The following is a 56139-nucleotide window of genomic DNA, read 5'->3' on the forward strand; positions in this document are numbered from 1 at the left end:
GGGATCACGAAGCCCTATGCTGGACGATCGTCCAGCATAGGGCTTCGTGATCCCCGGCCCCGGTGAGAGGGAGTCGAGAGTCAGGCGGTCGGCAGGAGGACGGACTTCACCTGGAAGTACGCCAGCAGTCCCTCGACGCCGTTCTCGCGGCCGAGGCCACTGGCCTTGTAGCCGCCGAACGGAGCGGCGTTGTCCATGCGGTAGCCGTTGATGCCGACGGTGCCGGTGTGGATGCGCCGGGCCAGTGCCGTGCCGCGCTCGATGTCGGCGGTCCACACACTGCCGGCGAGGCCGTAATCGGAGTCGTTGGCGAGTGCGACGGCCTCGTCGTCGGTCCGGTAGGGAATGACGGCGATGACGGGGCCGAAGATCTCCTCGCGGGCGATGGTCATGTCGTTGCTGACGTCGCCGAAGACGGTGGGTTCGAGGAACCAGCCGCGGTCGAGGTGAGAGGGGCGGCGGCCGCCGGTCGTGAGCCGGGCACCCTCGGTGCGGCCGGTGGTGATGTATCCCTCGATCCGCTCCCGCTGCCGGGCGGAGACGACCGGCCCGATGGCGGTGGCCGGGTCGAGGGGGTCGCCGACGGTCAGGGACCGGGCCAGGTCGGTGATCACGTCGAGGACCTGCTCATAGTGGTGGGCGGGGGCGAGAACGCGGGTGTTGGCGGTGCAGGTCTGCCCGTTGTTGGGGAACGACACCTTCGCCAGTGCGGCCACGGCCGTCGGGATGTCGGCGTCGTCGAGGATGACGGCCGCGGACTTGCCGCCGAGTTCGAGGGTGACCGGGCGCAGCAGCCGCCCGGCGACCGAGCCGATGGTGCGTCCGGTGGCCGTGGATCCGGTGAAGGCGACCTTGTCGACGCCGGGGTGGGCCACCAGGGCCTCGCCCGCCTCGACTCCTCCGGGTACGACGTTGAAGACGCCGGGGGGCAGTCCGGCCGCGAGGGCGGCCTCGGCCATGATGTTGGCGTCCAGGGCCGTCTCCAGGGCCGGCTTGAGGACGACGGTGCAGCCGGCCGCCAGCGCGGGCGCGACCTTCATCATGGCCAGGGCCTGCGGGTAGTTCCACGGCACCAGGGCGGCCACCACGCCCAGCGGCTCACGCCGGACCAGGATCTCGCCCGGTCGGTCGCCCACGCGCACGTCTTCCAGCGGGAGTTCGCGAACCAGACCGGCGTGGTAGCGCAGGAGGCCGGCTCCCGAGTAGCCGTTGGCCGTGACGGAGAGGCTGATGGGCATGCCGTTCTCGGCGGTGACGGTCTCCGCGATGAGGGTGGCGCGCTTCTCCAGCTCGTTGGCGAACCGCTCCAGGACGTCGGCGCGTTCGGCCGGGGCCAGGTCGGACCAGCCGGTGCCGTCGAAGGCGCGGCGCGCGGCGGCGACGGCGGCGTCGACATCGGCGGCGTCACCGAGGGGGGTGCGCCCCATGGCCTGTTCGGTGGTGGCGTTGATGACGGTGTTGACGTCGGTGGAGTGCGGGGCGGCCCACTGACCGTCGATGAAAAGGGAGTTGTAGGTGTGCGTCATGGCTGCTTCCTCAGAGGGGGAGTGGTGCGGCCGGGGTCAGGCCACCTGGGCCTTGGCTGATTCCGGTGATTACGGAGAGACGTTCGCCTGATAGGCGGTGTGGCCCGTCAGCGGCTTGGCGGCGGCGTCGGCCCTTTGGGCGGTGAACCGCTCTCGGGCCAGCACGGCGGTCTCCGGCGTGATGCGCTCCAGCTGCCAGGACTGCGCGGCGGCGGCGCCGAGCAGCGGGATCAATCCGGCGCTCTGCGAGGGAGGCAACTGCAGGGCATCGGCGAACCTGTCGCCGTGGTAGAAGCGGAGCAGACCGTTGAAGAGGTCCCGCAGGGTCGCGCGGTCCAGCATGGACAGCGGGCCGGCGGTCAGCGCCTCGGCATTGGCGTCCAGCGTCGCCTCGCACAGTGCCCGGGAGTTCTCGTCGGGCTCGGCGACGGTGGAGTCCAGCAGGTCGATCAGGACCTCGGCATCGTCGTCGCTGCGGATGGCGAGGTGGAACCGCTCGTCCAGGCCCAGCAGATGACCGAGGTACGACCAGTACCGGTAGCGCTCGGCCTGCTCCTCCTCGGTGAAGGTGATGCCGAGCCTGCGTGCCGACAGGAAGGGCACCGCGGAGAAGTCGAGCCAGGTGCGCGCGACGTCGACCTGGCCGATGGGCACGCCCCACTCGGTGTTGTCCCAGGCGTGCTTCATCGCCGTGTGACGCACTCGGGCGTGCAGCAGCCGTACCTGGGCCGTGCCCACGTACCCGGGTGCGCCGCGCAGCAGACCACCTGGCAGTACGGCCTGCTCGCGCCAGGCCGCGGTCTCGGCCAGGCGCCGCGGCGACATGGTGGTGAGCGACCCCGTCTGGACGAGCAGCTTGGCGATGCTGGGCGAGGCGTACACGTGGACCAGCTGGAGGCCCGCCGCCGTCAGGAAATTCCACATCGGAGGGATCGACAGGTCGCCCGCATCTCCCGCCGCCAGCGTCTCGTGGTCGGTCCACTCCGGCAGGGTCTCCAGCTGGGTCAGGAACGCGGCGACGGCCGGCGGCGGGTTGTCCAGGCTGTCGAGCCCGTCGGCGAGGCCCTGGTTCAGCTGCTGCTTGGCCTCCTTGCCGAGCTCGTTGATCTCCAGGATCACCGCGTCGGCCAGGGGGTCGCCCACCTGGAGCATGTCCAACATGAAATCTGCCCTGGAGCCGTGCTTCGCGCGAGCTTCTTCGATGTTTGTGACCCGTGCAGGAAGGTTGACGCTGCCCGTTGTCGACACCACGATGTCGCCTCATTTCGGTGAAGAGGGAACTCTCGAAACCGCTTCGACCAGGTGTTTCCATGGCCAAGAGCAGGCCATCCGCTGGACGATCGGACAGTTGTAGCCTACACCCGAGACTGTACGATCGTAAAGCCGTAAACCTTACGGTCGTAAGGTGACTTCCCTTACGACCGTAAGGCTCGGGGCCCTGCGCTTGACGACAGGAGAACCTCAGGGAGCGGCCGGCGCCTCGGCAGGTGCGGGCTTCGCCACGATCGCCGCCTCCCGCAGCGGCGCCTCCTTGATGAACAGCACGGCCAGGAAGGCAAGGAACGCGAACGGTGCGACGCACAGGAAGACGTCGGCGACCCCGTGCCCGTACGCGCCCTGCAGCCAGGTACGCACCGGCGCGGGCAGCAGGTCCATGTCGGGCAGCCGACCGGTGTCCGTGGCCTTGGCCGCGACCACCTGCTCCGCCCCGCCGAGTGAGCCGACGGTCTCCTGGGCGTGATGGGTGACGCGGCTCGACATCACCGAGCCGAGCGCCGCGACCCCCACCGCGCCGCCCAGCGAGCGGAAGAAGGTGACGATCGAGCTGGCGGCACCGAGTTCCTCCGCGGCGACCTGGTTCTGGGTGGCCAGGACCAGGTTCTGCATCAGCATGCCGATACCGAGGCCGAGCAGCGCCATGAAGATCGAGATCCGCCAGTACGCGGTGTCGTACCGGATGGTGCCCAGCAACCCGAGGCCAGCTGTCAGCAGCGCGCCGCCCGCGACCAACCACGCCTTCCACTTCCCGGTCCTGGTGATGAGCCGCCCGGAGCCGGTCGACGCCAGGAACAGGCCCGCCACCATCGGGACCGTCAGCACGCCCGACATCGTGGGGGACTTGTCGCGCGCCAGCTGGAAGTACTGGCTGAAGAAGACCGTGCCCGAGAACATCGCGACGCCGACGACGAACGAGGCCGCCAAGGTCAGAGTGATGGTGCGGTTGCGGAAGAGGTGCAGCGGCATGATCGGTTCCGCGGCCCTCGCCTCGACGAGCACGAAGACGGCTCCGAGCACGAGCGCGCCGCCGACCATGGCACAAGTCTGCGCGGACAGCCAGTCGTACGTGTCGCCGGCGAATGTCACCCAGACCATCAGCAGCGACACGGCGGCGGTGATGAAGGAGGCGCCGGCCCAGTCGACCTTGACCTCGCGTCGACCGTGCGGCAGCCGCAGCGTGCGCTGCAGTACCACCAAGGAGGTCACTGCCAGGGGGATGCCGGCGTACAGACACCAGCGCCAGCCGAGCCAGGACGTGCCGGCGATGACTCCGCCGATCAGCGGGCCGCCTACGGTCGCGACGGCGAACGTGGACCCGAGGAAGCCGGAGTACCGTCCGCGCTCCCGGGGCGGGACCATGGCGGCCAGGATGATCTGGCCCAGCGAGGCCAGACCGCCGGTGCCCAAGCCCTGGACGACCCGGGCGCCGATCAGCTCCCCGGAGCTCTGCGCCAGACCGGCGGCGACCGAACCGGCGATGTAGATCACCAGGGCCGTCTGGACCAGCGCCTTCTTGCTGACCAGGTCGGCGAGCTTGCCCCACAGGGGAGTCGAGGCCGTCAGGGCGAGCAGGCCCGCCGTCACGACCCAGGTGTACGCGCTCTGGCCGCCGCCCAGATCCCTGATGATCTCGGGCAGCGCGCTCGAGACGATGGTGGAGGACAGGAGACCCGCGAACTGGCCGAGCAGGAGCCCAAAGAGCACCCGCATGATCTGTCGGTGCGCCGTCGGAGCCGTTCCGTCGGGGGGGTCACCCCCAGGCTCGGCTTGGGCCCGCGCACCGGCCGGTGTTGTAGCCATGGGCTTCCCTTCCTTACGTGCTCGATCAAGCGAGTCGAATTACCTGTAGCACGCACATACTATACGATCGTAAGGTCGAGCACTTTACGGTCGTCAAGCTCAGGCTTTTGATTCCGGGAAGCAGAATCGCCGCCGCGGGCGTGCTGCGTCCGCCGCGGAGATCGTCGGCAGGCCGGTGACCGTTCTGTTCGCGGCCGACGACACGGTGCTGCACCGCGACGGACGCCCGCTGGACGTCCAGATACGTCTGTGGCCGTTGCAGGACACAGACGGAGAGGCATGGTTCCTGCTGACGGCCCAACACCCGACCGAGGAGCGGCCCGGCAACGGCGCCCTGTTGGAATGAGGGTGCGACCCAAGGCTCCGGCGTTTGCCTCGGATGCCTGGTTGATCATGTGATGCCGCAGAGGGCGAGGGCGCGGTGGCGTTCGGTGTGGGCTCGGCGTCCGGCGGCGGTGTTGACGTACCCAGCGAGTTTGAGTGCGCCGCGGATCAGGTCGCGGACAGCGGCGGGCACGGTCGGTGTATTGCGGGTCCTGACCTGGGACTTTTCGTCGCCGACTGGCTGCTGCCGCCGACGACGGACAGGCCCCTGTGCCGGGCCTTCCAATCCGCGGAAGGAATTCTTCGACAGGCACCTGCCGGGCGGTGACTGTGGAGATCACAGTGTCAGCGATTCCGAGGTGATCAGCGATGACGACTCAGGCAGCAACACCGGTCAGGTCAGCCGAACACGAAGAACTCCGCCGCGCGTTCTCGCTGTTCCCCTCCGGCGTCACCGCGGTCGCCGCGCTCGTCGACGGGTCTCCGGTCGGTCTGACCGTGAACTCGTTCACGACTGTCTCCCTGGACCCGCCACTGGTAAGCGTCGCGCTCGGGACCCAGTCACGGACCTGGGCGCGGCTGCGCGCAGTGAGGCAACTCGGCATCAGCGTCCTGGCGGACCAGCACGCGGACTACGCGCGCGTGCTGGCCGGGCCCGGCGACCGGTTCGCCGGCGCCGACTGGACCGCCACACCCGAGGGCGCGGTGCACATCGGAGGCAGCGCGCTGATACTGAGCTGTTCGATCGCCGAACTCACCACGATCGGGGACCACGAGGTCGCGTTCCTCCTCGTGGAAGACGCGCGTGCGCAGTCGGCCGTCGAACCGCTGCTGTTCCACCGCAGCAGGTTCCGCCGCGTGACCGACCGCGTGTAGTGAACGCCCGATTTCCTGGTTAACATCGCGGATATCTGAGGTGGACGTACTTGGAGTCTCGATGGCGCAGAAGCCCGGCGGCGAGTCCAACAGCCACGTCGGGCGTGTGTTCGGCCTGATGGATCTCCTCGGCGCGGAATCCTCGCCGCTCACGCTCAGCGAGCTGGCGCGCCGCGCGGACCTGCCGATTTCGACGGCGCATCGGCTGCTGGGCGAGCTCGTCGCGTGGGGCGGCGTGGAGCGGACCGAGTCGGGGACGTACCGGCTGGGAGAGAAGATCTGGCGCTTGGGCGTGTCCTCGGCCTGGGAGCGCGAGCTGCGGAGGACCGCCCTCCCGTTCGCCAATGAACTCGCCGCGCGCACCGGGGCGGCCGTCGCGCTGAGCACGATGATCGGCGACCGGCTCGTGTGCATCGACACCGTGCGCGGCAAGCTCGACAGCATTCGCCTGACGCACGCGGGCGACGAGCTCCCACTGTTCGCGACCAGCGCGGGCAAGCTGTTGATGTCGACGGTGGACAAGACCGCGCTCTCCGAAGCACTCCGTACACGCCTGGAGAGGCACACGCCGTACACCCAGATCCTGCCGCGCCTCGTCCTCGCGCAAGTCGAAGCTGCGCGACAGGCCGGATACGCCATCGCCCGCGCTGAGAGCTCCCCCGGGCAGTCCTCGCTCTCCGTGCCCGTGGCGACCGGGATCGACCGCACTCCAATGGCGCTGACGGCGCTCGTCCCCGCGTCCGACGCGAACCTCCCGCGGCTGATCCCCCCGCTGCGGGAGTACGCCCAGCTGATCTCCCGGGAGATCGCGAACCCCGGCTGATCGCCCGGGGCCTTTCCACATACTGGAAAGATCTCCTCGACCGCCCTCCCGCCTCCCGCGCACAGTGATCGAAGGTCACGAACACCGGGAAGCGGAAAGGCCGTCTCATGTCTCTGGAACTAGGCATCTTCGACTCGTTCGATCTCGCCCACGGCGGTGTCGGGGAACTGCTCGACGACCGGTTCCGCTTCGCGCAGGAAGTCGAGCGGCTGGGGTTCGGGCACTATCACGTGACCGAGCACCACGGCACGCCGCTCTCGGTCGTCCCGTCGCCCAACCTCTTCGTCGCGGCCCTGAGCCGGATCACCAGCACGCTGCGCATCGGCACCCTGGTGAACGTCCTGCCCGCCTACGAGCCGTTCCGCCTGGCCGAGGAGATCGCCGCGCTGGACCAACTCTCGCACGGCAGGCTCGACTTCGGCGTCGGCCCCGGTGTCAGCTCAGCGGAACTCGGCATCCTGGGCGTCCAAGGCGATCAGGCCCGTGCGATCTACGAGGAGACGCTCACAGCGGTGACGACGGCGCTGCGCACCGGCCGGATGAAGCATCAAGGAACCCTGCTGCGCGATTACGACGCGGCGCTGTCCGTGCTCCCGGTCCAGAGCCCGTACCCGCAACTGTGGTACGCCTCCGGCAGCGCGGCCACCGCGGAGTGGGCGGCATCCAACGGCATCAACTTCGTCACGCGCTGGGAGAACGGCCGGGTCGCCGAGGTGGGCAACACCTTCTGGACGACCTGGGAGAAGCACCGCGCCGACGAGGAGCGGCTCAATCCCGTCGCCGGCCGGCCGCGTCTCGGCATCTCCAGCCCGGTCGTGGTCGCGGGCAGCCGGGCCGAGGCGGAGGACGTCTTCCACCGCGCGAGCGCCCTGCTCGAGCAGCGCATCCTGCACCTGTGGCACGAGAACGACGACCACCGGCTGGACGGTGTCTTCTCCGCTGAGAAGCTCCTCGCCAAGGGCAACGCGTTCGTCGGCACCGCGGACTCCGTGCGCGACGAGATCGTGGCGCAGATCGAGGCGTCCGGCATCAACTACCTCGAACTGTCGATCATCTTCGGCGACATCGGGCTCGCCGAAGCCACCGCCACCGCCAGGGCCGTCGCCGACCACGTCGCCCCGGCAGCCCGCGAGGCCGCACAGAAGACGCTGAGCCTCCGAGGAGTCACGGTCGCATGACGAAAGGCACCACGATGCGTGTGCGCGTCGAATCAGGAGAACTCGAAGGGACCGTCGAGGACGGTGTGGCCACGTTCCTCGGTGTTCCCTACGCGGCCGGTCCCACGGGCGGATCGCGGTTCCTCCCGCCCACCCTGCCGCGCAGGTGGGAGGGAGTCAGGCCGGCGACCCGATTCGGGGCGACCGCACCGCAGCCGGGAAGCCTTCGAGCCCGGATGGTCCTCGGCCGGTCCGGACCCTCCGGCCCCGACCACCTCGTACTCAACGTATGGACACCACAGCCGGACCGCCGAGCGAATCTGCCCGTGCTCGTATGGATTCACGGCGGCGGGTTCACCAACGGATCGGGCGACGTACCCGCATTGCGCGGAGCGACGCTCGCCAAAGACACCGAAACCGTCGTCGTCACCGTCAACTACCGGCTCGGCCCGCTCGGCTTCGCCTGGCACCCCGAACTGACCGGCGACCACGCCAACCTCGGCCTGCTCGACCAGAGGGCCGCGCTCGACTGGGTCGGCCGCAACATCACCGCGTTCGGCGGCGACCCCGGCCGTGTCACTCTGGCCGGGGATTCGGCAGGCGCGATGAGCGCGGCCATACAGTCCGTAATGCCCGGCACCGACACACCAATCGCCGCACTGTCCCTGCACAGCGGAACCCCCCACCTCACCGCACCGGACCCCGCAGCCGACGTCGTGCAGCGCCTGGCCGCACAACTCGACGTACCTGTCCGACAGCTGGCAGAGCTCGACGACAGTGCGCTGATCGCCGCCGCGTCCGCGATCGCCCCAACCCACCGCTTCGGCCCTGTCGCCGCGGGCGAACTCGCGGACGGCCTCCCCGCGCCCTCCGCCATCCCGACCAGGCTCAACACGACGTCCGACGAGGGCACGTTCTTCGTGCTCGACGAACGCTCCCCGCGCCGGCTGACGTCGACCGAGGCCGAAGCCCTCGCCGCGGCGATGCTGCCCGGCGACGGCCACCGCCGCTACAAGGAAGCAGCCCTCTCACTCCCGCCGGCCAGAGCGGACGACCCGCACTGGGCGCTGTCCGCCGCCGTGACCAGCGCCCTTTTCGAAGAACCCGCCGACGCCTGGGCCGCCGCCGCACCAAGCCGCGTCCGGCGCACCCGCTACAGGCGCCCCGCAACCCTGTGGGACGGCTGGCTCGGCGCCACCCACACCCTCGACGTGCCCGTACTGTTCGGCAACCATCGCCACCCCGAACTCGCCCGCCTCTACGCAGGCGATGAAGGAATCGACGAAGTCTCCATCCGCCTACGACGCGACTTCCGAGCCTTCCTCTACGGTCACCCGCCGACGACAGAGCGACCAGACGAGGATCACAGCGGAACCTGTCAAGTCAGCTGAAGTCGGTGGGTTCCGGCAGCTCACGCATGCGCGGCACCTCACTGACGTCCACGTGACCAACAAATCCCCCTCGACGGTAAGTGGATCCACTTGCCGAGGGGAGTGCAGCAGCAACCCCCAGTTGCTAAGTCCATCGACTTACTTCATATCTCGACAAGGAACAGACACATGAATCGTCTTGCGGGCAAGCGCGCCCTCATCACCGGCGGCACGAGCGGGATCGGTCTGGAGACCGCGCAGCGTTTTATCGCAGAGGGGGCGGACGTGCTGGTCACCGGCGTGACCCCGGCCAGCATCGACAACGCGCGAGAGGTCCTCGGGGACAAGGTGGAGGTGGTCCGGGCGGATGCGCGCGATCTCGATGCGCAGCGCGGCCTGGCGGAGCGGGTGCGTGAGCACTTCGGAGAGCTGGACGTGGCCTTTCTGAACGCCGGCGTCTCGGACTGGCGGCCGTTCGAGGACCACACGGAGGACAGTTTCGACCGGCTCTTCGACATCAACGTCAAGAGCGTCTTCTTCCTCACGCAGGCCCTGGTACCCGTGCTGGCCAACTCGTCCTCGGTCATACTCAACGCGTCCGCCAGCGCGCACGGCGGCTACGGGCGGGCGAACGCCTACGCCGCGACGAAGGCGGCTGTCAGCTCCCTGATGCAGTCGTGGAACGCGGACCTCCTCGCATCGCACGGCATCCGGTTCAACGCGATCAGCCCTGGACCGGTGGACACCCCGCTGTATGCCAAGTTCGGAGAGCAGCGCGCGGCGATGCTGGAGGCGATCAGCTCCGGCATCCCTGTGAAACGCATGGGCCTGCCCGGAGAGATCGCGGAAGCCGTCGTCTACCTGGCCTCCGATGCCTCGGCCTTCACTGTGGGCCAGGACCTTATCGTGGACGGCGGCCAGACCGCCCTCTGACAGCGAGGATGCGCGGGGAGACGGGCGAGGGGCGCAGGAGTGTCGGTGGCGGACCGTGACCGAGCGGAAACCGGTGGCGATACGTGCTTTGATCCTCTTGTGGCAGGCACGACGCGCCGACACCTCGCCTGTCCTCAGTCGCCTTCGTGCCGTGACGCGTGAGTCCCGGTGGGCCAGGGGACGACGGGCGAGGACGGCCTCATTGTGCTCCTGCAACGGCACCTTTCCGACCGGGGCGTCTCCGGAAGCTGGCTTTCCGTCAGCCCTTGAGAAGCGCTCCACGCGCCTCTGAGTCGACGGCGTGCCCATAAGACCGGTAAACCACGGTCAACAGCGGTGCGAACCTGCACCCTCGGACGCGGCGGCACAGCACAAACGCCCAGGTCAGAAGCCATCCCCCTCCTTACAGCGGCTAACAGAATGAGTTCAGTTGTCGGTGGGTGATCAGGCAGCAGGCGAGTTTGAGGAATGCCTCGTGCATGTCTGCTCGTCGTTCCCAGCGCACACGCAGCCGGCGGAAGCCGTGGAGCCAGGCAAAGGTCCGCTCGACCCCCCACCGGTAGACGCCCAGGCTGCTGCCGTGTCCGGTTCCGCGCCGCGCGATGGCGGGCACGATGCCGCGGGCGCGGACTTGCCTGCGGTAGCTGTCGTGGTCGTAGCCGCGGTCCGCGTAGAGCGTCACCGCTCTCCGGCGGGGCCGGCCGACCCGGCCGCGGACGGGCGGGACGGCATCCAGCAGAGGCAGAAGCTGGGTGACGTCGTTGCGGTTGCCGCCGGTCAGGATGACCGCCAGCGGGGTGCCGTGCCCGTCGGTGATCAGGTGCTTGACCTGGTCGCGGTAGACGTCGTGGTCGTAGCCGCGGTCGGCGAAGAGAGAGTCCGGCTTGCGGCGGGGATGCCCGACCCGGCCGCGGACCGGCGGGATCGCGTCGAGCAGCGGCAGCAGCTGGGTGATGTTGTTGCGGTTGCCGCCGGTCAGCAGGACTGCGAGCGGGGTGCCGTGTCCGTCGGTGATGAGGTGGTGTTTCGAGCCGGCCCGGCCCCGGTCGACCGGCGACGGTCCCGTGGCTGCCCCCTTTTAGGGCCCTGACGTGGGAGGAGTCGACCACGCAGCGGGACCAGTCCAGGCGTGATGCCGCGTTGAGTTCGGCGAGCAGGACCTCGTGGAGCCGCTGCCAGACGCCGGCCTCGTTCCAGTCGCGCAGTCGGCGCCAGCAGGTCATGCCCGAGCCGAAACCGAGGTCCTGCGGCAGGTACTCCCACTGGATCCCGGTGTGCAGCACGTACAAGATCCCGCACAGCACATCCCGGTCCGGCAACGGCCTGCGCCCTGGATAGCGGAAGCGTCGCTCGCGCTGCGGCAGCAGCGGCTCCAGGTGATCCCACAGCTCATCCGACACGATCCACGGCGACATCCCCACACCGGACCGAACGCTCAACTCCCGCCCCGGACACGGCAGCCAGGAGCGATCCACCTCATTGTGTTAGCCGTTGTAAGAGCGGACCCGGCGAGCCGATCACCGAGACCGCCGTGCGCGAGCTGTACGAGGAGCCTGGCCTGACCGTGAACCCGGAGACCCTCAAGGTCGCCCACATCATCCACAGCGCATGGGGTGTCGAAGCCCCCAACGACTTCCTCACCGTCGTCTTTGCCGTCCACGAATGGACCGGCGAACCCGAAAACCGCAAACCGCGCAAACACGCCCAGGTCCGCTGGGTCGATGCAGAATCCATCCCCCAAGAGTGCGTGGATACCACGGCCAGCGCCCATTACTGTTACCTCAGCGGTGGACCTCAGATGTCCGTGGACGGTTGGCACTGACCGCGACTTCCTGTGCTCCCATGCACCACGTGACACAACCATGAAAAGCTGCCGTCGTGGCCCGGACACCAGAAGCGCGGTTGCCTGAGAGGAATTGCATCGCGATGCCACTCAAACCCACCATGGAGACAGGCGGTTTTTGGCATGCGAAATTTGGAGCCTCGGCAGATAGCCGAACTTCCCTACGCGCACCGTCTTGAGCATTTTACCGGCAAGCTGGAAAGGGAGGGGGCGTATGAATTCGTGCGCTTCGATGGGTGCAACTTCGAAGAAGTGAGTGGTGGAAGTTCGGAATTCCTCCAATGCGCCTTCTCAGCGGTTACCCTTGCAAAAGGTCGATTTCGGCGTTCTCGGTTTGATGACGTTTGGCTGTCTACGGCGCGTATAGTGGGCGCCGACTTTGCTGAGTCGACTTGGATGGACAGCGAGGTCGCGGCTAGCATCCTGGCTGGCGTGGAGATGTTCGGCACCCAGATGCGCCGAGTAGCCTTTCATAATTGCAAGTTCGACTCGGTCAACGCGCGTGTCGCCAGGCTGCGGGATGTGGTGTTCGTGGATTGCCTATTGCGTGATGTCGACCTCAGCGGGGCCAGTCTGACCAACGTGTCTTTCCCTGGATCGGCACTGGATCGGGTGCACCTTGACAAAGCGGAGATGAAGGACGTCGACTTGCGTGACGCCACTCAGTTGGGCATCGTCTCTGGCCTTGACGCGCTCAAAGGTGCAAGAATCAGCACTGTTCAGCTGCTCGAACTGGCGCCTGCGCTTGCCCGAATGGCTGGGTTGATCGTGGAGGATCACGACTCAGATACTGGCCGTTGAAGAACAGACCAGTGGCAGCCAGCGTGATGAATCATCCCCCTGGCTAGTTATTCGATCCTATCGCGAACACGTCATCCCTGTGCCTCTTTCAATTCGGCGACTGCGATACTCAGAGCTCGCGGCCGGATGCTGCGGAAGATGGCCAGGCTGAGGAAGCCTACAATTACCGCCGAGACGATGTAGACCATCCTTGTGCTGGTCCACTGGGCGATGAGGCCACCGGCAAGAGATCCGGCAGGGACAGCAATCCCCATGGCCACCCACATGTTGACACTAGCGACCCGGCTTCGGAAATCACCGGGAACGATCATTTGGCGGAGAGAGCCCATCTGAACGTTAACCATGAACCCAGCGAACGCATTAACAGAGAGCATCGCAGCGATCAGGAATGCGGAGTGCCCGTAGCCTGTTATCAGGAAGAGAGGGCATGTGATCACGATCCCGGGCAGCAGAACGTTGTGAACACCCAACCTCTTTCCAATTTTCGCGGACAGCATGCCGCCGAGAAAAGCGCCTACTCCCTCGGCGGCAAGGACGAATCCGTATCCCTCGACGCTTGTGCCGAGGTCGTTTACGACCAGTAGGACCAGAACTGATTGCGTGGCGCTCTGGGTGAAATTCACAACTCCTGCAATGAGAGTGAAGGAGCGCATTACCGGTCGCTTTCCGATCCAGCTCAGGCCATCCTTGATGTCGGCAAGCAGCGACTGTTTTGATTTCTTCTTGGTCGGCGCTCGCCTCACTTCAACCTTGCGGAGAAGAAAGCACCCACCGAAGAAACTCAGAGCATCAAAGATAAACGGTACTGCGCGACCCAAGGAATAGATCCAGCTTCCGATCATCGGGCCGAAGAAGGTCGATCCCACCATCTGAGTGGTGAAGATCCTGCTGTTCGCTGACAGAAGGTCATCACTGTTCACGACCTCGGGCAGGATCCCCTGGGAGGATGACGAGAAGATCGTCTCTGCGACTCCCAAGAGCAGAGCCATGGCGTAGATCACGAGGAGACTCTCGCCATGCAGCAGAATTGTGGCAGCCAGGAGCGCCACGAGAAGCCCGCGCAGCAGATCCATACTGATGAGCAGAGTCTTGCGGTCGTATCTGTCCGCGATGGCCCCGCTGAAGGGGGTCACAATGGCCCAGGGTAGCCGGTTCGCAATCGTGACTCCGGCCACTGCCACGGGATCGCGGGTGACGGCCAGGGTCAGCAGAGGAAGCGCGGCAATGCGGACCCCATTGCCTGCCGAGGATATCGCTCCCGCCCAGTACAAATACCGGAAGGAGATGTTCTCCCGCAAAGGGGGGTATTGCAGGGACTTGCTGGTGGACAGTGCGTCCGTCACGTTGGTAGTTCCTCTCCGGTCACGAGGGCTCGGGTCCGCCGAAAGCGTCGGTGAACGCCAGATTGAGGTTCACAGCGATGCCCACTCGTGTTCCGGAAGCCGCCGCGACAGCCACCTTCGCTTCCGTGTGCTCATCGCGGACTGCGGCCATGTCGCCAGCCGCGTAAACGGCTTCGACTGATGTCTTGCCTGCGCGATCGACGAGTACTCGTCCTTCGGGTGTCAGTGTGCATCCCAACAGCCTGGGAATAGCAGACCGTTGATTCGTCCTCGCGTTACCGAAGAGGGCGTGAGCAGCGACTTGTGTTCCGGTGACGGTGGTCGCAAGAATTCCATGGGAATCATCGTATGTGACATGCGTGATTGGATCGTCGATGTACTCGACGTCGACACTCTGTAGAGCTTTTGCGAACGCCTCCGGGACCTCGATTTCCCCTTCACCGAAGATCGATATCCGGGATGCAACATTCCGCAGAGAAAGCGCTGTTGTCGCCGCAGAATGGCCATTGCCTGAGATGATGACTTCTTTTCCTCGCATTTCCCATCCGTGGCAATATGGACACTGGTACACTCCCCTTCCCTGCAGCTCCGCGGCGCCTGAGATGTCGAAGGAATCCTCGATACCGGTGGCCAAAACAACTCTCCGGGCTGCGACCTCGCCCCCAGTGGTCGCCACCGTCGAGATATCCTCGCCGGTACGATGGATGGACTTGGCCGTGGTCGAGGAGATCTTCACATGCGGAAAATCCGCAAGATGATTCAGGGCTCTTTCCCTGAATTCCCGGGGTGTCACATCGGGCTGCGTAAGGTATCCGTTCACTTTCGCGGCAGATGCGTTCCTTCCCCTGTTGTCGTCCAGTACGTGCACGTGACGGCCCATGCGAGCCAGAGTGAGGGCGGCACTTGCGCCGGCGGGGCCGGCTCCGATTACAACGACCTCGGCCACTTTTCGCCTTCCTTTTCTGAGCACACCCGTACCGGGTGCCGCTCGTGAAAGCGGCACCCGGTACGGCGTAACTATGACTACGCCTTGATGTAGTCGATCTCCTGTGAGATGGCCGCCTTGATGTCGGCCAGGACATCGGCAGGGATGTGGACGGGGTCCGACTCGGCGGGTTCGAAAGCGGCGCAGGAGTCGGTGCCCGCGCAGGTTCGGTTCCACTGCATGGAATCGACGTTCGTCACCTCGAACGCCGGGGCCAACGTGCTCGACATGGATACTCCTTCTGGTTTTTCCTTCCGGGCAATTCTTTTGAATTGCCCGCGCTTAACAACGTACCCTTGGTGGCTTGTTTGGTAAAGGAGATTTCGAGATCCGATGGTCAGTGGTGTAATTGTGAAGAGGGGATGGATAGCCATGGTGATGTCCACGGCCCGGCCCCCCGCTGCCAAGGGCCGCACCACTTGCCTATGGAAATCAGGTCAAAAATGTTCGGCAAAGCCCGGAAGGCGGGACGCAGAATCTCTCCGGCATCAGATAACGGGGATAGTGCAACGACAGCCGACGCTCCGTCCTCTGCCATGGCGACGCACGTTCCCTCACCCACCACAACCCCCGCCGGAAGATGCGTGTCATGTGTTCCTGTGCCTCTCACCACGAGGTCACGCAACACAATTCCCGACAGTCCGGAGTGCCCTGTCGGTGCCCTTTTTTCTCGGCCCGCCCGTTCCATGTCGGCAGGGAGAACCAGCACTTGTGACCCGCGTACGAAGCAGGTGGGGGCACGTGGCGTGCCCTCGAAATCGGTGGTGCCGCCCCAGGCTGGGTCGAGAATGTCGCAAGGGGGCCACTTCCGGAGCGGACATTGCCGTGTCAGTGCTTGTAGTAACGGCTGGAGCAGAACCTGCGACAGGACGTACGGCGACAGCAGCCATCGAGCATCATCGTGTGCCGGACGTGCCATGTGCATCACCTGAGCATCAGCTGGTATGCGAGCAAGAACAGTTGAACCGATGCCGGTCGTAAGCCAGTGCTCCCCACTGTTCTGAAGGCTGGACGCACCCGTGTGGTCCCTTGTTTCGGAGGCTATGCGTACCTGTTCCTCGCCGAGAGGCTCGAGCCAGGGCAGCGCGCGCAGCCAGGAGCGCTGCGGCACGGACCCGGTCGCTGCCTGGTATGCCGTATCGGATTGGCCTGGGGCCGGGCATGGCGGCAGTGGGGCTCCATTGCGCGCCGCGAGCGTGGCCTCCTCGACGAGTGAGGCGATGTCAGGCCGTACCTCTTTGCTGTGAACCGCCGCTGCTGCCCCGAGCCGGCCCTGGACAACAACGGTGAGTCGGGCGGCTCGGAAGTCGGTCTCTTCGGTGAAGCCGAGGCGCCCGGATTGTCGATGCATCGTGCGAGTCGTCGTGGCGCTGGCACGGAGCAGCCGCCAGGACGCTGTGCCCGTCATGGCGCCCCCAATGCCGTCACCTGAGGTAGGAGCAGAGCCGGGCAATTGGCGATCGACGGCAGGGCGTCCCCTTCCTTGACGCACCGCCCGACAGGGTCGAAGCGAACTGGAGCGGCAAGGTGGTGCGCGTCAATCGCCTCGCTGAGCTGAGAGTGATCGATGATGAGCCTGAGCGACACCGGCGATTCGATGGTCGTATTGCTCACCCTGTTGGCGCGGGCCACGTCGAGGACCGCGAACCCGTTGACGTAGCGGGCCCCACGGATCGCGTGGCAGCGGATGAATCCCATGCGAGAGCGAAGCTCAGCACTGCCCCTCGTGTTCCACTCGGCCTTCAAGTGCGTCAGACGCACCGTCGGCCTGGCATGGTGCAATCCGGCCCAGCTCTGCCCGCTGGGTGTGCCACGGTGCTCCGGTCTTGTCATGCGGTCGGCGAGCGATGCCACGACCACGCCGTCCTCCACGAGGACCAGTTCGTCGGAGGTGACACCTTCGTCGTCGAGAGGGCGTCCGGCAGGCCCGGAGGTGGTGACGCAGCAACCGTGCGGGAGTATCCGCTCTCCTTCAAGCACATGCCGCTCTTCCAGAGCATGACCGACGAGCTCGTGTATCAGCGCCGCAGCCACTGGAGGTTCCAGCAATACGGCCTGTTGTGACCTCGCCGGCGCAGGTACTGGTCCCGGTACATGGTGCTGGGCGAGCAGCCGCTCGCCCACGTAGACAGCAGCGTCAGCGAGTCGTTCGGGATCAGTTACGACGCACTGAACGGAGTCGCCTGTGTCGGGCATAGCCCCGGCCACGTGCCATTCGTCGAAGCCGACAGCCTGCGACACGCTTTCCGAGTTCTCGTAGTTCCGCGTGCCCACGATGTGAGTGAGGCTGAGTTGATGGCCCGCGTCAGCCAGGGGCCAACCGTCCCCTTCGGCCAGTGTTTCCAAGGCTTCGGTTGGGAGAGGGGCTGTGACGCCGTCCGGTTGTGGTGTCACCTCGTCGGTCCGGATCAGCCATCCGACTTGCTCGTTTCTCTGGCCTCTCCAGTGCAGCGTGCGGCGATGAGCCGCCGGTCCGAGCGTCCACTGGCCAGCCCGAGCAGTGGTGGCCGTGCGCCGAACCGACTGGTCCTCGCGACGTTCCCAGAAGGCACCCGTCACGTCAGACGCTCACCTTCGCGACCAACGCAGTTGAGGTGAGGGAGGAGACGCGCGATCTGCCAGGGGCGACCGGGGATAGGCACCAAGTGCCCACGCCGGAGCAGTCCTTGAAGTGCCGCCACGGCCGTCGACAGGGCCAGTTCGCGCCCCATGCAGAGGTGCTCACCATGGCCGAACGCAAGATGATCCGCGTTCCGTTCTGGCGCAAAGCTCTTCGGCTGTGCGAAGGCCCGGGGATCTGCGTTGGCCGAAGGGATGTCAAGCAGTACACGGTGCCCTGCCCGCAGATGTTGGCCCCCCAGGACTACGGGCCGTGCGGCAACCCGCGTCACATAGATGTCCGGTAGGGTCCTGGCCGCCTCCCAGACTGCCTCCCGGGCGGATGCGTCACTGAGAAGAGACTGCTGCGTAGAAGGTGACAGCGCACATACCGCCTCGACTGTGGCGAACGTCAGGGCCGCGCTCATGTCGGAGGCCGCCATCTCCAGGATCGGCACGGTGAGTGCGGGTACGTCCTCAACGGTGATGAGGCCACGGGCGAGCGCATGGCCGGGAAGGCCGGTGGATGCCAGTTGCCCATCCGTGGCGAGGGTCCGCAGCGTCGAATTCACCTCGGCGAACAAAGCCCTTGCGACAGGTCGGGTATCACCGTCCCCGAGCAGCTTCGTGGCCACCTGGACCCGGGCGGCGAGTTCAGCGCCCGTTTCGTTCGGCAGGCCGGCGAGGGCGTAGCTCGCCTGACGGTTGTACGGTCGTACATAAGACTCGATGAGGTCAATGGGCTTGTCGACCGGGAGGCCAGCCGCGATCCGGTTGGCTGTGGGGTGCAGCACCGTCTGCTTGAAGCTCGCGATGCGTTGCGGTGAGACGGCGCCGGCAAGAGCCGAGCGGAACCGTGCCTTCTCGCTGGGCGACGAGGTGTCCGTTGCCAGGAAGAAGCTCCTGGAGTATCCGGGAACGTACTCGTCCGTTGCCGCAGGACGGAACGCACGGGCGTCCGAGAGAACCTCACGGGCCTCTTCCTGACCCTGCACCAGCCAGACTGCGTCGCCGAACGGAGTTACTGGCTCAACGGGTACAGATGCCGAAGTCACGGGCGGCCGCCGGTGTTCTCATGCGTCGGTGCTGCAGCGAAAACCTTCTGCAGTACGGGAATCGCCCGACCCTGGCCCGCCAGTGCCTTCAGGAACCGGGCTGCAGGTTCGGACAGTGGCGAGTCGGAAGACGTCGGGCGCGCGAGGAGTGAAGCTGCTTCCGAAGCCGCGGCAGGCATCCCCGACCAGCTGAGAACTTCTGTCGCCCTCCGTGACGCCTCGTCGAACTGTCGTGCATCGTCAGCCAGGCGCATAAGGAGCGCTGCGTGCTCTCGTAGGTTCTGCGGACCGTGCTCAAGCCCCAGATTCACTCCGGACGCGATAGCCCGCGCGGCGTCAGGGTAGCCCGCGGCCTCCTGCTGCAACGCCTGCTTCAGCCGGCCCACAGCATCGGCACCCTGCGCCTTGCCGACAGCCCTTTCGCGAACCTCGGCAGGAACATCGGACAGCTCGAGCAGCGTGCCCTCGAGATAGAGGGCGTCCGCGCCTGAGACAAGGAACTGCCGGACGGCGTCCTGGGGGGTCTCCACAAGTGGCTCGCCGCCAGTGTTGAACGAGGTGTTCAGCACCGCGGGCACCCCGATGTACTGACGCATCTCGACCAGGAGCCGGTGGTAGTGCTCCGCAGCCCGCGGCACCGTCTGATAGCGCACGGTGCCGTCTCTGTGCGCTATGTGTTTCAGCCGGGGCTCGACCACCTCGGCCACGCTGAGCATGTACGGACCCAGCGATGGAGGCTGGAGCTCCAGGTCGAACAGCTCGGCCGCCGCGTCCTCGTCCACGCTGACGCCGAAAGGGCGGAACGGCTCTCGGAACTTGACACGGCTGTTGAGTCGTTCGACCGAGCCCGGGCTTGTCGGATCGGCAAGGATGCTCCGTGCGCCCAGGGCCCGAGGACCCCACTCCGATCGCCCCGTGTACCAGCAGACGATCTTGTCCTGACTCAACAGCAGGGCCACATCGGTTACTTCGGCATTGCGGCCGTACGAGGACAGACCGAAGTCCTCCAGTGCCGTCGTCGCCTCCCTCTTCGAGGGGTGAGCGCCGAGAAAGGCGGAGAACTTCTTGACGGGCTCTCGTCGATGCCCGAGCACATCGATCCAGCCGTACATGGCCAGGCCCACCGCAATGCCGTCGTCAGTGGCTGCCGGATGGACGAAGACGTCCTGGTAACCGGCCTCTCGCAGGCGGGCGTTGGCTGTGCAGTTGAGAGCGACGCCCCCGGCGTAGGCCAAGTTGGCACGGCCGGTTCGTTCACGCAGTGTGGAAGCCGTGTGGATCACTGCGGCTTCCAGATCATCCTGAACCTTGCGGGCAAGATCTGCGGCGAGCTGCGTACCCCAGTGGATCGGCCGGTACTTGAGACGCAGATCGTCGAGGCGTGCCGGCACCCAACCTGCGTAGCCTTCCGCGACTGGATGCGCGATCTCCTCAAGAAAGGCGTCGATGGCCCCCAGCCGGATCCTGACGTCCCCGTCTGCCAGATGCTCTGTCAGGGAAGGCCAGTCCGCACGGCGCTCCCCGTGGGCCGCCAGCGCCATGAGCTTCCCGGCCGCCGGGAGTCCGGCTTCGGAGAGCCCTGTCAGGGCAGCGAAGGCATCGAAGTACATGCCCAGGCTGAGCTCGCCCCCGTGGCCGAGGAACCTGCGCTCTACCTGGAGTGGTCCTAGGTCGCCCGAGAACCAGGTGGCTCGTTCGTACGAGCCGTCGGGCAGATGATGCCCCTGTTCATCGATGACGAGGACGTCACATGCATCGAACGGTGACGTGGCGTAGGCACTGTACGCGTGGCCGAGGTGATGCGCGGGAACACCGGGTTCGACCACACGGTCGGGATCCAGGGGCAGATATCCGAGGACGGCTTCGCGACATGTGGTGATGGAACGGCCGCACACCACGAGGTGTACGTCGTCCAGGCGCAGCCCCGCCTCGCGCAAAACGTACGTTACTGCAGCGAGCGGCGGGAGCACGGTCTTGCCGCCGGTGTGGGCGTAGAAGCCCTGGGACTTCTTGCGCCGATCGATGCGTTCCTCTGCGACAGCTGCGACTATGCGCCCGTTCCGCAGGAGGGCCGCCGCCCTGTCGTGACTCGACATGCTGATGCCGAGGACATAGGTGTCACCCATGTTCGTCACCGCCCAAGCCTTTCGAGAATTCGGCGCAGTTCGTCCCGGCTCGGCGTTCCAACGGCCCGATCGGGACCGCTCTGCGCGCGGCTCTGCAGGATCTCCGAGATGGCGAGCTGACTCATCAGATATGCGGTGAAGACCTGCTGGGCACTGAGGCGGCTCGTTTCGGAAGCGGGGTAACCGCCTGACTCCTGGATGTCTTCGAGGCCACCGATCATCTCCACGCCGAATACCTCCGCCTTCTCGGCGTACTCGGTACCGGGGTGGGGGCAGTAGACATAGGTCCCCACGCTGTCCACCACTCCGGTAGCCAGCAACGAGACGATGGCGTTGAGACTGGTGGTGATCGAGTCGATCGTCTCGGGCGGTGAGCCGACGATCCATTCGAGATGGGTGCCGAGTCCGGCCGCCCGAGCGATTCCGACAGCAGACATGACCGTGTCGAAACGCTGGCCCTTGCGCATGTCGCGGAGGATCTCGTCGTCCGCGTTGTCCAGGCCCAGATAGACCCTTCTGGCCATGCGTGACACCTGGGAGGCGATCTCGGGTGTCAGCATGCTCGAATGCGTGTAGACGCCCTCCACCTTCAGTTCACGCTGCACGAAGACGTCGCTGATTGCCACGACGTGATCGAGGTCGCGGGTGAAGATCTCGTCTTCCAGGAACGACACGTACGCCCGCCCCTGCAGAGCGTCGAGCAGCGTGTCCACCTCTATCGCAACGCGCTCGGCGGACTTGGTCCGGTACTTCAGCCAGTTGGGAACGCCGGCACAGAATCGGCAGCGGAACCGGCAGCCCGCGCTGGTGCGGAGGCTGAACGGCAGCCGGTCGGCCCCACCGCGGTTCTGGTACTTGTCCCACCATTCCACCGACGGCGTGAGCAGATGCCAGGCGGGCAGGGGCGTCTCGTCCAGAGTGTCGGTACTAGCGGGTTCGGGCCGGTCTCCCCGCTCCATTGAGGTCCGGGTCACCAGACTCGGATGATCGCCCGAACCGACTCCACCGCGCAGCAACTGCGTCACGATGTCCCCGATCACCGACTCGGGTTCGCCGTGGACCAGGAAGTCGCACTCAGGGACTTCGGAGAACACACTCCGCCCAGCTGTAGTCGGCAGTCGCCCGACGGACCCGATGATGACGTCGGCGTCAGCCGAACGGGCCTCCCTGGCCACGATCTGCATGCCGAAGACTGTCGCCGTCGAGCGGCTCGGGATGAAGTAGTCCGAGGCGAAGAGCACCACCCGCGCGGGCTGCGCGTGGAGCATCTCGCGGAGCCTGGGCAGATCCCGCCGCTCGTCCCAGGCATCGAACAGGTTCTGCAGGGCCAGATAGCCCACCTGCAGGCCGGCACTCTCCAACCCGCCGGCCACTGTGAGCGGAGGGGAGTCCCATGGCTCCTGGCCCGGGTACCGGTTTGAGATGGCCTTCCGGAACGTCGCGCGTCGGAATGGGGAGACGACAAGCACGTCGAGAGTCATTGAACCTGCTCCCCCTCGTACGTGGCGACGGCCTCGGCCCAGGCACGCCCCCACACGCGGATCGATACGCCGTACTGGGCGATGGACGCCAGGAGTTCGCAGACTGAGCCGACAGTGGACCCGGGCGGCGCTGTGACACTCTCGCTGGCCTGGGCCGCGGGATGGTCGACCACCCATCTGATGATCGAGGCCATGTCGGGATTGCCGTCGATGATGCGGCCGGGAGTCCGGATCTGAACCCCCTCGTCGTGGAAGCGAACACGTACACGGTCTGCTCCCTTTCCCACCACTGCAGCAGTCACTGTGTCCTCCCGACCAGCTCAGGCCGGGCATCGATCAGCGGACAGAAGACGTCCGGTGCAGTGAGACTCCCCTTCTCCACGAGGGCTCGTGATCGGGAACCTCCACCGCACAGACCTGCCAGTCCGCAGGATGAGCAGCCGCCGTCGATGGATTCCAGGGAGAGGCCACGCAGCACGCTCAAGGGAGCCGAGTCGCGCCATATTTCGGCCAGGGATTTCTCTCGCAGGGAGCCGCAGTAGACCGAATCGTCTCCGACCATCAGGATGCTGGGATAGACCGACCCAGTGCCATCTATGCACAGCTCGTTAGCGCCTGCTACGTCTCCTATGGAGCGATCCCGGGCGTAGCGCGGTTCCCGTAGTGGACTCCGGTTGCGCCATGCGGCCTCTGCCGCCGTGACGTCAATATCCGAGTGAATGAGGGGAAGGTAGAACTCCCAGGCGCTGGGCAAGGACAGTTGCATTTCCGGGATCTCGCCTGACAGCTTGAGTTCAGTGAGTTTATTGAACTCTCTAGCCCACTCGTTCCAAGGGAAGTCGTATCGCTCAAGGTGATCCCTGCCGTATCCTGCGGGAAAGAACTTTATGGCTACCTGGGAGGCGGCCCCAAGGTCCTCTACGGCCAAGCGATACGTGGGAACCAGGTCGTGCATGGTCGCACGCGTCATGGTGGTGTTGACGGATACTTCCAGGCCACTGGCGGCTATGCGCCTCACCCCGTCCGTCACTCGCCGGAACAGTGCTGCACGAGCAGCAGGGGAGGCGTTGGGCTGAGCTCGAAGTTCGGAGAAGGTCTCCGGGTTCGAGCCATCGATGCTGACGTTCAGGCTGAGATTCGGACACTCGTCGGTCAGTTGCGCGATCAGCCGCTCGCTGAAGAACAGGCCATTCGTGATCACCGACACGCGCCAGCCGCCGAGACTGCAAGCCTCGCGCAGGATGGCAACGATGTCGGGTCGCATGAAGGGCTCGCCGCCGGCGAATGCCACACTGAGGACGCCGTGCGCGTGAAGAGCGTGCACGATTTCGATGATTTCTTGCGTCGTCAATTCGTCGGGAAGAGGCTTCCCGGAAGCGCTGTGACAGTGCGTGCAGGCAAGATTGCATGCATTGGTCAAGTTGAAGTCGACATGTACTAGATCGATCATTTCCCCCGCCTGTTTTGCTGCAGCCCGTGAGGACCTATACGCGAGATCGAAGGTCTGTCGAGATCCATCGATCTTGCGCGCCTGCCGGGGAGGCGCGCAAGGCATTTAATATTCTGTTAATAATTGGCACAGTCGTAAGGGGTGAGGGAATGGCTGATTCGATGCTTGCGTCAACCCTCAGGGGCTGTCTCTTTGCAGGTGAAATGGCGCGGGGTGGATTCAGAGTGTCGGCGGTTGGCCAGAAACTAGGAGCTATGGCAATCTTGGCAAATTGGGGAAATTTCGCATGATTGAGGCCACGCTGCGTGCCCGTGTTGTTGAAACGTGTCAGCACGGAAAATTATGGAAAAGACGGCAGACGAAAACTCCTCTCCGCAGGTTCGAGGAGGGCTTGGAAGCAGGGTCTCTCCTGACACCGGACGAAGCGACAACAGGATGCGATCCTGCACCCTCGGACGCCACGCCAGAGAACATACGCCCTGGTCAGAAGCCATCCGGCTCCGCAAGCGCCATCGCTTCCCAAGCTGAGAGCGCGAGTTCGATTCTCGCCACCGTGAAACCCGACGTCGGCGGCATGGGGGTCTGTTGCTTATCCGGACCTCTTCGGTCCCTCTGCGCCCTCCGCGTGCCCTAAGTCGCGCCGAGCTCGAAGCGCCGCACTCCGGACCGTCACACACCCAGAAGTAGTCGGGACCAGCTGGGTTTCTTCCCGAAAACGCCGGAATATTCGCTGACGGCAGGTCAAGACATGACGTAAGACCAGGTCAGAGGCACAGCAGACGTGCCCTCACCAGGCGCCTTCTAAGCGCTTGGCCGCAGGTTCGAGTCCTGCCGGGGGCGCCCAGTCTCCGCCCTCCTTCGGGAGGGCGTTTTTGCTGGTCAGAGCGGGTATGGCGCGGCACGACGAAGCCCCGGCCGAAGATCCTGGACGCCGTCCAGAGCGGACAGGCGTTCGCCGTCGCCCGCGGCGGGCATCGTGTCGGCGAGCTGATCCCGCTCCGCCGCCGCCGTCGCTTCGTTCCTCGTGCCGAGTTCGCGGCCGTGTCACGTACCGCCCCCGACGTCTCGCTGGACGCCTTCCGCGACGACCAGGACGCCGTCGTCGAGCAGGAGTTGGACGACCCGTATGCCCGTTGAGCACGAGCAAGGACTGCTCGACAGCGGCATCATGATCCTGCGCAAGTGGATCGACGCCCACGAGCTATCTGCCGAGATGGCCATCAGCGCCATCACCCTCGCGGAACTCTCCGCAGGCCCCCACCAGGTGCGCGGCGGCGAGCAGAGCGGCTCCGACGAACACGCCGAGCGGGCCCGCCGCATGGACCTCCTGCAGCGCGCCGAAAATGAATTCGATCCCATCCCCTTCGACGTGGAGGCGGCGCGCCTCTACGGCAGAATCTGTGCCGCTGTCGTCTCCACAGGCCGCAAGCCCCGTCACCGTGTGGCCGATCTGATGATCGCCACCATCGCGGCCGGCCGAGGGACTCCCCCTCTTCTCCACCAGCTCCGACGACTTCAAGGGCCCCGACGGCTTGATCACCATCGTGCCCGTCACCCGGCCCGGGATCCTGCACGACCGGTAGTGCCGCGTCCGCCCTGGCCTGCGCCGGAGGCAGGGTGGTTCCGCTCCCGGTCGCGGACACCCACCGCCCGTCACCGGCTCACGCCTCGCGAGCGAGACCTCGATCCGCACGGAACACGAAAATGGCGCCCGGAGTCTCGGTGTCGGCACGTGCCCATACAGTTACCCGATGACACCGATCAAGAAGTTCCAAGTCACCTTCGACTGCGCAGAACCTGAGCGGCTCGCTCGTTTCTGGTGCGAGGTGCTGGGCTACGTCATACCGCCGCCACCGGCGGGGTTTGCCACTTGGGACGATTTCAAGCGCTCGCAGCCACCTGAGCAGCGGGATTCCTGGTTCGCCTGCGTCGATCCCTCAGATGTGGGCCCGCGGCTGTACTTCCAGCGTGTCCCCGAGGGGAAGGCCGCGAAGAACCGGGTGCATCTTGATGTGCGGGTCGGCACCGGCCTCGTGGGTGAAGAGCGCCTCGCCGCACTCGAGACGGAATGCGCACGACTGGTCCCACTCGGTGCGGTGCACGTGCGCACGCTGTATGACGGCGATGATGCGTGCATCCCGATGCTGGACATCGAGGGCAACGAGTTCTGTATCGACTGAGGGGCCGCGAACATGCCTTCGCCTTGCCCCCATGCGCCGGGGTGAAGGCACGAGGGAGGGGCGGTGATCAACCAAAGGTCCCCCGGAAATGACAGCAGCCGGGGCGCACCGTCTCCACCCTCCTCCGGGAGGGCGTTTTTGCCGGTCAGAGCCGGCTTCCCAGCGCCATGACCGCTTTCCCGAAGACACGGCGCCCGCGGAGGGCCTCGGCTGCCTCGTCGAAGCGGTCCCAGGACCCCTGCCAGCCGATCTCGACCCTGAGGAACCCCTCGGCGGCCAGCTCGGCGAGAACGGCCAGGTCCGCGCCGGCATCGCCCTCGATGACGAAGGAGTTCAGCGACTTGGCGGGGCCGACGGTCGCATACGGCGGAAAGACCGCCGGCTCCCCGGAAGTCCAGCCGACGCTCTGCACGCTGCCCCCGGGAGCGAGCAGGTTCCATGCCGCGACCAGCTGAGGGCCGCCGACGCTGTCGATGACCACGTCGACCGGTCGATTCAGTCCCTCCAGTCCGATCAGCACCTCGTCGGCGCCGGCCTCGGTCAACCCCTCTCCACGGGCTGCCGAGCCCACCGACGCGATCACGTGTGCACCGGCTCGTGCCGCCAGCTGGACCGCGAACCGGCCGACCCCGCCGGAGGCCCCGGTGACCAACACCCTTTTGTCCGGCCCGAGTCCCGCGGCCCGCAGCGAGCGCAGTGCCGCCACTCCGGCGACCGGCAGAGCCGCCGCCTGCGCCGGATCCAGACCCTTCGGCACTTCGGCGAGCGCACCCACGTCGATCGCCACGCGCTCGGCGAACGCTCCCGCGGTCAGCGCCACCACCCGGGTGCCCACCGCCGGGCCGGTCCCGTCGGCTGCGGCCTGGACGACCACTCCGGCGGCGTCCGAACCGAGCACCGCGCCCACCGGGATGCGCCCGGAGCGGGCGTCGTTGAGGTCGCCGTAGTTCAACGACGCGTGGGAGACGTCCACCAGTACCTGGCCCGGTCCGGGCACGGGGTCGGGAACCTCGGCGAGGCGGACGGCCGCGGATGCGGACGGATCGACGACGAGAGCACGAACAGACATGTCTTCCCCCTTGGTTGACGACTTGTAACAGCAGTCATCATCGATAACCTTGCCGGTCATCGGAAGGAGGCACTTTCATGTCACGCAGTCACACCCGTGTTACCGAAGCGCTCAGAGACGAAGCCTGTCCGGTCACCGAGGTGCTCGACCGCGTGGCGGGCAAGTGGAGCATCGGGATCCTGATCGCCGCCGCCCACGGCCCGGTCCGCTTCACCGAACTCGAACGCGCCATCCATGGCATCAGCCGACGGATGCTCACCCTCAACCTGCGCCGGCTGGAGCGGGACGGACTACTCGTGCGCACCGTGTATCCGACCGTGCCGCCCAAAGTCGAGTACAGCCTCACCCCCATGGCCCAGGAGCTCCACGCTTCGCTGACCGGGCTGGTCGGCTGGGCCGAGCGGCACCGGTCCGCCATCGCCGAAGCCCGCGCCGCCTATGACCCCGCGGCGGAGCAGAGACCCGACACCGACTGAACCGGCCGGACGGCCCGCGCCTCACCTTGGCCGCGCCACGCCTCCGGCCCCCCTGAGGGGATCGATCACGGCGCCGAGTCCTCCTTGTTCCTCGCCGCGGCGTACGCCTGGGTCGGCGTCATCGGCACCCCGTTGATCTGCACCGTCCTGTAGGGGCTGACCTTCGCGCAGGTCTTGGCCTTGTCGGCGGTCTGGGCGTGCGCGTCGGCGACCGCGGCGTGGGTGTCGGCGGGGGCGGCCGACGAGCCGCCCGAGGAGCCGTACGCCGTGCCGCTCGGCCAGTCGCTGCCGATGACGAGGACCACGCCGCTGCTGCTGCCTTGGGTGAGGTGCGAGGCGGGCAGTCCGAGGGCGGAGGCCGCCGTCTGGGCCTCGGCCTGCTGCCCGGGGCCGTAGGTGATCGTCGTCCTCGACGACTGCGCGGGGGCGTTGCCCGTGGTGGTGTTCGAGCTGAAGCCCTTGCTGAGGAGGGCCTGCGCGATCAGGGAGGCGCGTCCGCCGGTGGTGGTGCCGTTCTCGACCTGTACGGCGACCTCGGAGGCCGGCACGGTGGCCGCCGCCGACGCGGACGGGGAGGCAGAGGACGGCTTCTTCGTGCCGCTGCCCGAGGTCAGGGACTGGTCGTTCGCGATGGTCGCGAACAGCGACTTCGCGGAGGCCGCGGGCACGACCCGGTTGGCGTTGGTCGGGTCGGCCGCGGTCTGCATCGTGGTGAACGTCATCCGCTTGGACGGGACCTTGTTCAGATCGGTCGCCAGGTCCACGAGCCTGGTGACGCTGCCCAGTCCGGTGTCCACGGTCAGCGCCTTGGTGGCGGCGTCCGCCAGGGAGTACACCTTGCCCGGGTCCGTGAGGGTCCCCGCGCTCTTGAACTTGCGGATCATGGCGCTGAGGAAGAGGTGCTGGGAGACGGTACGGCCCAGGTCGCTGCCGTCGCCGAAGCCGTGCCGGGAGCGGACGAACTCCAGCGCCGCATCGCCCTGGAGGGTGTGGGTGCCCTTGGCGAGCTTCAGATGGGAGTAGGTGTCGTAGACGTTGTCGCTGACGCACACCGACACACCGCCGACCGCGTCGGACATCTTCACCACGCCGGCGAAGTCGAGCATCACGAAGTGGTCGATGGTGATGCCGGTGAGCTGGTGAATGGTTTTGACCTGGCAGGCAGCGCCGTACTGCAGCGCGCTGTTGATCTGCCCGTAGTAGCCGGCCGTCGACTGACTGGAGTCCGGGTCCTTGCAGGCCGGGACGTGCGTCATGGTGTCGCGCGGGACGCTCATCACGGTGGCGTTGGAGCGGTCGGCGGAGACATGCACCACCATCTCCACGTCCGCGTTGTGCCCGACGGTCGCACTCGCCGAGCCGCAGCCGCCGCCCAGTTTGCAGTCGGCCGCGTTGTTCCGGCCGTCGGAGCCGATCACCAGGATGTTGATCGGGGTCCGCCCGAAGGCGTCGGCCTTCTCTTGCCCGCCGGCACCGTCGTCGATCGCGACGCTCTTGATGTTGCCGTTCAGATGCTCGTACAGCCAGGCACCGGCTCCGGCGGTGACCAGGATCAGCGCCGCCACCGTGAACAGGGCTATGCGGGCGATCCGTTTGCGCCGGGCGACGGGCTTGGCCCGGCGGCCCGTGCCGCGCCCGCGGGAACGTTGCGCCTGCCGGGCGGCCGCCCGGCCCCCGTGCGGCGGGCGGGACATGCCGTCATCGGACTCGCGCTGACGGGGAACGCTTGCTGAACGATCTCGGGTGGCCGCATGGCCACGGTTTCCGCCCCAGGGGTCGCTCAACTCCCACTCCCTACGCTGTGGCCGACGCCAACCGGCGGCGCCACGGCGCACCCCTCGGCTTGGTTGATTGCGCAATATAGCAAGCGTTATCCAGTTCGCAGGTGGGCTGCGTCACACCTGCCACCTGCACCGGGCCGGTACGCCGTACCGGCGCGTCTCTCCGGTTCAGCGAACCGTGCTGTCCTCGGACACCGGACGGGCCGATGCTGCGTCACCCGGGGAGGACTGGATGACGCGGGCGGCCGTGGCGTCGGACGGCGGCGCGGTGTCGGACCGGGGCTGGGCGGCGGGAGCCGGGCCGGCACCGTCCTCCTTCATCGCCTTCGCCTCGCTCTTGAGGATGCGCATGGACTTGCCAAGACCGCGGGCGGCCTCGGGCAGCTTCTTCGAGCCGAAGAGCACGATGATGACGATTGCCACGACCAGCAGGTGCCAGGGTTCCAGTCCGTTGCGGAGCATCCCGCCCACCCCTTCTCACTTCTCACACGGTTGCTACGTTGCGCAACTGTACAACCAAGGTGCCCTTCTGACAGCCATCAGCCCGACGGTGTACAGCGCGAGAACAGCGGCCAGCAGCAGGTAGTAGAGGAGCGGCAGCGGGGTCAGCCCGAGCAGCGAGCCGAGCGGAGAGACCGGCAGCAGCAGCCCTACGGCGGCCAGCGCGCCCGCCGCCCAGCCGATCGGCCCGGGTCCCCGCCCCGCCGCGAGGCGCCCCGTGCGCAGCAGCACCATCACCAGGGCCTGGGTGAGCAGGTTCTCGGTGAACCAGCCGGAGTGGAACACCGCCTGGTCGTCCAGCCCCTCGGGTCCGCGCAGGGCGAGCTCCAGCACGCCGAAGGTGGCCAGGTCGGCGACGGCGTTGAGGACGCCGAAGCCGATGATGAAGCGCAGCAGGTCGCGCGGGCGCAGCAGGGTCGGACGGCGCAGCACCGACGGATGCGGCCGGTCGTGCGCGAAGGCGAGCTGCGCGGCGTCGAAGCACAGGTTCTGCGCCAGCACCTGGGCCGGCAGCATCGGCAGGAAGGGCAGCAGGAGGCCCGCCGCGAGCATCGCGAGGACGTTGCCGAGGTTGGAGGAGAGGGTGATGCGCAGATACGTGGCGATGTTGCCGCCCGAGTACCGCCCGGCCGCGATGGTGTGGTCGATCGCGGTGAGGTCCTTGTCGGCCAGGACCACGTCGGCGCTCTCCCGGGCGACGGCCACCGCGTCGCGCGGTGCGATGCCCACGTCGGCCGCACGCAGCGCGGGCAGGTCGTTGACCCCGTCGCCGAGATAGCCGACGGTGTGCCCGCCGGCCCGCACGGCGGCGGCGAAGCGGGCCTTGTGCTCGGGGGTGCAGCGGGCGAGGACGACGGTGCGGGCGGCGGCCGTGGCCAGTTCGGCGTCGGTGAGCCCGTCGATGCCGTCGGCGGTGAGGACGCCGTCCGGCGGCACGGCGATGCCCAGGTCGCGGCAGGCGCGGACGGCGGTGCCCGGGTGGTCGCCGGTGAGGATCCGGACGGTGACACCCCGGTCGGCGAGGGCCTTGAGCGCTTCGGCGGCGGTGGGAGCGAGCGCGTCCTTGAAGGTGACGAAGCCCTCGAAGTCCAGGCCGCGTTCGTCGGCGGCCGTGTACGCGCGAGTGCGGGCGGGCCGGTCGCCGGTGGCGACGGCCAGCACCCGCAGCCCGTCGTCCGCGTGCCGCGCCGCGAGCGCGAGCAGTTCCCCGCGTTCGTCGTCCTCCAGTACGCAACGCTCCAGGACGGCCTCGGCGGCCCCCTTGACGACCAGGGTGTGCGTGCCAAGGCGTCCCGGTGTGCGCACGACGGCGGTCGCCAGGCGCCGCAGCGGATCGAACGGAAGGGCCGCCACCCCGTCGTACGCCATGACGTCGTCCTCGTCGGCCGCGTCCAGGACCGCGTCGTCGAGGGCGTCCGGGGCGGGCAGGTCGGCCAGCTGCAGGGTCCACCAGGCGTTCACCGCGGCCCAGCGCAGCACCTCGGGGTCGTCCCGGCCGTCCGGACCGAGGGCACGGTGGAGGACCGGCCGGTCCTGGGTGAGGGTGCCGGTCTTGTCGAGGCACAGCACGTCGACGGCGCCGAGGTCGTGCAGCGCGGGCAGCCGCTTGACGATCACTCCGTGGGCGCGGGCCAGCAGCGAGGCGCCGCGGGCGAGGCACAGGGTGACGATGACCGGCAGCATCTCCGGCGTCAGCCCCACCGCCACCGCCACCGCGAACGGCAGCGTCTCCAGACCGCGGTCGCGCAGCGCGGCATTGGCCATCAGGACCAGCGGCGGGGTCAGCAGCATGAACCGGATGAGGATCCAGGAGATGCCGTGCACGGAGCGGTCGAAGGCACTGGCCTCGGGCCGGACGTCGCCGCGGCCGTGCGCCGCGGCGAACCGGGTCCGCGCTCCGGTCGCCACGACGACCGCGGTGGCACTCCCGGCCGCGACACTGCTGCCCTGGAAGCAGAGCTCGGGCCGGTCGAAGACACCGCCGCCCGACCCGCCCGATCCGTCGGCGGCATCCTTCACCACGGGGGCCGACTCGCCCGTGAGCACGGCCTGATGCACGGTCAGGCCCTGCGCACGCAGCAGTCGTACGTCGGCGGGGACCAGGTCGCCGGGGCCGAGCCGGATCACATCGCCCGGCACCAGCTCGTCCACCGGAATCTCCCGGGCGTCCGGCGGCAGATCCTCTCCGGCGCGGCGCAGGACGGTGGCGGTGGTGGCGACCAGAGCGCGCAGTGCGGCCATGGACCGGCCGGCCCGGTGCTCCCCGGACGCCCGCAGCAGACAGCTCACGGCGACCAGCAGGAGGATCACACAGGCGGTGCCCCAGGAGGCGACGGCCGCCGACACCAGCCCGAGGCACAGCAGTACCGCGGTGAACGGATCGCGCAGGCTGCGCAGCAGCACCCTCGGCCAGGACGCTTCCCTATGCGTCGGCAGCGTGTTGGCCCCGAAGCGGGCCTGCCGCTCCTCCGCCTGCGCCTCCGTCAGACCCCGCGGCCCGCTGTCGAGGCGCCGCAGGGTCTGCAGCAGCGTCGCAGGATCCGATCCCGAGCCCGCGTCGGCGACCGGTCCCGGTTTTCCCGCGGAAACGAGCGCCCCGGGGTCCGGTTCCGGGGCCGCGGTGGTGTCAGCCACCGGCCCCGCGCAGCGTGTGCACGGAAGCGGACGCCCCGTCGGCACGCGCGGCCAGTTGCCCCACCATCACCCAGACCACGGTCACGACATCGGGATCGTCGACGAAGTAGATCTGCCGCCGCCCCTCCCGCCGGGACCGCACGAGCCCCGCGAGCTTCAGCTTCGCCAGGTGCTGGCTGACCGCGGGCAGGGCCCCGCCCACCCGGTCGGCGAGGTGGGTGACATCGCTCTCGCCCTGCGCCAGCGCCCACACGAGATGCAGCCGGGCCGAGGAGGCCAGCAGTCCGAAGGCGGCGGCCGCCTCCGCCAGTACCTCGGCGGACGGATCCTCGAAGCCACCGATGTCTGCCGCCACAGTCCTCTCCCGTCCCACCCCGGTCGTCACGCTCGGTCCAGTCTAGGTGTCCGGCTGTGCCCGGACCTCCGTCTCACCACCGGTTGCCGCACAGTCGTCCGGCTCGGAACGGCCGCGGGCCGCCATCAGGAACCAGGCGACATCGCCGACCGCCGTCCCGGCGGCCACCGCCCCGGCGATCAGCCCCGCCGTGATCAGCCCCTGTCCGACGTAGGGCCGACCGGCGAAGGCGTCCACGCCGAAGCCGAGGAACAGGAACACGGCCGCGGCAGCGGCCGGCACACCGGTGACGAGCATCGCTCGCACGCACACGAACCGCATGTATCTCCCCCGATGGATGGACGCCCGCGGCATGGAGTGGCGAGTGTAATGGTTCACGGCTTGCGCAATCTTTAAAGGCTTATTTGATCTACACGTGCTCGACTGGCTCGCGGATCCGCTCATGCGCGACCATTTGCTGATCACGCCCTGCCACCCCACCCCGCCGACGAAAGGGACCCGCCGTGCGGCTGCGCTGCGCTGTGCTCGACGACTACCAGCAGGTGGCGACGGAGCTCGCCGACTGGTCACCCGTGGCCGACCGTGTGGATGCCGTCAGCTTCTGCGAACACTTCGACACCGAGGACGCACTCGCTTCCGCCCTGAGCGACTTCGACATCGTCGTCACCCTGCGCGAACGCGTCGCCTTCCCGGCCGAACTGCTCACCCGCCTGCCCCGGCTGAAGCTGCTCGTCGCCTCCGGCATGCGCAACAGCGTCATCGACCACGCCGCCGCCGAGGCGCAGGGCATCACCGTGTGCGGCACGGCGAGCACCTCGACGCCGCCGGTCGAACTGACCTGGGCCCTGCTCCTCGGCCTCGCCCGCGGCATCGTCGAGGAGAGCAACTCCCTGCGTTCCGGCGGCCCCTGGCAGCAGACGGTGGGCGCCGACCTGCACGGCCGCCGCCTGGGACTGCTCGGCCTGGGCAAGATCGGCAGCCGGGTCGCCCGGGTCGGCACCGCCTTCGGCATGCACGTCAGCGCCTGGAGCCAGAACCTCACCAAGGAGTACGCCGACGAGGTGGGCGTCGAACTCGCCTCCTCCAAGGAGGAGTTGCTGGCCGACAGCGACTACGTCTCAGTCCACCTGGCCCTGAGCGAGCGCACCCGCGGCCTGCTCGGCCCCGCCGAACTCGCCCTCCTCAAGCCCACCGCCTATCTGATCAACACCTCCCGCGCCGCGATCGTCGACCAGGACGCCCTGCTCGCCGCCCTGCACGAGGGCCGTGTCGCAGGCGCGGGCATCGACGTCTTCGACATCGAGCCCCTCCCCGCCGACCACCCGATGCGCACGGCTCCCCGGCTGCTCGCCACACCCCACCTCGGCTATGTGTCGCGGGCGAACTACGAGACGTACTACCGGGAGGCGGTGGAGGACATCCAGGCCTTCCTGGACGGGTCACCGGTACGCCGACTGAGCTGAGACGAGCAGCTCCCGCGGGGCACGGTCAGGCGTACCGATAGATCTGGCTCACGTCCTCCATCTCGTCCGGCGTCACGCTCCACGGCGGCATCGGCTCGTGCCGGGCGACGATGCGCCCGCGCTGCCCGCTGCGGGGGCCGGGCGGATAGGTCGGCAGATAGTACGGTGCGCCGTTCCGGTGCCGTTCCTGCCAGCGGGTCCACTGCAGGTCCACGAAGGCGTGGTGCAGCCAGAACACGGGGTCGTTGACGGAGGCGCCGCCGACCATGGCACCGCCGACCCAGCGGTGGACGAGGTTGTGATTGTGCAGGGCGGCGCCGTCCTCCCCGGTCCCCCACCCCTCCAGCTTGTTGCGGAACCCCTCCTCGCAGGTGGAGTCCCAGGGCTCGGTGTCGTAGACCGGGTCGGCGAGCGCCGTCTCGAGTTCCTCCTCCGTCGGCAGCTCGATGGGGTCGTGGGCGCGGCCGAGGTCCCGGGTGAGGAACACGGCGTCGATGATCCCCTCCCTGATGGGCCAGTAGCCCTGCGCATAGGCGAACGGCCCGGTGACGACCTGGCGGTCGTACGGGCGCCCGTTGCCGCCGAGAAGGTCGTCGGTCCAGGGCACGGACACCGTCGAACGGTCCCGCGTCCAGTCCCAGTACGGCACCGTCACCGACTCGTCGACCCGTTGCAGCGCCCGCTCCAGGTCCAGCAGGAACCGGCGGTGCCAGGGCAGGAAGGACGGCCCCATGTGGGCGGAACGCAGCCCTCTCTCACCGTCGGAGGTGTAGTACGCGATGTGGATGCGCACGAACTCGTCGTACTCTCCTCGCCATTTGATCTGGAGCAGCGCGTTGACGAACCGCCGCCGCTCGTCGGGGGTCAGCCTGCTCACGTCCTTACGCACGTACGCCATGCTCTTCCCCCTTGTGCATGGGCCCGCCGAGCGGGCCCGGGGCCAGGTCGCGCAGCCGCTGCCCGGGGCCGAGTTCGTCGACGGCCGCCCGGGTCGCCTCCAGCGAGGTCGGGTACGAGTTGTAGTGGTTGACCATGCTCAGCCAGGTGCCGTCGGAGCGACGCATCAGATGCAGCGGGCGGCCGTCCACGGTGACCTGCCACGCGTGGCCCCCGGCGCGGGGTCCGGTGGCGGTGACCAGGGCGCCCCGGATGCGCCGGCCGCGGTAGATCTCGTCGAAGGCCGACTCCGCCGCACCCTCGGAGCCGGCGGCACGCCGCGGGACGCGCGAGGCGACGAGGACGGGCGCAAGGGCGAGAGCGGCGACGGAGGCGAGCACCCGGCGCCTTGTCGCATCCCTCGCCCGCTGCTCCCCACCCATCGGTACTCCACGGGCACTGACGACCACGGCTCGCTCCTTCATAGGATCAACACCAGTACGTCCATACGATGCTGTGCCCACACGGAACGTCGGCGGAGCCGGTGCGTCAGATCGTCCAGAAATCCCACCAACGGGTCAGGCTCGGCATGCCGACGACGCACTCAGGGCGGAGCGAGGGCCGACAGAAGCACGTGCGCGACGGCCCCCAGGGTCTGCTCGGCGCCGGCCACCGCGAGCCACTCCGGAAGGGGAGCGTCTCGGTCGGGGTTGAGGTCATCGCGCGGCCCTGTCGACGGGCCGACGAACGGCCCGCTGCCCTCTCACCCTGGTGATCGACGGCCCGGCGAGGTTCACCCGGCCGTCGTCGCCGCGGCGAGGACCTTGGTCAGGGCGGTCACCATGCCGCTGACGGCCGGGGGGACCTTGTCGGCGTCGCCGGAGGTGGCGGCCGAGACCAGGGCGTCGACCGCCTTCTTCAGAGCGGTGAGCGCGTCACCTTTGACCGCCTTGGTCTTCACGGGGGTGACCTTGGCGATGGCGTCCTTCACTGCGTCGCCGAGCTTCTGCGCCTCCGCGACGGACAGTTGGCCGCCGTCGGCCTTCAGTACGGCGTTGAGCAGTCTGGCGACCGGAGTGAGCACACCGCCGAGATCGCCGAGCTTCTTGACCTGCGGGAGCAGCTCGTCCGCCCCGGGGACGGGTCCGCGGAACGACGTGCGGGTACGTTCCTGTGCCGCCACGGCGGCCGGAGTGGCGATGCCGACCAGGAGGGCGGCGCAGAGAGCGACGGACGCGAAACGCCGTGCGGGCAGTGCACGCATGGGGGCTCCTTTCGAGAACACTCAGCGGTAGACGCGAAGATGGTCGACGGCGAAGGTGAGCGGGCCCGGACCGGAGGGGGCCGGATGGTACTGGCCGGCGCTCAGCGACAGATTGAGGATCAGGTACGCCGACCAGTCGGCACCCACTCCGGCGCCGTCACGGAAGACCCGTTCGCCGTTGACGTACCAGTCGACGGAGTGCTCGCCGTAACAACTGCCGATGGTCACCCACTCGTCCGGGGCGATCGTGTCGGCATCCGTGTGATACGCGCAGGCGTGGTTGACGTGGTTGGACAGCTCCAGCAGGTGCGGGTTGTCCGGGTGGTACTCGAAGGAGTCGATCTCGTTCCCGCCGTCCTTCCAGGTCCACAGCGCCGGCCAGGCGCCGGCCCCGGACGGCAGTCTGACCCGGGTCTCGGCGTAGTCACCGGTCCGCACCTGGAAGCCCTCGGCGGAGTACTCGGTGGTGAGCAGTCCGGTGTGCCAGGCCTTCCGGCCGTTCTCGAGGGTGTGGCCGGCCGGGGTGGCGGTGAACGTGGCCACGCCTTCGGAGACGGTCACACAGCCGGGGCTGAGCCAGTCGAGCTTGTTGTCGTCCGGATTGTGGTTGCCGTAGCGGTAGGCGCTGGTTCTGTCGCCGACCCATTTGGTCCCCCAGGCGATGGGGGCGTCGAACTCCTCCGACCAGGTGAGCGACCTGCCGGTGGCGATGGCAGGGGACGCGGTCGGCATGGGCTGGGCGCTGTCGGCGGTCATGGCGGTGAGGGTAGGGCCGCGAAGCGGCCGCCCCGGCCGAAGCAGCGGCTGCACCGCTGGAATTCCTCTTTCACACTACCCATCCGGTCGAAACCGCACCCACCATACGATCAATTGATTCACCGACCATGTGAATCCCTTTGACGACACCGTAAGCAAAGCATTGTTCACCCCTCTGACTTTCATGCGTATGGAGTAACGCATCGCTTTTACGGAGGGCTTGGACTGCTATGTTCTCCAGCCGTCGGATCAGAGGTAACTTTCAAACCGAGGTGAATCATGAAGAAGGCAATTTTCACCACTGCGGCGTTGGCCATCGGCGCGGGCCTCGTGGGTGGGTCCGCCGTCGCGGCGTCGGCCGCCACCCCACCGGCCGCACCGGCCTCGTCGGGCGGCCTGCTCGGTCTCATGTCCCCGACCAAGGTGACCCCGGCGGTCGTGCCCGCGGCCGACGTCGTGTCGCGACTGGCCCGCAACGGCAAACTCGCCAACGGCAGCGCCTTCGACAAGCAGAAGACGCCGGGAGTCTCGGGCGTCTACCTCGACGGCATGGACCCGAACGCTTCCAAGAAGCCCACGATTCCGGTGAAGAACCCGGCCGGAAACGGCGTCGTTCAGGTCCACCCGCTGCAGGCCCCGACCTCCGCCGGCCTGGGGACCCTGCTCAGCAAGTGACGAGACGGAAACCGTAGGAGCCGGCCGTACCGGCGAAAGCCCGCATACGAAGCATTTGCCCGGCCCACCGGCCCTCTCCCCTCCGGTGGGCCGGACCCATGTCAACACACGTCCCCTTTTGGGATTGTCGTTCATTTACGCCATACGGATTCCGGATCCATTCCGGTCCGACCCCCAGGAACCTGCGGCATTGCGCCATCCGACGGAATAAACCTTGTTTAGGCGCCCGTCCCGTGACTTATACGCGCATATCAAGGTTTCCTGGTATGCAAGCGTGCGCAACCGTGAATTGAGGAAGGAACTAAGTTGCCCAGGAAGTTCGCGGTCATCACTGCCCTCACCCTCGGCGCTATGGTCAGCAGCGTCGGTTTCGCCTCGGCCAACGACAACACCACCACCGTCAAGGGCGGCAGCGGCTTTGCGGAGTCGCCGGTCGTCGTGAACGCCCCTCAGCAGGGCGTTCTGGTAGTCAACGGGACGCTCATTGACGGCCGTTGCATCGCCCCGTGGTCCAACGGGTCCGTGCTCGGCGGCGTCGCGGCCCCGAATTCGCACTACGCGGCGTGCAACACGGCGGCCATCGACCAGTCGCAGAACGCTCCGTACGCGGGCGGCCTGCTCTTCTGACCCCTGTGCCGAGTAACTCGGAGCAGGTGCAACACCCAAAACAGCCCGGAAAGGCGCATCTCATGCGTAACAAGGTTTCGGCCATTTCCGCCCTCGCCGCGGGTCTCGTCCTCGCGGCGGCCGGCACTGCCGCGGCCGAGGACTGCACCGACGTCTCGGGTGGTGGCGGCTTCTCGTCGTCCCCGGTCGTCGTCAACGCTCCCCAGCAGGGCGTTGCCGTCGTCAACGGCTCGGTCGCCGACCTCCGTTGCGTCGCGCCGTGGTCCAACGGTTCTGTGCTCGGCGGCGTCGCGGCCCCGAACTCGCACTACGCCGCATGCAACACGGCGAAGATCGACCAGTCGCAGAACGCCCCGTACGCGGGCGGGCTGCTCTTCTGACCTGCTCCGAGCAATTCGGAGCACGGAAATCCCAACCGCCCCACCGAAAGGCGCATCCCATGCGTAACAAGGTTACGGTCATTACCGCCCTCGCCGCGGGCCTCGTGCTCGCGGCCGGTGGCGCCGCCGCGGCCGACGACTCCAACACCACCGTCACCGGCGGCAACGGCTTCTCGCAGTCCCCGATCGTCGTGAACCAGCCCCAGCAGGGCATCGCCGTCGTCAACGGCTCGCTGATCGACGGGCGCTGCATCGCTCCGTGGTCCAACGGTGCCGTCCTCGGTGGCATCGTGGCTCCGAACTCGCACTACGCCGCGTGCAACACGGCGGCCGTCGACCAGTCGCAGAACGCCCCGTACGCGGGCGGCCTGCTCTTCTGAGTCGTACTTCACTCGATGGCGGTCCTCCGGAACTCCGGTGGGCCGCCGTCGGCTTTTCCGTACTCTGCTTTTCGGTGCTCTTTTCCCTGCTCTGCTCTTTCGGCTTCTTTCCGGGCGCCACACATGCCCGCGGGGCCTGTCTGCATCTGCAGCAGACAGGCCCCGCGATCAGGAGGAGGCCGCCGAAGAGCGCGCCAACAAGGAGGGAAAGGCGCTCCACCGGGTCATTCCAATGAGCACAACGGCGCCCCGGCGCCTGCGGTCACCCCGAATCCATCGTTTGGCCCAATGCGCGAGGTGCGGACGCATATGCCGAAGGGCCGACTCCGAGGAATGCGGAGCCGACCCGAATCGTGGATCGCATGGGCGGCGAGGTTGTCGCCGTGCCTTCCTGGGCCGGCTACTTGCCGACCGGAAGCCCGCCCAGCAGCTTGCTGTCGGCGGTCGCCGGCAGGGCGGGGTTCGGCAGGGTGCCACCGACGACGGGGCCCTTCATGCCCGCCTCCTTCATGCTGCCCTTGACGCTGTCCTTCACACTCTGCGCCACCTGGCCGACGTTGTCGCCCACGAAGCCCGTCGACACCTTGGCTGCCGTGGGGACGCCACTCGCGACCGTCTTCCCGCTGTCCACGAGGCCCGCGGCCGGCATGTCCGCCGCGCCGGCGGGCACGGCGACACCGGCAATGGCGAGGGAACCGGCTACGACGGCGGCAGCCTTCAGAGTCTTCATCGTGTGCCTTTCTTTCGTAAGTCGTCTTCGAGCGGCCTAACGAGGGTGCGGCTTCCGGGAAACCCTGTTGCCGTTGGCGTAACTCCAAATGGGTGATCCGGGGCGACAAATAGCTCATGGAAACGCCACCATTCCGACACAGATGACCGGTTCGCAGATAAATACGGTTGAGCGGCTAGAGTGACTCACCTCGTGATTTCAGCGATGCCGGTTGAACAACGAACCTCACGCTCTCGAACGGGTGCGGGTTTTTATATCAAGAAGCACGAGCCGCACGTCCTGGCCCCGGCTCGGACTCTTTTGTTCGGAAGGGCATCCTGTCCCATGCGTTTTTCCCCACGCGTGCCGCACGTCCTGCATGTCACCCAGCCCGTCGAGGGCGGTGTCGCGCGGGTCGTGGCGGACCTGGTGGCGGCTCAGCTCGCCGCGGGGCTGCGGGTGACCGTGGCCTGTCCGGAGGGCGGCATGCTGACGGACGCTCTGCGCGCGCCGGGCTGCACGGTGCTCCGCTGGGACGCGACCCGCTCGCCGGGGCACCGACTTCCGGGCGAGGTACGGCGGTTGACGCGGATCCTGCGCGAGGTGCGGCCGCAGCTGGTGCACGCGCACAGCGCGAAGGCGGGACTCGTGGCCCGGTTGGCCGTACGCGGCGCTCTCCCGACCGTCTTTCAGCCGCACGCCTGGTCGTTCGAGGCCGCCGAGGGAGTCGTCGCGCGTCTGGCGCTGGGCTGGGAGCGGTCGGGGGCGCGGTGGGCGACGCGCGTCGTGTGCGTCAGCGAGGCGGAGCGGCGGACCGGGGAGCGGTGCGGGATCAGCGCCCCATGGCGGGTGGTCCCCAACGGTGTGGACACGCTCAGGTTCCGGCCGGAGGGGGACGTCTCGTGGTCCGGGCCGGGGCCGCTCGTCGTGTGCGTGGGCCGGCTGTGCCGCCAGAAGGGACAGGACGTGCTGCTGCGCGCCTGGCCCGAGGTGGAACGGCAGGTGGCCGGGGCCCGGCTGGTGCTGGTCGGCGAGGGCCCGGACGCGGACCGGCTGCGCTGCCGTGCCCCCGGTTCGGTGGTGTTCGCCGGCGCCGCGCCCGACGCGGCCCCCTGGTACCGGGCCGCCGACGTCGTGGTCCTGCCGTCCCGCTGGGAGGGCATGGCGCTCGCCCCGCTGGAGGCGATGGCGTGCGCCCGGCCGGTCGTGGTCACCGACGTGGACGGGGCGCGCGAGAGCCTGCCGCCCGAGCAGCTGCCGTACTGCCTGGTGCCGCCGGAGGACCCCGGTGCGCTGGCGGGGGCGCTGACGGCGTTGCTGCGGGACGAGCCGCTGCGCACGGCGCTGGGCGCGCAGGGCCGCCGGCATGTGCTCGCCGCTCACGACCTGCGGCAGGCGGCGGACGCCGTGACCGACGTGTACCGCGAATTGCTCGGCGAACCGCTCGGCGTCGTTGTCGCGCCGGCCGCCGTACCCAACTAGAGCAGGAAGTGCATCACCTGATGACTGCGGAAAGTACCGTTCCCCCTCGTACGGGGCAGCAGCCGCGGGCGGCAGAGCGCTCTGTCTCCGTTCTCGCCCCGCGCGGCCCCGCAGCCGGACGTCGACTGCCCGCCGGACGGAGAGAGAGCAGGCCGCGGCGGGCCTTCTGGATGACCCTGCCGCTCGTCGACGGCGGTGCCGCTCTGCTGGGGGTCCTGGTCGTGCCCGGGGCCGCGAGGTATCCGCTGGTCGTCGCCCTGCTGGTGCTGGGGGTGATCGGGCTGAACCGGCGGGCCCGTCTGTACGACAGCTCCCTCGTGCGCGGTGTGCTCGACGAGCTTCCCGCCGTCAGCGGACGGATCGCCGTCGGCTGGGCGGCCGTCGGGGTCCTCTCTCCGCTGCGGCCGCTCCCGCCGGCCGTACTGGCCGGCGCGTTCGCCGTGCAGTGCGCGGCGGCCTGTGCGGGCCGCGCGGCGGTGCACGGACGGCGGGCGCGGCGGCGCCTGCCCGATCCCGCGCTGGTGGTCGGCCCGGTCGCGGTGGCCCGGAAGGTCGCGGCCGCGTTGCTGCGCCAGCCGGGCTGCGGAGTGCGGCCGGTGGGCGTGGTCGGCGTCGGCCTCGACGTCCTCGCCCGCTCCGGTGAGGGTCCCGAGCTGCCGCTGCTGACCACGGATCAGGCGGCGCGTCGGGCGGTCATCCAGAACGGCGTGGAGACGGTGCTCGTCGTGGGCGCCGCCACCCGGGAGGAGAAGACCGCTCTGCTGCGGGATCTCGCCGCGTACGGCTGCGTGGTGTGGGAACTGGACGCGGACGCGCCCTCGTACGGCCTCGGCGGGCGGCGTGAAGGGGCGGGGCATCTGGCGGGTTTCCCGCGCAGGCTGCTGTGCCCGGGGCGCGGACGGCGGCGGGTCGGCGTGGGCAAGCGGGTGCTCGACGCGGTGCTGTCGGGCTCGCTGCTGCTGCTGGTCTGCCCGGTGCTGCTGGTGTGCGCGGCGGTGCTGCGGGTCATGGACGGGCCGGGCGTGCTGTTCCGGCAGGAGCGGATCGGCAAGGACGGGCGACCGTTCACCCTGCTGAAGTTCCGCACCCACCGGCCGGCCAGCGCGCACGAGGCGGCGACCCGCTGGAGCGTGGCGAACGAGCAGGAGATGAGCCGCTTCTGCCAGTTCCTGCGTCGCACCTCGCTCGACGAGCTGCCACAGCTGTGGAACGTCTGCCGCGGGGACATGAGCCTGGTCGGTCCGCGGCCCGAACGGCCGTATTTCGTCGCCAAGTTCAGCCAGACCTACCCGGGCTACCGGGAGCGTCATCGGATGCCGACCGGGATCACCGGGCTCGCCCAGATCCACGGGCTGCGCGGCGACACCTCCATCGAGGACCGGTGCCGCTTCGACAACGCCTACATCGACAACTGGTCGCTGTGGCAGGACATCTGCATCCTGGTGCGTACGGCGGTCCTGTTCGTACGGCCGACGGGGAGCTGAGCGCGGGTGAGCACTCCCTCGGCGGCCTCCGTACCGCTCGCGTGGCCGCTGCCCGCGCTGCACCGGGCCGCTCCCGTGCTGCCCGTCCTGGCGGTGTTCGCCCTCATGGGACTGCCGGCCGAGACGGACAGCGGTGCCACCCCCGCCGACCTGGCCTGCGGGCTGGTCCTGCTGTGGGCCGCGGTACGCGCCGTACGACTGACGCGGCGCCCGCTGACGCGGACGGCGGCGGTCGTGCTCGGACTGCCCGTGGTGGGCATCGCGGTGTCCGCGACCGGCGCGGTGACGGCCGGCGACGCGGTCACCGGACTGGCCCGCTACCTCCAGGTGTTCGTGCTGGTGCCGCTCGCGATGGTGCTGCTGGTGCGCGACCGGCGCGATGCCCGGCTGGTGCTCTGGGGGCTGGCCGGTCTCGCGCTGTGGCAGGGGGCGGTCGGGGTGAAGCAGTACCTGACCGGAACCGGAGCCTCGTACCAGGGGGCCTATATCCGGGCGGTGGGCACGTTCGGGCCGCACGACGTGATGGGGATGGCGGCCGTCGTCGCGTCCGGTGTGGTGGTGCTGACCGGGCTCGCGCTCGGGACGGGTGCGCGGCGGCAGCGGGTGGTGGCGGCCGTGTGTGCGCTGGCGCTGCTCGTGCCGCTCGCGCTGTCCTTCAGCCGGGGGTCCTGGATCGCCACGGCCGTGACCTGCGGGGCGCAGCTGCTGCTGGCCGGGGTGCGGCGGGCGCTGAAGGTGTTCGCGGCGGTGGCAGCGGCCGCGGTGGTGCTGGTGGGCGGGTTCGGCGTGGGCGGCTCGGTGCTGCAGGAGCGGCTGACCAGCATCACCCAGGTCGCCGACGCACCGGACCAGTCGGTCATCGACCGCTACACCATGTGGGCGGCCTCCGTCGACATGTGGGACGAGCACCCGGTGCGGGGCGTCGGCCTGAAGGCCTTTCCCGCCTACCGGGACTCCCACGCCTCGCTCGCGCTGTCGTCGGGCAGCGACACGGAGGGCGACGGCCAGGCCTTCCGGCGCCAGCCTCTGCTCTCCCCGCACAACATGTACATGCTGCTCCTGAGCGAGCAGGGCCTGTTGGGGCTGGTCACGGTCGCGGGCAGCTGGCTGGCTCTTCTGGTGTGCGCGCTGCGGCGGTTGCGGCGGGTGCCGCAGGCCCGGGACTGTGCGCTCGCGGCGTGCGGGCTGTTGCTGTGGCAGCTGGTGAACTTTCTGTACTCCGACATCGGGGGTCCCTCGACCACGCTGACGGGGGTCTGCTTCGGGGTCGTCGCCTGGTGGTCGCTGGGGGTTGGCTCCGCCGGCTTTGCGGAACTGCGGCCCCGCCGCGGGGCGGGGTGTCGTCGGCCGTCTGCCGCGACGTCGTGGCTGGTCGCGCCCCGCGGCGGAGCCGCAGATCGACACAGCCCCGCGCCCCTTTGGGGCGATGCCGTGCCGCCGCAGACTTCGCCGGACCCTGCGGGCCCCGCCGCGGAATCGGACCCGCGGTGAATCCCGGACCCGCGAGGACCGCGGGCGCCCACGACGCGGCCGACCTGGACGGCGCGCTCCCTGTGGACGGCCGCCCCGGCGCGTCCGCCGCCCGGCACGCGGACGCCCCCTCGGCGCGCTTTCTGGCTCGGGCGACGCTGCTGTCCGCGGCGCTGTCCATGGCCGGGGCGGTGCTCGGGCTGGCGCGGGATCAGGCGCTCGCGCATCTCTTCGGTGCCGGTGCGGAGACCGACGCGTTCCTGGTGGCCTGGACCGTGCCCGAACTGGCGGCGACCCTGCTGATCGAAGAGGGCATGGCGTTCGTGCTGGTGCCCGCGTTCAGCGTGGCGCTGGCCCGGCGGACGCTCGGCAACAGCACACCCGACCCGGTGCGCGCCCTGGTCGCGGGCTCGCTGCCGCGGCTGTGCCTGGCGTTCGCCGCCGCGGCCGCCGCGCTCGTGGCCGGGGCGCCCCTGCTGGTCTCCGCCCTCGCGCCCGGTCTGCCCGACCCGGCGCTCGCGATCTCCTGCACGCGGCTGACCGCGACCTGTGTGCTGAGCTTCGGTCTTGCCGGGTACTGCAGTGCCGCGCTGCGCGCCCACCGTTCGTATCTCGCGCCCGGCGCGATCTACATCGCGTACAACGTCGCGATCATCTCGACGATGTTCGTCCTCGGTGTGCACTGGGGCGTGCGGTCCGCCGCTCTCGGGGTCGCCCTCGGCGGGTGCCTCATGGTCGCCGTACAGACTCCGTCGCTGGCGCGGCGGATCGCGGGGCGGCCCGGCCGGAACGACCGCACGTACGAGGACGACGGGGAGCGGCCGCTCGCGCCGGGCCTGGTCTGTGCGGTGCTGCTGTTCGCTCTGTGCCGGCAGTCGCAGGTCCTCATCGAGCGGCACTTCGCGTCCGCTCTGCCCGCCGGCGCGATCTCGCACCTCAACTACGCCCAGAAGGTCGCCCAGTTGCCGATGTCGCTGTCCATGATGGTGTGCGTCGTCACCTTCCCGGTGGTGGCGCAGGCCATCGCCGAGGGCGACACCCGGCGGGCCCGGGACCGGGTCGAGCGGGACGTGCTGCTGATGGCCTGTCTCGTTCTGCTCGGCGCCGCGGTGGTCGTGGCCTGCGCGCCGCAGATCGTCCAACTCCTCTTCCAGCGCGGGGCGTTCACCGCGCAGGACACCGCCGCGACCGCCGCCGTGATGCGGGTGTACGCGGCCGGGCTGCTCGGGCAGACGCTGGTCGGGGCGCTCGTGCGGTCGTACTTCGCGGCCGGCCGCACCACCTGGTTCCCGCTGGGCGCGATGGGGGTGGGCGCGCTCGCCACCGTCGTCATCGGCGCCTGGGCCGTACGGCCCTGGGGTGCCTGCGGCATCGCCGCGGCCAACGCGACCGGTATCACCCTCACCGCGCTGCTCATGCTGCACGGCCTGGGGCCGCGCAATGTGCCGGTGCGGGTGCGCCGGGTCGTCGCCGAACTCGTCCGGCCGGTGTGCGCGGCCGTGTGCGCCACCGGGGCCGGGCTGCTGGTCGCGGGGCTGTTCACCTCGCCCGCGGCGGCCGTCGCCGCCTGCTGCGTCTGTGTGAGCGTCGTCTTCCTGCTGCTGGCCTGGGTCCTCGACGCGGCGGACGCCCGGTCTCTTCTGCTTCCCGTCGCGCAGTCACTCCGTCATTCCGTCACACGAAAGCTGGGTCATGGTCGCTGACGTCTCCGCTGCACCGCGCAAGGCCGAACCGGATCCCAGATCGTCCGCGAGAAGACGGTCCAAGCGGGGTCCCGCCGTCTGGGTGGCCATGTATCACTCCGTCTCGGACTGCCCGGACGACCCGTACAACGTCACCGTCACCCCCCGCCGCCTCGACCGCCAGTTCGCCTGGATGTCGAGCCGGGGCCTGCGCGGGGTCAGCATGCGGGAACTGCTCGCGGCGCGCGCCCGTGGCACCGAGCGGGGCCTGGTGGGTCTCACCTTCGACGACGGATACGCCGACTTCGCGGGCGACGCGCTGCCGGTGCTGTGCCGTTGGGGTTTCACGGCGACCGTGTTCGTGCTGCCGGGGCGGCTCGGCGGGGAGAACGCCTGGGAGCCGCTCGGACCGCGCAAGCCGCTGCTCGACGTGGACGGCATCCGCCGTGCCGTGGCCGCGGGCATGGAGATCGCCTCGCACGGTCTGACCCACCTGGACCTGACCAAGGCCACGGACGCGGTGCTGCACTCCGAGGTCAACGACAGCCGTCATCTGCTCGCCGGGATCACCGGCGGCGACGTGGAGGGCTTCTGCTACCCGTACGGGTATCTCGACGAGCGCGTAGCCGCCGCCGTGCGGATGGCCGGCTACCGCTACGCCTGCGCGATCACCCCCGGTCCGGACGGCTGCGGCGACTTCGCGCTGCCCCGCATCCACGTCGGTGAGATCGACACCGCCGTACGGCTGGAGCTGAAGCGACGCCTGGCCCGGTTCTTCGGCCGCTCCGTGGAGGCCGTGTGAGGGCCCTGCACATCATCACCGGCCTCGGCGTCGGCGGAGCCGAACAGCAGCTGCGCCTGTTGCTGCGTCACCTTCCCGCGCAGTGCGACGTGGTGACCCTGACCAACCCCGGCCCGGTCGCCGCGGGCCTGGCCGCCGACGGCGTCCGCGTCATCCACCTCGGCATGGGCGGCAACCGCGATGTCGCCGCGCTGCCCCGCCTCACCCGGCTGATCCGCGCGGGCGGCTACGACCTCGTCCACACCCACCTGTACCGGGCCTGTCTCTACGGCCGGATCGCCGCGCGGCTCGCGGGAGTGAGGGCCGTCGTGGCCACCGAGCACTCGATCGGCGACACCGCGCTGGAGGGCCGTCCGCTCACCGCGGGCGTCCGCGGCCTGTACCTGGCCGGCGAGCGCCTGGGCCGCGCCACGGTCGCCGTCTCGCCGACGGTGGCCGAGCGGCTGCGCCACTGGGGCGTGCCCGGGGCACGCATCCGCGTCATCCCGAACGGCATCGACGCGGCCCGGTTCCGCTTCGACGAGGTGGCCCGCAAGGAGGCCCGGATGCACTACGGGCTGCCCGAGGACGCATTCGTCGTCGGCGGGGTGGGCCGCCTCACCCCGGGCAAACGCTTCGACCTGCTGCTGCGCGCCCTGTCCCGGCTGCCCGGTGACGTACGACTGCTGCTGGTGGGCGGCGGGCCCGAGGAGACGGTGCTGCGGCGCACCGCGCGGGCGCTGGGGGTCGCGGACCGGGTGGTGCTGACGGGCGAGCGGCCGTATCTGCCCGGTCCCCGTGACGACGCGCCCGGTCTGGTCGACCTGCTGTCCGCGATGGACGTGCTCGCCTCGCCGTCCACGCAGGAGGCCTTCGGGCTGGCCGTGGTGGAGGCGCTGGCGGCCGGGCTGCCCGTGCTGTACGCGAGCTGCCCCGCCGTCGAGGACCTGCCGCCGGACGCGGCACCCGGCGCCCGGCGTGTCACCGGTGGCACCGGGGCCTACGTACGGGAGCTGCTGCGGCTGCGGGCGGCGCGGCCCGGCGAGCGATCCGCCCCGGACGCCGTGCACCGCTACGACATCGCGTGCAGCGCCCGGCAGTTGATGGATGTCTACACGGCCGCCCTGGCCGGCTCGACCCTGGAAGTGAGTTCTCCATGACCGACAACCCCGTTCAGCGTGCCCGCCTGTCGCGCCGTGAGCGCGCCCGCGTGAAGCGGCTGCCCTCGTGGTGGCTGCTGCCGGCCGGCGCGCTGCTCGGTGCCGTGGCCGGCGGCACGTACGGACTGGTGAAGCCGCCGCAGTACACGGCGACGAGCTCCGTCGTCGCCGTGGCGGCAGGCGGCCGGTCCGACGTCGACTGCGCCGACGCGCTCGGCTTCGCGCAGGCGTACGGCCGGGTGGCCCCGCAGCTCGCGGTGCTCGGGGACGCGCAGGTCGCGGCGGGCGTACCGGCCGCGTTCCTGCGCAAGAGCGTGCAGGTCGCGACCTCGCCGGACGCACCGATGGTCTCGGTCTCGGCGACCTCGTCGAGACCCGCCCAGGCCGCGGACATCGCCAACGCCGTGTCCGGCGCGCTGGTCACACAGGCGGCCCACACCAAGGCCGGCACCGGCATCCGGCTCGAACCGCTCGCCCGCGCGATGCGACCCGCCCAGCCGTCGTCCGCGTCCTGGAAGCTGACCTCGCTCGTGGGCACGTGCGCCGGCGGTCTGCTGGGCGGCCTCGCCCTGCTGGCACGGCCACGGCGGGCGGCGGACGACGACGGCCCGGGACAGGCGACCGTACCCGCCCCGACCCTCGCCGCGGACGCCCGCGGGACCCTCGGATGACCGCGTCCGGCCATACGCTCTCGGTGGAACTGTGCACCGACGAGGGCACGTTCGCCGCGCTGGCCGGGGAATGGGGACGGCTGCACGATGCCTGCCCGTCGGCGACACCCTTCCAGAGCCACGCCTGGCTGCACTCCTGGTGGCTCTCGTACGGCACACCCGACGGGCTGCGGCTGTTCCTGGTGCGCCGGGGCGGTGAACTGGTGGCCGCCGCACCGCTGATGCGGGTGCGGCGGCCACTGCCGAAGCTGGTGCCCATCGGCGGCGCGATCTCCGACTTCTGCGACGTACTGCTCGACGAGAAGGAGGCCGAGGACGGCAGCCGGGCACTGGCGGACGCGCTGGCCGACGCGGCCCGCACCGCGCTGATCGACTTCCGGGAGGTCCGGCCGGGCAGCGCGGTGGAGCAGGTGTACGGCCGCTGGCGCGGTCCGCGCCGCCGGCTGCGCGACTCGACGTGCCTGGAACTGCCCGCCGTACCCATGAACGAGCTGGTCAAGCGGCTGCCGCCGACGCGCGCCCAGCGGGTGCGCAACAAAGTGAACAAGCTCGGCCGACTCGGCGTCGAGTGGCGGGTCGTCAGCCACGACGAGACGGAGACCGCCCTGCGGCGGCTGCTGGAGCTGCATCGGCTGCAGTGGCAGGGCAAGAAGATGACACCGGAGCACACCCGGCCGCAGTTCCTGGAGCACCTGGTGCGGTCGGTGGTCCCGATGACCCGCTCCGGGCAGGCCACGGTGACGGAGTTCCTGCTTGAGGGCGCGGTGGTGGCGGTCAATCTGCATCTGCTGTCGGCAAGGCTGCTGGGCGACTACATGTACGGCTTCCACCCGGGGCTGCGGGAGCGCAAGGTGGACGTGGCGACGATGCTGCTGCGCGCGTCCACCGAGCATGTCGCGTCCGCCGAGGAGGGCCGGGTGCTGAGCCTGATGCGCGGCGACGAGCCGCACAAGTACCGCTGGTGCCCCGACACGGTCTACAACCAGCGTTTCCTGCTGGCCGGGCGGCGCACGGCGCCGCTGCTGGCGGCCACCGTCTGCGCGGCCGCCGCCCGGTGCGGGGCCAAGTCGGTCCGGCGCATGGTCCCCGACTCCAAGGACCACTGGTAGCGACTGGTGGCGCCGTCCTCAGGGCGAGGGGGCGGGCGGGATCTGCGGAGTCAGGGGCGGCGTGGGCACCTGCGGTGTGGCCACCATCGGCGGTGGGGGCGGGGGCACCGGCGTCGGCAGCGGCACCGGTGTCGGCTCCGGTGGCACGGGGATCACGGGCGCGGGCGGGACGGGCACGACGGGCAATGGCGTCGGCTCCGGCAGGACGGAGCTGGCCAGCACCGCATGGTAGGTGGCGGCGGCCCGGGGGTTGTCGGTGCACAGCCACACACCGTGCGGGCAGTAGTCCGTGATCGTGTTGTACAGCGGCTTGTGCTCGTCCATCCAGGCGAGCATGCGCAGCATGTACGTGACGTCGTCGCCGTTGCGGAACAGACCCCACTCCGGATACGAGATCGGCTTGTGGTGCCGGCGCGCGAAGTCCACGTGGAACTGCAGGCCGTAGGGCTCCGACACCTGCTCGTCGAACGACATACCGTGCGGCTGGTCGTACGAGTCCATGCCGACGATGTCGACGAAGTCGTCGCCGGGATAGCACTTCGGCCACGGAATCGCGTCCTCGCCCCGGTTCGGGGCGAAGTCGAACCTGAACTTCTGGCCGGGAACCGAGCGCATGACGGTGACGATGCGCCGCCAGTACCGGATCCAGTCCTCCGGGTCGGGGCCGCAGCGGTGGGTGTACGTGACGCCGTTCATCTCCCAGCCGAGCACGAGGACCGTGTCCGTCGCGCCCAGGGTGACCAGGCGCTGCGCCAGCTTCCGGAAGTGGGCGTCGAACTCGCCGGCCGCGGCGCGGCGCAGCAGCCGTGCGACGGCGATGTCGGAGACCTGCGCCTCGTTGTGCTCCATCAGCGGGACGTTGAGCACGAGCAGCCGGTCGGGCTTGGCCAGCCGCCACTTGGCCCAGCTGTCGAGGAAGCCGTAGCCGCCCTCGATGTTCTCCCACACGTCGCCCGGCAGATAGGTGTGCCCCACGCGCAGTTCGGTGCCGCCCAGCCAGCCGCTGAACTCTCTGAGGCGCACCAGCCCTTCGGGCTCGGAGTCGATGAACGCGCCGAACGCGGCACGGCGCACGTCCGCCACCGAATAGGCGCGCGCGTCGCCGTTGGGCGGACCGGGCGGGCCGGGAGGCCGCGCGGCGTCGGCCGGGGAGGCCGGGCCCCAGGCGAGCGCGGCTGACGCGAGCGCTGCGACGGTGACAATCGCCAGTCGCCTGTGGGCGGACCGGCGGCGATGAGGGGTCATTCATCCTCCTTTGCCGCAATTCCGCACATTAATGACACATAGTCATATATCACTTAATTGCGTCACTTGAGTCAGACGGTTGGCCGCGGATCACCCGCACGAGTGACCGGGGGCAGGCCCTCAGCCGCCGTACAGCGCCTCGATCTCCTCCGCGTACGCCGCCGCCACGGCGTGCCGCTTGATTTTCAACGACGGGGTGAGCAAACCGTTGTCCTCCGTGAACTCGCCCTCGACCAGGGTGAAGGCCCGGACCGACTCGGCGCGGGAGACGGCCTCGTTGGCGTAGTCCACGGCCTTCTGGACGTCGGCGCGCATCCGCGGATCCCGTACGACCTCCGACATCGGGGTGTCCGCGGGAAGCCTGCGGACCGTCAGCCAGTGGGCGACGGACTCGGGGTCGAGGGTGATCAGGGCGGCGACGAAGGGGCGGTTGTCGCCGACGACGATGCACTGGCCGACCGGCGGGCGGCTGCGCAGCCGGTCCTCCAGGACGGCCGGGGAGACGTTCTTGCCGCCGGAGGTGACGAGGATGTCCTTCTTGCGGCCGGTGATGGTGAGGTAGCCGTCCTCGTCGAGGGAGCCGAGGTCACCGGTCGCGAACCACTCGTCCTGCAGTACGGCGTCGGTGGCGGCCGGGTTGTTCCAGTACGCGCCGAAGACGACGCCACCCTTGATGAGCACCTCCCCGTCGTCGGCGATCCGCACCGCGGCGCCGGGGACCGGGACGCCGACCGTGCCCGGGCGGGGCCTGAGGGGCGGGACGATGGTGGCGGCGGCGCTCGTCTCCGTGAGGCCGTAGCCCTCGTAGACGATGATTCCGGCGGCGTAGAAGAACAGGTTGAGGTTGCGGTCGAGCGGGGAGCCGCCGCTGATCGCGTAGCGCATACGGCCGCCGAGCTCCTTGCGGACGCGGCGGTAGACCAGCAGGTCGTACAGGGCCCAGGCGGCGTAGAGGGCGGGGCCGGGGCCCTTGCCGGTCTCCAGGAACTTGTCGAGGTACGCCTCGCCGAAGCGCACCCCGATGCGGTCCGCGCGGTCGAACGAAGCCCCGCGGCCGATCTTCTCGGCGGTCGCGCGGCCCGTGTCGTGGATCTTCTCGAAGAGGTACGGGACTCCGACCAGGAAGGTCGGGCGGAACTCCTTGAGGGCGGGCCGCAGTTCGTCGGGCTTGATGCTGGGGCAGTGGCCGATCTCGATGCGGGCCATGAGACAGGCGATCTGGAGGGTGCGGCCGAGGATATGGGCGAGCGGGAGGAAGAGAAGGGTGGAGGCGGTCTGGCGGGTGACCTCCTTGAAGATCGGATGGAGCAGCTCGACCGTGTTGGCGGCCTCGGCGTGCAGGTTGGCGTGGGTGAGGACGCAGCCCTTCGGTTTGCCGGTGGTGCCGGAGGTGTAGCAGATCGTCGCGATCGTGCCGGGGGTGAGGGCGGTGCGACGCTTGGTCACCTCCTCGTCCGGGATGTCGCGGCCGAGGGTGGTGAGGTCGGCGAGTGCGGCTCCCGCTGCGGCAGCAGCTGATGTCTGCGTCAACTGCCAGATGCGCGGCTGCCGTTCATGGCGGGCCGTGCCCGTCGTCACCGTGGCGGCGTTCTCGACGGTCTCGGTGACGACGAAGCGGGCCTCGGAGTCACGGATGATCCACTCGACCTGCTCGGCCGAGGAGGTGGCGTAGACGGGGACGGTCTGGCCGCCTGCCGCCCAGATCGCGAAGTCCAGGACCGTCCACTCGTAGCGGGTACGGGACATCACGGCGACCCGGCCGCCAGGTTCCAGGCCGGCGGCGATCAACCCCTTGGCCACGGCGGTGACTTCGCGGGCGAAGGCCGCCGCCGTCACGGGCTGCCAGGTGTCGTGCTCGTGCCGCTTGCGTCGCAGGATCACCGCGTCGGGGGCCTCCGCCGCGTTGGTGAAGGGGAGGTCGGCGGTGCTGCCGGTGGTGGGGGACGGGGCGAGGGCGGGGGTACGGGCCTCTCGCACGACCCCGTCCGCGTCCTTGACGACCTCGACCCTGGTGCGGGACGCAAGGTCGGTGCGCCGTTTTGCCCTTTTCAGGTCCTTGCGTACGCCCATGACGGCTCCCGGTCGGCTCTGACTGGGAGATCAACTTACTCGCAAGTAAGGAAAGGTCAATGGGGCGACACCGACGGGACTGGTGTTCTAGCCCTGGCCTCGGTCCGCCTGTTCTATCGCGTCGGCGAGCTGCCGCACGTCCTTGTCCTCGGTCCTGTCCGCCAACCGCTCGGCCCGGTCGTGAAGTTTGCCGAGGCCGGGGTCGCCGGGGAGGGAGCGCCGGCGTTCGTCGCCCTCGCGGAGGGCGTCGGCGAAGTAGGCGGCCACGGCGGCGACCTGGAAGCGGGGGCTCGCCTCCCAGAGGGAGTCGTTCAGGGCGCCGGTCTCCAGCTCGCCGGACTTCTCGTGCGGGTCGCGGGTGTCGGGGTCGAGCCAGCGGACGGTGGCCGTGGCGAGGTGGCCGTCGGCGCCGGGCCTGGTGCGGACGGCGTAGAGGGCGGTGACCGTGTGGCCGGGGCCGACCTCGCCGCCGTCGACGCGGTCGTTGCGGAAGTCGTCGTCGGCGACCCGGCGGTCGTCGTAGCCGACGAGGCGGAACTCGGCGACCGTGGCGGGGTCGAAGGCGACCTGGGCCTTGGCGTCGCGGGCGGTCAGGTCGATGTTCTGCGGGAGCTGGTCGCAGAAGACCTTGCGGGCCTCGTCCTCCCGAGACACGTACACCGTGTGGCCGTCGCCCTTGTCCGCGAGGCGTTCCATGAGGGCGTCGCCGTAGTCGCTGCCGACTCCGACGCCGAAGAGGGTGATGCCGTACTCGCGGCGGGCCGAGGAGATGCGGTCGAGGATGGAGTCCGGGTCGGTGTCGCCGTCGTTGGCGAGGGCGTCCGAGATGAGGACGACACGGTTGGTGGCGTTCTTGCGGCGGCCCTCGACGGCGGTGGCGTAGCCGGTCTCGACGCCCGCGCCGAGGTTGGTGGAGTAGGTCGGCTCCAGGCCGTCGATCGCGTGGTGGATCTTTTCGCGGTGGCCGCCGAGGCGGGTCATCGGCAGGACCCGTTCGGCCTTGTCGCTGAAGGTGACGAGGGCGACCGAGTCGTCGTCGCGCAGCCGGTCCGTCATGGTGTCGAGGGACTTCTGGGCGAGGTCGAGCCGACCGGGCTCGGACATGGAGCCGGAGATGTCGATGACGAAGGTGAGGGCTGCGGGCGGCCGTTCGCCGGTCTCGGCGGCCGGGCGGGTGGCGAGGCCCACGCGGACCAGGGACCAGTTCTTCTCGTCGGTGCGGGCGCCGTCGACGGTGACCGTGAAGCCGTTGCCGTCGGGGCGTTCGTAGTCCTGGCGGAAGCTGTTGACGAACTCCTCGGGGCGGATGGTCGAGGGGTCGGGGCGCCCGCCCTCGGCGAGGATGCGGCGGGCGTAGCCGTAGGAGGCGGTGTCGACGTCGAGGGCGAAGGTGGAGAGATAGTCGGTGGTCGGGGACGGGCTTGCGAACCTGTCCTCGCCCTTCTGCTCGCCGGCCGTCGGGGCGGCCGGGGCCGGGAAGCCCGTCCGGTACGAGCCGTCCGAGCTCTTGTTGCTGCTGTCGGAGCCGCCGCCCGCGCCGCACGCCGTGAGCAGCAGGCCGCTCGTCGCCGTGAGGGCGAGGAGGGCCGCGCGCAGCCGCCGGGTGGGGTGGTGCGGCGGGCGCAGCCGTCGGGTGCGTGGGTGTGGCGTGCCCGGCCGTGGTGTTCGGTACCGCTCCATCTTCCGTGCCCCCTCGGTGCGTTGACGTCGCCTTCTGTGACTGTGACGGCGCAGGGGGTCGGAATGTGCGGCACGGGGTGTTGCGGATGAGTCTCAAGACGGCCACGATCATGGCCGGTCGAGACCGGTGGGTGATCCTCCGTTGACCTAGGACACCACGTCCTTGCGGGCGAAACCCCGGAAGGCCAGGGCGAACAGCACGAGCGCGTACGTTATGGAAATCGCCGTGCCCTGGATCATGCCGGACCACTCGGGGTGCGGCTGGACGGCGTCCGCCCAGGCGAACTGCCAGTGCGCGGGCAGGAAGTCACGCCAGTGGCCGAGGGCCGTCACGGCGTCCAGGACGTTGCCGACGATGGTGAGTCCGACCGCTCCGCCGACCGCCCCGAGGGGCGCGTCCGTCTTCGTCGAGAGCCAGAACGCCAGTCCTGCGGTGACCAGTTGGGAGACGAAGATGAACGCCACGACCACCAGCAGGCGCTGGGCCGCCGTCCCCGGGTCCAGCGCACCGCCGGTGGGGATCTGCAGCGGGCCCCAGCCGTAGGCGGCCGTGCCCACGGCCAGTGCCACCACCGGGAGCAGGATCATCGCGGCCAGGCTGAGGCCGAGTCCGACGACGAGCTTGGACCACAGGAGGCGGGCCCGTGGGACGGGGGCGGCCAGCAGATAGCGCAGGGAGGACCAGCTCGCCTCGGAGGCCACCGTGTCCCCGCAGAACAGGGCGACCGGGATGACGAGCAGGAAGCCCGCGGAGACGAAGAGGTTGACGGCCGCGAAGTTGGCTCCCGACGCGGTGGCCGTGTCCATCAGCGTCACCTGGCCGTTGCGGCCGCTCGGGTCGCCGCCGATCGCGAACGCGATCAGCAGCACGAACGGCAGCGCGGCGAGGATCCCCGCCATGATCAGCGTGCGGCGCCGCTTCAGCTGCCGGACCAGCTCCACGCGGAGGGGCAGCGTGCGGGCGGCCCGGTAACCGGGGGCTGCGTGAAGGGGCTCGGTGTCGGCCAGTGTGCTCATGCGGAACCTCCGATCAGGGTGAGGAAGGCGTCCTCCAGGCGGCGGTGGGGGCCGAGTGAGGTGACCGGGACTTCTAGGCGCACCAGCTCTACGAGGAGGTTGGCGGCTGTGCCTGTGCCCGTGCGGGCGGCTGCGGGCGGTTCATCGGTGAGTGCCGCGATTTGCCGTCGATCGTCTGCGGCTTCGTCGTGGCTGGTCGCGCAGTTCCCCGCGCCCCTTGGGGGAGTTGCCGCGCCGGAGGTGACCTCGGGCCCCTCGCCGGGCGCCAGCCGGATCAGCAGGCCGCCGTCCGTCCGTACCGCCGACTCGACGCCCGGTAGGGCCGCCACCTTCTCGACCAGGGGGTCCGGGATGTCGGAGGCCAGGCCGACCAGGAGGGTGTCGCCCGAGCCG

Annotated in this window: 50 protein-coding genes, 1 tRNA gene and 5 pseudogenes (1 of these 56 only partly in view); 26 read left to right on the top strand and 30 right to left on the bottom strand. The window is 68.9% G+C overall.

Annotated features, from left to right (window positions below):
* Window positions 1–80: 80 nt before the first annotated feature.
* From ACWDAG_RS19630 to ACWDAG_RS19640, 3 genes are all read right to left on the bottom strand, one after another.
* A complete protein-coding gene (locus ACWDAG_RS19630) occupies window positions 81–1526 on the bottom strand; it encodes an aldehyde dehydrogenase (RefSeq protein WP_450696856.1) in 1446 nt (481 codons plus the stop codon).
* A 69-nt stretch (window positions 1527–1595) separates the two neighbouring features.
* On the bottom strand, window positions 1596–2687 hold the full coding sequence (locus ACWDAG_RS19635) for an oxygenase MpaB family protein (RefSeq protein WP_450696857.1): 1092 nt from the start codon (window positions 2685–2687) through the stop codon (window positions 1596–1598).
* A 300-nt stretch (window positions 2688–2987) separates the two neighbouring features.
* Entirely contained in the window at window positions 2988–4604 is a 1617-nt protein-coding gene (locus tag ACWDAG_RS19640) for an MFS transporter (protein WP_450696858.1), read from the bottom strand.
* Window positions 4605–4779: 175 nt separating this feature from the next.
* Here ACWDAG_RS19640 and ACWDAG_RS19645 point away from each other — a divergent pair, with 175 nt between their 5' ends.
* Entirely contained in the window at window positions 4780–4950 is a 171-nt protein-coding gene (locus ACWDAG_RS19645) for a hypothetical protein (RefSeq protein WP_450696859.1), read from the top strand.
* 45 nt (window positions 4951–4995) lie between these two features.
* Here ACWDAG_RS19645 and ACWDAG_RS19650 read toward each other — a convergent pair.
* Window positions 4996–5178, bottom strand: a pseudogene (locus ACWDAG_RS19650) (ISAs1 family transposase); the annotation flags it as partial.
* Between the two features lie 119 nt (window positions 5179–5297).
* Between ACWDAG_RS19650 and ACWDAG_RS19655 the strand changes: the two are divergent.
* The 5 genes from ACWDAG_RS19655 to ACWDAG_RS19675 all read left to right on the top strand — a co-directional run bounded on the left by ACWDAG_RS19655 (window position 5298) and on the right by ACWDAG_RS19675 (window position 10087).
* The gene (locus ACWDAG_RS19655; protein ID WP_450696860.1) at window positions 5298–5804 is read left to right on the top strand and encodes a flavin reductase family protein; all 507 of its coding nucleotides are present in this window, start codon (window positions 5298–5300) and stop codon (window positions 5802–5804) included.
* Between the two features lie 61 nt (window positions 5805–5865).
* The gene (locus tag ACWDAG_RS19660; protein ID WP_450696861.1) at window positions 5866–6627 is read left to right on the top strand and encodes an IclR family transcriptional regulator; all 762 of its coding nucleotides are present in this window, start codon (window positions 5866–5868) and stop codon (window positions 6625–6627) included.
* A gap of 107 nt (window positions 6628–6734) precedes the next feature.
* Window positions 6735–7805 carry an LLM class flavin-dependent oxidoreductase gene (locus tag ACWDAG_RS19665; RefSeq protein WP_450696862.1) on the top strand — a complete coding sequence of 357 codons (1071 nt, stop codon included), beginning with the start codon at window positions 6735–6737 and terminating at the stop codon, window positions 7803–7805.
* Window positions 7802–9175 carry a carboxylesterase family protein gene (locus ACWDAG_RS19670; protein ID WP_450696863.1) on the top strand — a complete coding sequence of 458 codons (1374 nt, stop codon included), beginning with the start codon at window positions 7802–7804 and terminating at the stop codon, window positions 9173–9175. Before ACWDAG_RS19665 ends, ACWDAG_RS19670 begins: the two co-directional genes overlap by 4 nt.
* Before the next feature lie 168 nt (window positions 9176–9343).
* Window positions 9344–10087 carry an SDR family oxidoreductase gene (locus ACWDAG_RS19675; RefSeq protein ID WP_450696864.1) on the top strand — a complete coding sequence of 248 codons (744 nt, stop codon included), beginning with the start codon at window positions 9344–9346 and terminating at the stop codon, window positions 10085–10087.
* A 412-nt stretch (window positions 10088–10499) separates the two neighbouring features.
* Here the strand turns inward: ACWDAG_RS19675 and ACWDAG_RS19680 are convergent.
* Window positions 10500–10910 (bottom strand): annotated as a pseudogene (locus ACWDAG_RS19680) (IS5 family transposase); the annotation flags it as partial.
* Window positions 10911–11502 (bottom strand): annotated as a pseudogene (locus ACWDAG_RS19685) (IS5 family transposase); the annotation flags it as partial. It lies immediately after the preceding pseudogene.
* Between the two features lie 80 nt (window positions 11503–11582).
* Here ACWDAG_RS19685 and ACWDAG_RS19690 point away from each other — a divergent pair.
* Window positions 11583–11909: pseudogene (locus tag ACWDAG_RS19690) on the top strand (NUDIX domain-containing protein); the annotation flags it as partial.
* Window positions 11910–12053: 144 nt separating this feature from the next.
* Window positions 12054–12731 (top strand): pentapeptide repeat-containing protein, encoded by a 678-nt coding sequence (locus tag ACWDAG_RS19695; protein ID WP_450696865.1) that lies wholly within the window; start codon window positions 12054–12056, stop codon window positions 12729–12731.
* Window positions 12732–12802: 71 nt separating this feature from the next.
* On the opposite strand, the gene ACWDAG_RS19700 is transcribed toward ACWDAG_RS19695, so the two are convergent.
* The 8 genes from ACWDAG_RS19700 to ACWDAG_RS19735 form a co-directional block, all read right to left on the bottom strand.
* Window positions 12803–14074 carry an MFS transporter gene (locus ACWDAG_RS19700; RefSeq protein WP_450696866.1) on the bottom strand — a complete coding sequence of 424 codons (1272 nt, stop codon included), beginning with the start codon at window positions 14072–14074 and terminating at the stop codon, window positions 12803–12805.
* Between the two features lie 19 nt (window positions 14075–14093).
* Complete coding sequence (locus ACWDAG_RS19705) at window positions 14094–15077, bottom strand: NAD(P)/FAD-dependent oxidoreductase (RefSeq protein ID WP_450696867.1); 984 nt, start codon at window positions 15075–15077, stop codon at window positions 14094–14096.
* Window positions 15078–15097: 20 nt separating this feature from the next.
* Window positions 15098–15289: a hypothetical protein gene (locus tag ACWDAG_RS19710; RefSeq protein WP_450696868.1), complete on the bottom strand. Its 192-nt coding sequence runs from the start codon at window positions 15287–15289 to the stop codon at window positions 15098–15100.
* Between the two features lie 1174 nt (window positions 15290–16463).
* Window positions 16464–17618 carry a metallopeptidase TldD-related protein gene (locus ACWDAG_RS19715; RefSeq protein ID WP_450696869.1) on the bottom strand — a complete coding sequence of 385 codons (1155 nt, stop codon included), beginning with the start codon at window positions 17616–17618 and terminating at the stop codon, window positions 16464–16466.
* Window positions 17615–18652, bottom strand: a complete 1038-nt coding sequence (locus tag ACWDAG_RS19720) for a cytochrome P450 (protein WP_450696870.1) — start codon at window positions 18650–18652, stop codon at window positions 17615–17617. Before ACWDAG_RS19720 ends, ACWDAG_RS19715 begins: the two co-directional genes overlap by 4 nt.
* A gap of 56 nt (window positions 18653–18708) precedes the next feature.
* A complete protein-coding gene (locus ACWDAG_RS19725) occupies window positions 18709–20838 on the bottom strand; it encodes a carbamoyltransferase C-terminal domain-containing protein (RefSeq protein WP_450696871.1) in 2130 nt (709 codons plus the stop codon).
* A 5-nt stretch (window positions 20839–20843) separates the two neighbouring features.
* Complete coding sequence (locus ACWDAG_RS19730; protein ID WP_450696872.1) at window positions 20844–22319, bottom strand: B12-binding domain-containing radical SAM protein; 1476 nt, start codon at window positions 22317–22319, stop codon at window positions 20844–20846.
* 298 nt (window positions 22320–22617) lie between these two features.
* Entirely contained in the window at window positions 22618–23769 is a 1152-nt protein-coding gene (locus ACWDAG_RS19735) for a radical SAM/SPASM domain-containing protein (RefSeq protein ID WP_450696873.1), read from the bottom strand.
* A gap of 761 nt (window positions 23770–24530) precedes the next feature.
* Between ACWDAG_RS19735 and ACWDAG_RS19740 the strand changes: the two genes are divergently transcribed.
* The 4 genes and pseudogenes from ACWDAG_RS19740 to ACWDAG_RS19755 all read left to right on the top strand — a co-directional run bounded on the left by ACWDAG_RS19740 (window position 24531) and on the right by ACWDAG_RS19755 (window position 25949).
* Window positions 24531–24606, top strand: a tRNA-Arg gene (locus ACWDAG_RS19740).
* An 84-nt stretch (window positions 24607–24690) separates the two neighbouring features.
* Window positions 24691–24906 (top strand): prevent-host-death protein, encoded by a 216-nt coding sequence (locus ACWDAG_RS19745; RefSeq protein ID WP_450697059.1) that lies wholly within the window; start codon window positions 24691–24693, stop codon window positions 24904–24906.
* Window positions 24896–25352, top strand: a pseudogene (locus tag ACWDAG_RS19750) (PIN domain-containing protein). The gene ACWDAG_RS19745 and the pseudogene ACWDAG_RS19750 overlap by 11 nt, the downstream one beginning before the upstream one ends.
* Window positions 25353–25520: 168 nt before the next feature.
* On the top strand, window positions 25521–25949 hold the full coding sequence (locus ACWDAG_RS19755; protein WP_450696874.1) for a VOC family protein: 429 nt from the start codon (window positions 25521–25523) through the stop codon (window positions 25947–25949).
* Between the two features lie 145 nt (window positions 25950–26094).
* Here the strand turns inward: ACWDAG_RS19755 and ACWDAG_RS19760 are convergent, their stop codons facing one another.
* The gene (locus tag ACWDAG_RS19760) at window positions 26095–27018 is read right to left on the bottom strand and encodes a zinc-binding dehydrogenase (RefSeq protein WP_450696875.1); all 924 of its coding nucleotides are present in this window, start codon (window positions 27016–27018) and stop codon (window positions 26095–26097) included.
* A 77-nt stretch (window positions 27019–27095) separates the two neighbouring features.
* Between ACWDAG_RS19760 and ACWDAG_RS19765 the strand changes: the two genes are divergently transcribed.
* A complete protein-coding gene (locus ACWDAG_RS19765) occupies window positions 27096–27494 on the top strand; it encodes a winged helix-turn-helix transcriptional regulator (RefSeq protein WP_450696876.1) in 399 nt (132 codons plus the stop codon).
* A gap of 65 nt (window positions 27495–27559) precedes the next feature.
* Here the strand turns inward: ACWDAG_RS19765 and ACWDAG_RS19770 are convergent, their stop codons facing one another.
* The 5 genes from ACWDAG_RS19770 to ACWDAG_RS19790 form a co-directional block, all read right to left on the bottom strand.
* A complete protein-coding gene (locus tag ACWDAG_RS19770) occupies window positions 27560–29188 on the bottom strand; it encodes an LCP family protein (RefSeq protein ID WP_450696877.1) in 1629 nt (542 codons plus the stop codon).
* Window positions 29189–29443: 255 nt separating this feature from the next.
* Window positions 29444–29737 (bottom strand): Sec-independent protein translocase subunit TatA, encoded by a 294-nt coding sequence (gene tatA / locus ACWDAG_RS19775; RefSeq protein ID WP_450696878.1) that lies wholly within the window; start codon window positions 29735–29737, stop codon window positions 29444–29446.
* Window positions 29738–29770: 33 nt separating this feature from the next.
* On the bottom strand, window positions 29771–32410 hold the full coding sequence (mgtA, locus tag ACWDAG_RS19780) for a magnesium-translocating P-type ATPase (RefSeq protein ID WP_450696879.1): 2640 nt from the start codon (window positions 32408–32410) through the stop codon (window positions 29771–29773).
* Complete coding sequence (locus ACWDAG_RS19785) at window positions 32403–32765, bottom strand: ArsR/SmtB family transcription factor (RefSeq protein WP_450696880.1); 363 nt, start codon at window positions 32763–32765, stop codon at window positions 32403–32405. The genes mgtA and ACWDAG_RS19785 overlap by 8 nt, the downstream gene beginning before the upstream one ends.
* A 42-nt stretch (window positions 32766–32807) precedes the next feature.
* Window positions 32808–33086, bottom strand: a complete 279-nt coding sequence (locus tag ACWDAG_RS19790) for a hypothetical protein (RefSeq protein ID WP_450696881.1) — start codon at window positions 33084–33086, stop codon at window positions 32808–32810.
* Between the two features lie 182 nt (window positions 33087–33268).
* Here ACWDAG_RS19790 and ACWDAG_RS19795 point away from each other — a divergent pair, with 182 nt between their 5' ends.
* Window positions 33269–34228 (top strand): D-2-hydroxyacid dehydrogenase family protein, encoded by a 960-nt coding sequence (locus ACWDAG_RS19795; RefSeq protein WP_450696882.1) that lies wholly within the window; start codon window positions 33269–33271, stop codon window positions 34226–34228.
* 25 nt (window positions 34229–34253) lie between these two features.
* On the opposite strand, the gene ACWDAG_RS19800 is transcribed toward ACWDAG_RS19795, so the two are convergent.
* From ACWDAG_RS19800 to ACWDAG_RS19815, 4 genes are all read right to left on the bottom strand, one after another.
* A complete protein-coding gene (locus ACWDAG_RS19800; protein ID WP_450696883.1) occupies window positions 34254–35126 on the bottom strand; it encodes a tyrosinase family protein in 873 nt (290 codons plus the stop codon).
* Entirely contained in the window at window positions 35110–35574 is a 465-nt protein-coding gene (locus ACWDAG_RS19805; RefSeq protein ID WP_450696884.1) for a tyrosinase family oxidase copper chaperone, read from the bottom strand. Before ACWDAG_RS19805 ends, ACWDAG_RS19800 begins: the two co-directional genes overlap by 17 nt.
* 323 nt (window positions 35575–35897) lie before the next feature.
* Window positions 35898–36368 carry a hypothetical protein gene (locus ACWDAG_RS19810; protein ID WP_450696885.1) on the bottom strand — a complete coding sequence of 157 codons (471 nt, stop codon included), beginning with the start codon at window positions 36366–36368 and terminating at the stop codon, window positions 35898–35900.
* A 21-nt stretch (window positions 36369–36389) separates the two neighbouring features.
* Window positions 36390–37124, bottom strand: coding sequence for a glycoside hydrolase family 16 protein (locus ACWDAG_RS19815; RefSeq protein ID WP_450696886.1), 735 nt, complete (start codon window positions 37122–37124; stop codon window positions 36390–36392).
* A gap of 279 nt (window positions 37125–37403) precedes the next feature.
* Here ACWDAG_RS19815 and ACWDAG_RS19820 point away from each other — a divergent pair, with 279 nt between their 5' ends.
* The 4 genes from ACWDAG_RS19820 to ACWDAG_RS19835 all read left to right on the top strand — a co-directional run bounded on the left by ACWDAG_RS19820 (window position 37404) and on the right by ACWDAG_RS19835 (window position 39186).
* A complete protein-coding gene (locus ACWDAG_RS19820) occupies window positions 37404–37799 on the top strand; it encodes a hypothetical protein (RefSeq protein WP_450696887.1) in 396 nt (131 codons plus the stop codon).
* Between the two features lie 306 nt (window positions 37800–38105).
* A complete protein-coding gene (locus ACWDAG_RS19825) occupies window positions 38106–38426 on the top strand; it encodes a hypothetical protein (RefSeq protein WP_450696888.1) in 321 nt (106 codons plus the stop codon).
* Window positions 38427–38488: 62 nt separating this feature from the next.
* Window positions 38489–38806 carry a hypothetical protein gene (locus tag ACWDAG_RS19830; RefSeq protein WP_115908088.1) on the top strand — a complete coding sequence of 106 codons (318 nt, stop codon included), beginning with the start codon at window positions 38489–38491 and terminating at the stop codon, window positions 38804–38806.
* Window positions 38807–38865: 59 nt separating this feature from the next.
* Window positions 38866–39186, top strand: a complete 321-nt coding sequence (locus ACWDAG_RS19835) for a hypothetical protein (RefSeq protein ID WP_450696889.1) — start codon at window positions 38866–38868, stop codon at window positions 39184–39186.
* A gap of 400 nt (window positions 39187–39586) precedes the next feature.
* On the opposite strand, the gene ACWDAG_RS19840 is transcribed toward ACWDAG_RS19835, so the two are convergent.
* Window positions 39587–39916, bottom strand: a complete 330-nt coding sequence (locus ACWDAG_RS19840; protein ID WP_450696890.1) for a hypothetical protein — start codon at window positions 39914–39916, stop codon at window positions 39587–39589.
* Between the two features lie 324 nt (window positions 39917–40240).
* Between ACWDAG_RS19840 and ACWDAG_RS19845 the strand changes: the two genes are divergently transcribed.
* The 8 genes from ACWDAG_RS19845 to ACWDAG_RS19880 are packed head-to-tail and all read left to right on the top strand — an operon-like array spanning window position 40241 to window position 49734.
* Window positions 40241–41377: a glycosyltransferase gene (locus ACWDAG_RS19845; RefSeq protein WP_450696891.1), complete on the top strand. Its 1137-nt coding sequence runs from the start codon at window positions 40241–40243 to the stop codon at window positions 41375–41377.
* 20 nt (window positions 41378–41397) lie between these two features.
* Window positions 41398–42861: an exopolysaccharide biosynthesis polyprenyl glycosylphosphotransferase gene (locus ACWDAG_RS19850; RefSeq protein WP_450696892.1), complete on the top strand. Its 1464-nt coding sequence runs from the start codon at window positions 41398–41400 to the stop codon at window positions 42859–42861.
* Window positions 42862–42867: 6 nt separating this feature from the next.
* Window positions 42868–44352 carry an O-antigen ligase family protein gene (locus ACWDAG_RS19855; RefSeq protein WP_450696893.1) on the top strand — a complete coding sequence of 495 codons (1485 nt, stop codon included), beginning with the start codon at window positions 42868–42870 and terminating at the stop codon, window positions 44350–44352.
* Window positions 44349–46034: a lipid II flippase MurJ gene (locus tag ACWDAG_RS19860; protein ID WP_450696894.1), complete on the top strand. Its 1686-nt coding sequence runs from the start codon at window positions 44349–44351 to the stop codon at window positions 46032–46034. The genes ACWDAG_RS19855 and ACWDAG_RS19860 overlap by 4 nt, the downstream gene beginning before the upstream one ends.
* On the top strand, window positions 46024–46815 hold the full coding sequence (locus ACWDAG_RS19865) for a polysaccharide deacetylase family protein (RefSeq protein WP_450696895.1): 792 nt from the start codon (window positions 46024–46026) through the stop codon (window positions 46813–46815). Before ACWDAG_RS19860 ends, ACWDAG_RS19865 begins: the two co-directional genes overlap by 11 nt.
* Entirely contained in the window at window positions 46812–47954 is a 1143-nt protein-coding gene (locus tag ACWDAG_RS19870; RefSeq protein ID WP_450696896.1) for a glycosyltransferase, read from the top strand. The genes ACWDAG_RS19865 and ACWDAG_RS19870 overlap by 4 nt, the downstream gene beginning before the upstream one ends.
* A complete protein-coding gene (locus tag ACWDAG_RS19875; RefSeq protein ID WP_450696897.1) occupies window positions 47951–48625 on the top strand; it encodes a lipopolysaccharide biosynthesis protein in 675 nt (224 codons plus the stop codon). The genes ACWDAG_RS19870 and ACWDAG_RS19875 overlap by 4 nt, the downstream gene beginning before the upstream one ends.
* Window positions 48622–49734 (top strand): GNAT family N-acetyltransferase, encoded by a 1113-nt coding sequence (locus tag ACWDAG_RS19880; RefSeq protein ID WP_450696898.1) that lies wholly within the window; start codon window positions 48622–48624, stop codon window positions 49732–49734. Before ACWDAG_RS19875 ends, ACWDAG_RS19880 begins: the two co-directional genes overlap by 4 nt.
* A gap of 18 nt (window positions 49735–49752) precedes the next feature.
* On the opposite strand, the gene ACWDAG_RS19885 is transcribed toward ACWDAG_RS19880, so the two are convergent.
* From ACWDAG_RS19885 to ACWDAG_RS19905, 5 genes are all read right to left on the bottom strand, one after another.
* On the bottom strand, window positions 49753–50979 hold the full coding sequence (locus tag ACWDAG_RS19885; RefSeq protein ID WP_450696899.1) for a glycoside hydrolase family 26 protein: 1227 nt from the start codon (window positions 50977–50979) through the stop codon (window positions 49753–49755).
* Window positions 50980–51099: 120 nt separating this feature from the next.
* Window positions 51100–53049 (bottom strand): AMP-dependent synthetase/ligase, encoded by a 1950-nt coding sequence (locus ACWDAG_RS19890; protein WP_450696900.1) that lies wholly within the window; start codon window positions 53047–53049, stop codon window positions 51100–51102.
* Between the two features lie 87 nt (window positions 53050–53136).
* Window positions 53137–54729 carry a YfbK domain-containing protein gene (locus ACWDAG_RS19895; protein WP_450696901.1) on the bottom strand — a complete coding sequence of 531 codons (1593 nt, stop codon included), beginning with the start codon at window positions 54727–54729 and terminating at the stop codon, window positions 53137–53139.
* A 147-nt stretch (window positions 54730–54876) separates the two neighbouring features.
* Window positions 54877–55746 (bottom strand): ABC transporter permease, encoded by an 870-nt coding sequence (locus ACWDAG_RS19900; RefSeq protein WP_450696902.1) that lies wholly within the window; start codon window positions 55744–55746, stop codon window positions 54877–54879.
* Window positions 55743–56139, bottom strand: partial view of a CocE/NonD family hydrolase gene (locus ACWDAG_RS19905; protein WP_450696903.1) — the final stretch only. The gene runs 2399 nt beyond the window's last position; only the last 397 of its 2796 coding nucleotides appear in the window; its start codon lies off the right edge, out of view; it ends in the stop codon at window positions 55743–55745. Before ACWDAG_RS19905 ends, ACWDAG_RS19900 begins: the two co-directional genes overlap by 4 nt.

The organism is Streptomyces sp. NPDC001157 (genome assembly GCF_053598255.1).

What these genes read in the sequence shown, in the direction of transcription:
- ACWDAG_RS19850 (WP_450696892.1), top strand. Translation starts at nt 41,398, where the DNA reads ATGACTGCGGAAAGTACCGTTCCCCCTCGTACGGGGCAGCAGCCGCGG.
- ACWDAG_RS19735 (WP_450696873.1), bottom strand. Translation starts at nt 23,769, where the DNA reads ATGATCGATCTAGTACATGTCGACTTCAACTTGACCAATGCATGCAAT.
- ACWDAG_RS19730 (WP_450696872.1), bottom strand. Translation starts at nt 22,319, where the DNA reads ATGACTCTCGACGTGCTTGTCGTCTCCCCATTCCGACGCGCGACGTTC.
- ACWDAG_RS19710 (WP_450696868.1), bottom strand. Translation starts at nt 15,289, where the DNA reads ATGTCGAGCACGTTGGCCCCGGCGTTCGAGGTGACGAACGTCGATTCC.
- ACWDAG_RS19695 (WP_450696865.1), top strand. Translation starts at nt 12,054, where the DNA reads ATGCGAAATTTGGAGCCTCGGCAGATAGCCGAACTTCCCTACGCGCAC.
- ACWDAG_RS19660 (WP_450696861.1), top strand. Translation starts at nt 5,866, where the DNA reads ATGGCGCAGAAGCCCGGCGGCGAGTCCAACAGCCACGTCGGGCGTGTG.
- ACWDAG_RS19890 (WP_450696900.1), bottom strand. Translation starts at nt 53,049, where the DNA reads ATGGGCGTACGCAAGGACCTGAAAAGGGCAAAACGGCGCACCGACCTT.
- ACWDAG_RS19830 (WP_115908088.1), top strand. Translation starts at nt 38,489, where the DNA reads ATGCGTAACAAGGTTTCGGCCATTTCCGCCCTCGCCGCGGGTCTCGTC.
- ACWDAG_RS19790 (WP_450696881.1), bottom strand. Translation starts at nt 33,086, where the DNA reads ATGCGGTTCGTGTGCGTGCGAGCGATGCTCGTCACCGGTGTGCCGGCC.
- ACWDAG_RS19900 (WP_450696902.1), bottom strand. Translation starts at nt 55,746, where the DNA reads ATGAGCACACTGGCCGACACCGAGCCCCTTCACGCAGCCCCCGGTTAC.
- ACWDAG_RS19820 (WP_450696887.1), top strand. Translation starts at nt 37,404, where the DNA reads ATGAAGAAGGCAATTTTCACCACTGCGGCGTTGGCCATCGGCGCGGGC.
- ACWDAG_RS19755 (WP_450696874.1), top strand. Translation starts at nt 25,521, where the DNA reads ATGACACCGATCAAGAAGTTCCAAGTCACCTTCGACTGCGCAGAACCT.
- ACWDAG_RS19840 (WP_450696890.1), bottom strand. Translation starts at nt 39,916, where the DNA reads ATGAAGACTCTGAAGGCTGCCGCCGTCGTAGCCGGTTCCCTCGCCATT.
- ACWDAG_RS19640 (WP_450696858.1), bottom strand. Translation starts at nt 4,604, where the DNA reads ATGGCTACAACACCGGCCGGTGCGCGGGCCCAAGCCGAGCCTGGGGGT.
- ACWDAG_RS19675 (WP_450696864.1), top strand. Translation starts at nt 9,344, where the DNA reads ATGAATCGTCTTGCGGGCAAGCGCGCCCTCATCACCGGCGGCACGAGC.
- ACWDAG_RS19815 (WP_450696886.1), bottom strand. Translation starts at nt 37,124, where the DNA reads ATGACCGCCGACAGCGCCCAGCCCATGCCGACCGCGTCCCCTGCCATC.
- ACWDAG_RS19845 (WP_450696891.1), top strand. Translation starts at nt 40,241, where the DNA reads ATGCGTTTTTCCCCACGCGTGCCGCACGTCCTGCATGTCACCCAGCCC.
- ACWDAG_RS19655 (WP_450696860.1), top strand. Translation starts at nt 5,298, where the DNA reads ATGACGACTCAGGCAGCAACACCGGTCAGGTCAGCCGAACACGAAGAA.
- ACWDAG_RS19760 (WP_450696875.1), bottom strand. Translation starts at nt 27,018, where the DNA reads ATGTCTGTTCGTGCTCTCGTCGTCGATCCGTCCGCATCCGCGGCCGTC.
- ACWDAG_RS19765 (WP_450696876.1), top strand. Translation starts at nt 27,096, where the DNA reads ATGTCACGCAGTCACACCCGTGTTACCGAAGCGCTCAGAGACGAAGCC.
- ACWDAG_RS19725 (WP_450696871.1), bottom strand. Translation starts at nt 20,838, where the DNA reads ATGGGTGACACCTATGTCCTCGGCATCAGCATGTCGAGTCACGACAGG.
- ACWDAG_RS19665 (WP_450696862.1), top strand. Translation starts at nt 6,735, where the DNA reads ATGTCTCTGGAACTAGGCATCTTCGACTCGTTCGATCTCGCCCACGGC.
- ACWDAG_RS19835 (WP_450696889.1), top strand. Translation starts at nt 38,866, where the DNA reads ATGCGTAACAAGGTTACGGTCATTACCGCCCTCGCCGCGGGCCTCGTG.
- ACWDAG_RS19885 (WP_450696899.1), bottom strand. Translation starts at nt 50,979, where the DNA reads ATGACCCCTCATCGCCGCCGGTCCGCCCACAGGCGACTGGCGATTGTC.
- ACWDAG_RS19895 (WP_450696901.1), bottom strand. Translation starts at nt 54,729, where the DNA reads ATGGAGCGGTACCGAACACCACGGCCGGGCACGCCACACCCACGCACC.
- ACWDAG_RS19880 (WP_450696898.1), top strand. Translation starts at nt 48,622, where the DNA reads ATGACCGCGTCCGGCCATACGCTCTCGGTGGAACTGTGCACCGACGAG.
- ACWDAG_RS19630 (WP_450696856.1), bottom strand. Translation starts at nt 1,526, where the DNA reads ATGACGCACACCTACAACTCCCTTTTCATCGACGGTCAGTGGGCCGCC.
- ACWDAG_RS19670 (WP_450696863.1), top strand. Translation starts at nt 7,802, where the DNA reads ATGACGAAAGGCACCACGATGCGTGTGCGCGTCGAATCAGGAGAACTC.
- ACWDAG_RS19875 (WP_450696897.1), top strand. Translation starts at nt 47,951, where the DNA reads ATGACCGACAACCCCGTTCAGCGTGCCCGCCTGTCGCGCCGTGAGCGC.
- ACWDAG_RS19865 (WP_450696895.1), top strand. Translation starts at nt 46,024, where the DNA reads ATGGTCGCTGACGTCTCCGCTGCACCGCGCAAGGCCGAACCGGATCCC.
- ACWDAG_RS19770 (WP_450696877.1), bottom strand. Translation starts at nt 29,188, where the DNA reads ATGTCCCGCCCGCCGCACGGGGGCCGGGCGGCCGCCCGGCAGGCGCAA.
- ACWDAG_RS19810 (WP_450696885.1), bottom strand. Translation starts at nt 36,368, where the DNA reads ATGCGTGCACTGCCCGCACGGCGTTTCGCGTCCGTCGCTCTCTGCGCC.
- ACWDAG_RS19800 (WP_450696883.1), bottom strand. Translation starts at nt 35,126, where the DNA reads ATGGCGTACGTGCGTAAGGACGTGAGCAGGCTGACCCCCGACGAGCGG.
- ACWDAG_RS19635 (WP_450696857.1), bottom strand. Translation starts at nt 2,687, where the DNA reads ATGTTGGACATGCTCCAGGTGGGCGACCCCCTGGCCGACGCGGTGATC.
- tatA (WP_450696878.1), bottom strand. Translation starts at nt 29,737, where the DNA reads ATGCTCCGCAACGGACTGGAACCCTGGCACCTGCTGGTCGTGGCAATC.